This window comes from Sphingomonas qomolangmaensis (assembly GCF_024496245.1).
GTDB classification, from domain to species: Bacteria; Pseudomonadota; Alphaproteobacteria; order Sphingomonadales; family Sphingomonadaceae; genus Sphingomonas; species Sphingomonas qomolangmaensis.
Genome location: NZ_CP101740.1, coordinates 1,177,501 through 1,233,591, shown reverse-complemented (window position 1 = coordinate 1,233,591; position 56,091 = coordinate 1,177,501). Strand labels below are relative to the sequence as shown.

The window sequence follows — 56,091 nt, the reverse complement described above, 5'->3', positions numbered from 1 at the left end:
CGAGCATCGCCTTCACCTCGACGGGGATCTGGTCGCCGGGCGCTTTGAGCACCGGATCGTCGGGGCTGACGAGCAATGCGATCGCGATGAGGGGAAGGCCTTGGGACACGCTGCTGGCTTTGTCAGACGAATGCGGCGGCGAAAAGACCGTACGGCATGGCCGGCCCCTCAGTTCGCCGGTTCGTCGCGCAAGCCGAGCGGTTCGGCGAACATTTCGAGGATATGGCCGTACAGCTCGCGCTTGAAGGGCACGATCAGCGCGGGAAGCTCGGCGGGCTCGACCCAGCGCCAGGTGCGGAATTCGGGCTCGTGCGTGCGGATGTCGATGTCGTGATCCTCGCCCAGGAAGCGGAACAGGAACCAATGCTGGCGCTGGCCGCGCCATTTGCCCTTCCACAATTTGCCGATGAGGTCGTCGGGCAGGTCGTAGCGCAGCTCCTCGCCGCCGCGCGCGATCAGTTCGACGAGATCGGGCACCACCCCGGTTTCCTCGCCGAGCTCGCGGATCGCGGCGTCGAGCGCGTCCTCGCCGGGGTCGATCCCGCCCTGCGGCATCTGCCAAGCCTCGGCGGTGGAATCGAGCCTTTGGCCGACGAACACCAGCCCGTGGCGGTTGAGCAGCATCACCCCGGCGCAGGGGCGATAGGGCAGGTCGGCATGCTGGGTCATTCGATGTCCGTTCGTTCGGGGGCGTATCGCGCGGCGGCGGGTGCGGCACCCGGGCGGTATTGGGCGCAGCGCTGCCGCGCCCTACCTACCGAGGTGTGATCGCGATTGTCCACCACCCCGACTATGTCGCGCCGGCGCCCACGCGCAGCGCCTATCAATGGAACAAGAACGGGCTGGTGCGCGACCTGCTGGCCCGAAGCGGCGCGGCGATCGATTGGCATCTGCCCGAGCCGATGCCGCGCGCCTGGCTCGATGCGATGCACGACCCCGATTATGTCGCCGAAGTGCTTGGCGCGAGGGTACCCGCGGCCAAGGAACGGCGGATCGGCTTTGCGGTGACCCCGGTGGTGGCGACGCGTGCGCAGGCGGTGCCGGGGGGCACCTATCTGGCGGCACGGCTGGCGATCGAGCGCGGGTTCGCCGCCAACACCGCGGGTGGCAGCCATCACGCGCTGAGCGAGACCGGGGCGGGGTTCTGCGTGTTCAACGATCTGGCGGTGGCGGCGAACCGGCTGATCGAGGAGGGCCGCGTGCACCGCGTGCTGATCGTCGATTGCGACGTCCACCAGGGCGACGGCACCGCCGCGCTCACCGCAGGGCGCACCGACATCGCGACCTATTCGATCCATGCCGAAAAGAACTTCCCGGTGCGCAAGGCGCGTTCGACGCTCGACGTGCCGCTGGCCGATGGCGTGGGCGATGACGCGTATCTCGAGACGCTCGCGGTGACGTTGGTCCCGCTGCTCGACTGGTTCGCGCCCGATCTGATCCTGTACCAGGCGGGGGTCGACCCCTTCGAGGGCGACCGGCTGGGGCGGCTAGCGCTGACGCATGAGGGACTGGGGCGGCGCGAGGCGTGGATCGCCGGGCTGGCAGCGTCGCGCGGGCTGCCGCTGGCGAGCGCGCTGGGGGGCGGATACGGGCATGACGCGATGGAAGTGGCGGCACGGCACGTGGCCTCGATCCTGGCGCTGGGCAGGGGGTACGTCGCCAATTCCCCCTCCCGCTTGCGGGAGGGGTTAGGGGAGGGCATGGCACGCTGATGCTACAATCAATAATACAAGCCCACCCCCAGCCCCTCCCGCAAGCGGGAGGGGAGCGGAAGTGACTAACCTTCTCTGGCTCCGCCAGGACCTTCGCCTCCACGACCAGCCCGCCCTCGTCGCCGCGGCGCACGAAGGCGCGGTCATCCCCGTCTACATCCTCGACGACGACGCGCCGGGCCAATGGCGGATGGGCGGGGCGCAGCGTTGGTGGTTGCACCACGCGCTCGATACGTTCGGCAAGGCGCTCGCCGACAAGGGATCGCGGCTGATCCTGCGGCGCGGCGACGCGGTGGCCGAACTCGGCAAGTTGCTCGACGAAACCGGCGCCGAGCGCATCCACGCGATCCATCATTACGAAGCCTGGTGGGTCAAGGCCGAGCAGCAGCTGGGCGACCGGCTATGCCTGTACGACGGCAACCATCTCGCGCGGATCGAGGACGTGACCACCGGATCGGGTGGGTTGTTCAAAATCTATTCGTCGTTCTGGAAGGCGCTGTCGCAGCGACTGCCCCCCTCCGAGGCACTGGCGATGCCGCGCAAGATCGCGGCGCCCGATGCCTGGCCGAAGAGCGAGAAGCTCGCCGACTGGAAGCTGCTGCCGACCGATCCCGACTGGTCGACGGGCTTCGCCGACTGGATCCCGGGCGAGGATGCCGCACGCGCGGCGGTCAAGCGCTTCGCCGCGCATGTCGAAGCCTATGACGAGGCGCGCAACCTGCCGTCGGTCGAGGGCAGCTCGCGCTTGTCACCGCATCTCCACTTCGGCGAGATCTCGCCGCGCGACGCCTGGCACCTGGCGGGCGGCGGGGCCGAGGCCATCACCTTTCGCAAGGAACTGGCGTGGCGCGACTTCACCAGCGGGGTAATCCTGGAGCGGCCCGATTACGGCAGGGCGAACGGCCGCCCCAAGTTCGACGACATGCCCTGGCGTAGCTCGCCCGCGGACCTGCGCGCATGGCAGCGCGGGCGGACGGGCTATCCGATCGTCGATGCCGGGATGCGCCAGCTCTGGGCGACCGGCTGGATGCACAATCGCGTCCGGATGATCACCGCCAGCTTCCTGATCAAGCATCTGCTGATCGACTGGCGCGAGGGCGAGCGCTGGTTCTGGGATACGCTGGTCGATGCCGATTACGGCAACAACGCGGTCAACTGGCAGTGGGTGGCGGGCACCGGGATCGATTCGAACATGTTCGGGCGGATCATGGCGCCGCTCGTCCAGTCGGAGAAGTTCGATGCCGGCGACTATATCCGGCAATGGGTGCCCGAACTGGCGCAGATCCGCGGCCCCGCGATCCACGACCCCGACGAATATGGCTGCCGCCCAAAGGACTATCCGGCCAAGATTATCGGCCACCGCGAGGCACGCGAACGCGCGCTATCGGCGGTCAAGCAGGTCCAATAAAGCACGATCTGGCGGTCGCGGGGCCGATTGGGTGCGGCCCCGCCCGTCGAGCGTCGGCGCTAGCCGACCCGCTCGGCATGGTTGGTCTCGAACCCGTCGATCGCCAGCTGCAGGATCCGTGCCGCTACCGTTTCGGGGGGCTTCACGCTCCCAGGGTCCTCACCCGGATAGGCGCGTTCGCGCATCTTGGTGCGGGTCGCGCCGGGATCGAGGATCGCGGTGCGGATTTGGGTGATGTTGCGCACTTCCTCGCCATAGCTCCCCAGCAGCGTCTCGAACGCCGCCTTCGACGCGCCATAGGCGCCCCAATAGGCACGCGGCGTCCGGCCGACGCTCGAAGTCATCCCGATCACCCGTGCGCCGTCCGATGCACGCAGCAAGCCGTCGAACGAGGCGAGCAGGGCTGCCTGCGCGGTGACGTTGAGGGTGAAGACCTTCGACCATTCCTTCATGTCGATCGCCGGGACCGCGCTGAGCGAGCCGAGCATCGCGGCGTTGAGCACCAGGATGTCGAGCTTCTGCCAGCGTTCGTGGATCGCGCCTGCCAGCCGAACGACGCTGTCGGTCTGGGTGAGGTCCATCGGCGCGATCGTCGCTCTGCCACCCGCGGCGTAGATCTTGTCCTCGATCTCCTCGAGCCCGCCGGTGGTGCGGGCGGTCAGCACGACGTGCGCGCCGGCATCGGCGAGCGCGAGCGCGGTGGCGGCACCGATGCCGCGGCTGGCACCGGTGACGAGCGCCAGCCGGCCGGAAAGGGGCTTGTCGGTCATGCAGTCCTCATGTGGGGGGTTAGCCGACGCGCTCTTCGAGCATCGAGAATTGCTCGACGGGCGAGCTTTCGTCCTGGTCGGTCAGCGTCGTGGGGTAATCGCCGGTGAAGCAGGCGTCGCAATATTTGGGGCGGATCTCGGCGCGGCGGGCTTCGCCGAGCGCCTTGTAGAGCCCGTCGATCGAGACGAAGGCGAGGCTGTCGGCGTGGATGAAATCGGTCATCCCGCTGACGTCGAACTTGGCCGCAAGCAGCTTGGCGCGCTCGGGGGTGTCGACGCCGTAGAAGCAGCTATGCCGAGTGGGGGGTGAGGCGATCCGCATGTGGATCTCGGCGGCGCCCGCCTCGCGCATCATCTCGACAATCTTCAGGCTGGTGGTGCCGCGGACGATCGAATCGTCGATCAGCACCACGCGCTTGCCCTTGATCAGCGCGCGGTTGGCGTTGTGCTTCAGCTTGACGCCGAGATGCCGGACCTTGTCGCCCGGCTGGATGAAGGTGCGCCCGACATAATGCGAGCGGATGATGCCGAGCTCGAACGGAATCCCCGATTGCTGGGCATAGCCGATCGCCGCGGGGGTGCCCGAATCGGGAACGGGGATGATCAGGTCGGCCTCGACCGGATTCTCGATCGCCAGCTGCGCGCCGATTGCCTTGCGCACCGAATAGATCGAGCGATCCTCGGCGATCGAATCGGGGCGCGAGAAATAGACATATTCGAAGATGCACGGGCGCGGCGCGACCGGCGCGAAGGGCCGAATCGAGCGGATGTCGTCGCCCTGGACGATCACCAACTCACCCGGATCGACCGCACGAACGAATTCAGCGCCAACCACGTCGAGCGCGACCGTCTCCGACGCGAAGATGACGCTGTCGCCGAGCCGGCCCATCACCAGCGGGCGGATGCCGAGCGGATCGCGGCAGGCGATCATCCCCTCGGGGGTCATGCAGATCAACGAATAGGCGCCCTCGACCTGGCGCAGCGCATCGATGAACTTGTCGAGCAGCGAACGGTAGCTCGACGTGGCAACGAGGTGGATGATGACCTCGGTATCGCTGGTCGATTGGAAGATCGAACCGCGGCGCACCAGGTCGCGCTTGAGCCGCATCGCGTTGGAGATGTTGCCGTTGTGGGCGATCGCGAACCCGCCGCTGGCCAGGTCGGCATAGAGCGGCTGGACGTTGCGCAGCGCGGTCTCGCCGGTGGTCGAATAGCGGACATGGCCGGCGGCGACGGTGCCGGGGAGCTGGCGGATGATGTCGTCGCGGTCGAAATTGCCAGCGACGTGCCCCATCGCGCGATGGGTGTGGAACTGGACGCCGTCATAGCTCGAGATGCCGGCAGCTTCCTGCCCGCGATGCTGCAGCGCGTGGAGCCCGAGCGCGACCAGCGCCGCGGCGCTGTCGGTTCCCGAAACGCCGAACACACCGCATTCCTCGCGCAGCTTGTCGTCATCGAACGGATTGGTGGTTCGCATACGGCCAGTGCTTTGTTGGTGGGGTAGCCGGGCATATAGGGGGTCGATCGGACTTTGTCGCCTGTTTGTAACACGCGCGTTGAAGTCGGGGGCGCGGAAGCCCGGGTGGCAGGTTGGAGGCGGCGTTGCGGTTCATGGATTTCAGTTCGTGGCAGGGGATCTTGACCACGATTGGCGGGCTCGCGCTGGTGACGCTGATCGGCGTCGGCATTCGGCTGGTAGTGATGACGACGATCCAGCAGCGGCGCGAACGGATGAACCGCCAGATCAACGAGCGGCTGCGCACGCTGATCGCCGCCTACAAGGTGCTCGGCGGGTCGTTCACCGGCAACCTCGCCGTCGATCCGGCGCATCTGCGCGACCTGCGCCGCGCGGGGGCGGCGGCGCCCGATGCCGAGGGGGTCGCGCCGGTCGACCTGTCGGCCGAGGCGCTGGGCTCGGACCGGTCGCGCCGGATCCGCGATTCGGTCGAGGCGGCGCTGGCCGATATCCTGTTGCTCGGCACCGACGAGCATGTCCGGCTGGCCGAACGTGCGGCGCGCGACCTGGTCGCGGGGCGCAGCGTGCATGTCCACGAACTGGTGGTGTCGCTGCGCGACTATGTCCGCCACGCGCTGCAGCTGGGGCCGATCCCCGCCGATGTCGCGGCGTCGATCCCGGTGCAGGGGCCGACGAGACCGGCGGGATCGGGCGGCGGCAAGGGCAGGGGCGGCGGCGATGGCGAGCGCGGCGGTGGCGGTGGCGGCAGGGGCGGCGGCGGCGGCGGCGGCGGCGGTGCGGCGATGGGCGGGGGCATGGCGGTAGGCGGCATGGGGATCGGCGCCGGCGTCAGTGCTCCCGATGCTGCCAGCGAGAGTCCACCGCGCTGAACCGTTGAAGGGCGCCCGATCGCTGACTACACCCGACGGATGGACGATCGCGAAACCGGGCTGACGCTGGCCCCCCGATATGATGCTGCGGGACTCATCACCGCCGTCGCCACCGATGCCGCCACTGGCGAGGTGCTGATGCTCGCGCATATGAATGCCGAGGCGCTGGCGGCGACCGTCGCCAGCCGCGAGGCGACCTTCTGGTCGCGCAGCCGCGGGCGGCTCTGGAAGAAGGGCGAGAGCTCGGGGCATGTGCTGCGGGTGTGCGACATTCGGATCGACTGCGACCAGGACGCGGTGTGGTTGATCGTCGAGCCTGCGGGGCCGGCATGCCACACCGGCGCGCGCAGCTGCTTCTATCGGCGGGTGACCGCCGAGGGGCTCGAGGCGGTGGGCGATGAGGTGCCGGGGGCGGCGTGAGGCTTTCGATGCCTAACCGCCGCGTCACCCCGGACTTGGTCCGGGGTCCACCGCCCCCCGGCCACCGCCTCCGCGAGCGGCAACGTGGACCCCGGACCAAGTCCGGGGTGACGGCTTCGTTGGGGTTCGCGCTTTACCTCATCCTCGCTGCCTGCTCCGGCGAGTCGCCCCGCAATCCCACCGAACCGCTCGACCTCGAAACCGCCGCGATCGAGCGCGGGCTGGTGCGCGATCCCGACGATGTCAGCCTCGCGGGACTCTACGCGCGCGATACCGATCGACTGTGCCTGATCGGCGACGGCGGCGCGTACCGGATCGGCGCGACGGTCGATTACGGCCAGGGCGTCGATTGCTCGGCGCGCGGCACCGCGACTCGCGCGGGTTCGACCTTGCGGGTCGAGCTCGGCGAGGGCTGCGCGTTCGACGCGACGATCGCGGGCGAGCGGATCGTGTTTCCGCCGCGCGTACCCGTGGCCTGTGCGCGCCGGTGCCGCTCGCGCGCCTCGCTCGGTGCGCTGACCGCCGATCGGCTGTCGGGGGTCGAGGCCGAGGCCCGCGCGCTGCGCGATCCGCGCGGGAGACCCTTGTGCGACAGCGACCCGGCTAGTTGACGTTTACGTAAAGGTCGGGTATTTCCCGACCATGCCCAATGCGCTTTCCATCATGACCGCGCTCGCGCCGATCGCGCCGCGCCAGGACCTCGAATGCTTCACGATCTCGGACCTGTGCGCCGAGTTCGGGGTCACCGCGCGCGCGCTGCGCTTCTACGAGGACGAAGGCCTGATCGCCCCCGAGCGGCGCGGCATGTCGCGCATCTATTCGCATCGCGATCGCGCGCGGCTGGCGTGGATCCTGCGCGGCAAGCGCGTCGGGTTCAGCCTGGGCGAGATCCGCGAGATGATCGACCTGTACGATGTCGGCGATGGCCGCCAGGTCCAGCGCCAGGTGACGATCGAGCGCTGCCGCGCGCGCGTCGCGACGCTGGAAGCGCAGAAGCACGACATCGACGAAGCGATCGCCGAACTCAACGCCTTCCTGTCCGTCGTCGACGGCCAGAGCGCGCCGAAGAACTGACCAGAACCAAAGACTGACCGGAGAGCCCTATGCCGCAATATACGCCGCCCGTGCGCGATACGCGCTTCATCCTCGATCACGTCGTCCAGCTCGACAAGCACGCGAACTTGCCGGGCTTCGCCAACGCGACCCCCGATGTGGTGAACGCCGTGCTCGAGGAAGGCGGCAAGTTCGTCGCCGAGGTGCTGTTCCCCGTGAACCTGTCGGGCGACCAGCAGGGCTGCACCCGCCACGCCGATGGCAGCGTGACCACCCCCGACGGCTTCAAGGAAGCGTATAAGCAGTTCGTCGAAAGCGGCTGGGCGACGCTGGCGGCGCCCGAGGAATTCGGCGGCCAGGCGATGCCGCACGTCGTGTCGACCGCGTTCGAGGAATATATGATCTCGGCCAACATGGCCTTCGCGATGTATCCGGGGCTGACCCACGGCGCGATCGCCGCTTTGCTCGCCAAGGGGTCGCAGGCGCAGAAGGAATTGTACGTCCCCAAGATGGTGTCGGGCGAATGGGGCGGCACGATGAACCTGACCGAGCCGCAATGCGGCACCGATCTGGGACTGATCAAGACCAAGGCCGAGCCGCAGGCCGACGGATCGTACAGCATCACCGGCACCAAGATCTTCATTTCGTCGGGCGAGCACGACCTGACCTCGAACATCATCCACCTGGTGCTCGCCAAGACGCCCGGCGCGCCCGACAGCTCGAAGGGGATCAGCCTGTTCGTGGTGCCCAAGGTCCTGGTCAAGGAAGACGGGTCGCTCGGCGCGCGCAACGCGGTCACCTGCGGATCGATCGAGCACAAGATGGGGATCCACGCCAATTCGACCTGCGTGATGAACTATGACGGCGCGACCGGCTGGCTGGTGGGCGACGAGATGAAGGGACTGGCGGCGATGTTCATCATGATGAACGCCGCGCGGCTGGGCGTCGGGCTGCAGGGGCTTGGCGTCGCCGAGACTGCGTACCAGAACGCGGTGGCCTATGCCGGCGACCGGCGGCAGGGACGCGCGCTCACCGGCGCCGCCGAGCCAGCCGAAAAGGCCGACACGTTGTTCGTCCATCCCGATGTCCGCCGGATGCTGATGGAAGCAAAGGCGCTGACCGAGGGTTTGCGCGCCTTGTGCCTGTGGGGCGCGCTCCAGGTCGACCTGGCGCACAAGGCCGCGACCGAGGAAGAGCGCGAGACGGCCGACGACCTGATCGGGCTGCTGACCCCGGTGATCAAGGGATATGGCACCGACAAGGGCTATGACATCGCGACCACCGCGCAGCAGGTCTATGGCGGCCATGGCTACATCGCCGAATGGGGGATGGAGCAATATGTCCGCGATGCGCGGATCGCGATGATCTACGAAGGCACCAACGGGGTGCAGGCGATGGACCTGGTCGGGCGCAAGCTGGCGCAAAAGGGCGGCCGCGCGGTGCAGGCGTTCTTCAAGCTGGTGGCGGGCGAGATCGCCGACGCCAAGGCGCAGGACGAAGCGACCGCGCAGTTCGCGGGGCGGCTCGAAAAGGCGCTGGGCGACCTGCAGGCATCGACGATGTGGTTCATGGCCAACGGCATGCAGAACCCCAACCATGTCGGCGCGGGTGCGCATTCGTACATGCATATCATGGGCATCGTCGCGACCGGCTTGATGTGGCTGCGGATGGTGCGCGCCGCCAACGCGCTGCTGGCGGTGGGCGAGGGCGATGCCAAGTTCCTGGGCGCCAAGCTGGTGACCGCGCGTTTCTATGCCGAGCGGATCATGCCCGACACCGGCGCGCTCCGCCGCAAGATCGAGGGCGGCAGCGATTCGATCATGGCGCTCGACCCGGAGATGTTCCTGGCGGCGTGAGCAGACCACGGTTCCAGCTTAATCCGTTCGTGCTGAGCTTGTCGAAGCACCGTCCTTCTTATGCCGGCCGCGCGCGAAGAAAGGGCAGTGCTTCGACAAGCTCAGCACGAACGGTAGGGGGTGGGAAACCCGAACGTGTCTCGCGTCCAGGTCAGCGCTTGGCCGGCGCTTCCGTCGGGGTCGTGGACGGACCCGGCACCGGCACGAGCGTGCCGCTGCGCCGGCGGACGCCGCTAAGGTCGGGCACCGGCGGCGCAGGCGTGGCCGCTGCCGCCGCCGGTGTTGCGTCGCGCTTGGGCGCCTGCAGCACCTGGCGTTTCATGCAGTCGCGGCGATCGGGGCGGGCGAAGCGGTCGCAGTTCCAAAGCGTCCGTTCATAGCCGCGTGCCGAATCGCGCAAATAGCTGAACGCCATTCGCGCCAGGATCGCGGGTTCGGCGGGCAGCATCGCGGGGGTGTCGGCACGCTCGGTCCAGCCGAGCAGCTTGCAATAGCCGCGGTCGCCGCACAGCCGCTTGGCATAGACGGCGTATTGGTCCGCCGCGACGCGCGGATCGAGAGTGATGGCGAAGCTGTTGGGGTCGGTCGGTAGCGGCGCTGGCATGTCGGCGAGCGCGATCGTCGTCGCCGCGACGGTTGCGTCCTCGACGCCGGCGGGAACTTCGCCGGTCCCGTGCGACGCCGCGATGCCCGCGAGTTCGGGCACCACCGGCTCGGTCCCCGCATAGCGCCCGCGAAACGCCGGCGGGGTGCCCCACCAGCCGGTCCAGCGGAAGAACAAATGGGTGTTCACTTCGCTGATCTTGTCGAGGCTGCTGCTCCAATAGGGCACCACCCAGTCGGTGTGGTAGTGCGTGGCGGTGCCGACCCGCTTGTCGACGCGCCCCTGCAGCGCCGCGGTCGCGACCGCGCGCGCGCGGCCCCAGGCGGCGTCCGAATAGCGCCGCGCCAGGGCGCCGTCGCAGGTGAAGGTGAACTGGCAGCCGGTCGATCGCTCGCTGCCCTGGAAGACGACGCCGCAAACCGATTTGGGGAAGGCGGGGTGGCGGACGCGGTTGAGGATCACCTGCGCCACCGCGCGCTGCCCGACCGAATCGTCGCCCGATTCGTAGAGCATGCCCGCGGTCAGGCAGTCGGTCCCGCGCGCGATGCTGTCGGGTGTCCCAATGATCCGAAAGGCGCGCGCTGGGAGGTTGGGGGCGCTCGAAAAGGGCACCGCGGCGTTGAAGCTGCGCGCATCGGCGGGATCGACCGCGACGAACGCGGTGGGCTCGACCGGGGGGAGTTCGGCGGGTGGGATCACGCGGACCGACGGGCGCGCGAGCGTGCGTTCCACCGGAGCGATGCGCGGTGCGGTGGCGACGATGATCGCGGGCAGCAGCACCGCCAGCAACGCCAGCACGGCCAGGATCGCACGGATGACGGGCGTCGTCGGGGGAGGGGTTGGCGTCATGCGGGCCTTGTCGCGGGGGTCGGCGGGCGCCGCGTCTTAGCGGGTTTGGAGCGAATGGGGGAGGGGGCCGCTACCCTCGGCCCCCCCGTCACCCCGGACTTGGTCCGGGGTCCACCGAGCGACAATCGGGGACGTCGCTTGCCGAGCGGTGGACCCCGGAACAAGTCCGGGGTGACGGTAATGGTGGGCGGTCGGCAGTCGCTAAACCGTCCCCGCCCTCACTCGGGCAGGAAGTCGGGCACCGAAAGATACCGCTCGCCGGTGTCGTAGTTGAACCCCAACACCCGGCTGCCCGAGGGCAGTTCGCCCAGCTTCTGCGCGATTGCCGCTAGCGTGCCGCCCGACGAGATGCCGACCAAGATGCCTTCCTCGCGCGCCGAACGCCGCGCCATTTCCTTGGCGGCATCAGCGGCGACCTTGATGACGCCGTCGATCGCCTGGGTGTGGAGGTTGCGCGGCACGAAGCCAGCGCCGATCCCCTGGATCGGGTGCGGGCCGGGGTGGCCGCCCGAGATCACCGGCGAGGCTTCGGGCTCGACCGCATAGACCTTGAGCTCGGGCCAATGCTGCTTGAGCACCTCGGACACCGCTGTGATGTGGCCGCCGGTGCCCACCCCGGTGATGATCACGTCGATCGGCGTGTCGGCGAAATCGGCGAGGATTTCCAGCGCGGTGGTGCGGACATGGACGTCGATGTTCGCAGGATTTTCGAACTGCTGCGGCATCCACGCACCCGGCGTCTGCTCGACCAGTTCGATCGCGCGCTCGATCGCGCCCTTCATCCCCTTCTCGCGCGGGGTGAGGTCGAAGGTCGCGCCATAGGCCAGCATCAGCCGGCGGCGCTCGATCGACATGCTCTCGGGCATGACGAGGACCAGCTTGTAGCCCTTCACCGCCGCGACCATCGCCAGCCCGACGCCGGTGTTGCCGCTGGTGGGTTCGACGATCGTGCCGCCGGGCTTGAGGTCGCCCGATGCTTCGGCGGCTTCGACCATCGCGACCGCGATCCGATCCTTGATCGACCCGCCGGGGTTCGACCGCTCGGACTTGATCCACACTTCGGCATCGGGGAACAGCCGCGCGACGCGGATGTGCGGGGTGTTGCCGATCGTGTCGAGGATCGTGTTCGCCTTCATATCGTCGTCTCCTTGATCGAGGTGAATTCGAGCGTTTCGGGCGGCGCGAAGGTGCGCGCCCGGCCCAGTTCGGGGAACAGCCGCGCCCACCATGCGGTCACCAATATGGCGGCGATCCCGCCGCCTACAACCGCCACGACGGGGCCGACCGCGGCGGCGAGGAAGCCCGAGCGTGCCTCGCCGAGCTCGTTCGAGCCCGACACGAACAGCGTCGAGACGGCACCGACGCGGCCGCGCATGTCGTCGGGGGTATGCAGCTGGATCAGCGACTGGCGGACATAGACCGACACCATGTCGGTCGCCCCGACCACGAACAGCGAGACGAGCGCCACCAGCACAGCAGGGGCGAAATCGCTGCCGATCGCTGCGGTGCCGAGATAGGGCAGCAGCAGCGGCGCCGACAGCCCGAACATCGCGGTTGCCGCGCCGAACGCCGCGACCGACCACAGCATCTTGACCCCGACATCGTTGGTGAGCGGCTTCCAGGCGAACCAGATCGCGACCAGCACCGCGCCTGCGGCGGGCGCGGCGCGCAGATGGCCAAGCCCGTCGGCGCCGATCTGCAGGATGTCGCGCGCATAGATTGGCAGCATGGCGGTCGCGCCGCCGAGCAACACCGCGAACAGGTCGAGGCTGATCGCGCCGAGCACCAGCCGGTTGCGGCGGACATAGGCAAGGCCGTCGACCATCTGCGCCCACGGGTTGCGCGTGCCGGTCATTTGCTTGCGCTCGACCGGCTTGATGAGCGTCAGCATGACGAAGCCGAGGCCGAACAGCCCTGCCGACACCGCATAGGGTAACCACTGGTTGGCGGCATACAGATAGCCGCCCATCGCCGGGCCGAGCACCGACCCCGCCTGCCACGCGATCGAGCTCATCGCGATCGCCGCGGGCAGCACCGCGATCGGCACGAGGTTGGGCGCGAGCGCCTGCAGCGCGGGTCCGGCAAAGGCGCGCGCGACGCCGAGCAATGCCGCGACGAAGAACAGCCAGGGCAGGGTGATCGCGCCGTGATAGGTCAGCCACGCCAGCAGCAGCGCGCAGGCGGCCTCGAGCGCGACCGCGCCGCGCGCGATCCAGCGGCGGTCGACCCGGTCGGCGACCAAGCCCGCGACCAGCGAGAGCAGCAGCAGTGGCACGAACTGCGCGACGCCGATCCAGCCGAGCTGGAACGCGGCATCGCGGATCGACATCGTCTGGCGCGCGATGTCGTACACCTGCCAGCCGATGACGATCACCATCGCCATCTGCGCGAGCGTATTCGACAGCCGCGCCAGCCAATAGGCGCGGAAATTATGGATCGTGAAGGGATGCGGAGCGCTCATGCGCGCGGGCTTAGGCCGCACGGCGCGCGATGCGCAACGAGGGTTTGTGGGGCGGGGTAAAGGCTGGCTTGGCAAACCGCCTTTCCCCGCCGCCACTTAAGGCGAGCCGTCAGCCGCCGAGGAAGGTCAGCAGATCCTTGGTGAGGCGGTTGCCATGCGTCGCGAACAGCCCGTGCGGGGCGCCCGCATATTCGACCAGCTGCGCGCTCGGGACATGCTCCTTCACCCGGTGCGCGGTCGCGCCGATCGGCACCGTCGCGTCGGCGGTGCCGTGCACCACCAGCGTGGGCACGGTGAAGGCGGCAAGGTCGGGGACGAAATCAGTGGTGCCGAACGACTTCGCGCATTCGAGCGTCGCCTTCAGGCTGGCCTGCATCGCGACGTTCCACGACGCGTTCACCGTTTCCTCGCTCACCGGGTGCGACATCAGCCCGACGCCATAGAAATCGCGCAGGAACGAGCCGAAGAACTTGGCGCGGTCGGTCGCGATCTGCGCGCCGATCTTGTCGAGTTCCTCAGGCGGAACGCCGTGCGGGTTCGCCTCGGTCCTGAGCATGCCAGGAACCACCGATCCGATCAGCCCGGTCATCGCGACTCCCTTGCCGCCATGCCGCGACATATAGCGCGCGACTTCGCCGCCGCCCATCGAGAAGCCGATGATCGCCGCGCCATCGGTGACGCCCGCCGCCGCCATCACATCGGCAAGATCGTCCGAGAGCGTGTCGTAATCATAGCTGCTCCACGGCTGGCTCGACCGGCCGAAGCCGCGGCGATCATAGGCGATCACGCGGTGCCCCGCCTCGGCGAGCGCCATCGCCTGCGGGTCCCAGCTGTCCGCCGACAGCGGCCAGCCATGGATCAGCACGACGGGCCGGCCGCTGCCCCAATCCTTGACGTACAGATCGGTGCCGTCGCGGGTTTTGACATAGGGCATGGTCATTCTCCTGATGTTCGAACCCGGCAAACGGGCTGCGGCGCCGGGCGTTCCGCGACGGTCCGCAATGGTCCGCCAGCGCACCCGGCATCGCGCGATCGTCAGTTGCCGCCGTAGTCGGGCTGTCCCTCGGTATCGCCGCCCGGCGGTTCGTCACGGTGGGTGCCGGGGGCGGGCACCTGACTGTCGGGCTCGCCGATCGGCGCCGGCTTGTTGTCGTTCGCTTCGCCGTCGGGCGTTTCGTGCGGTTGGTCGCTCATGATCATCTCCTGTGCAAAAGCTGCCGCCGATCAACGCGCGATTATGCTATGCGGAACCACGCCTGCCCTTTTTGGTTCTTGCTGCGATGCAACATGAAGGTATAGCATGGATGTCATGAAGCTTCCCGCAGACGACGAAGTCGCAGCACCTGCCGGCCCCGCGCCCACGATCTTCGAAGCGATCGTGCGCAAGACCTGCGTGTCGGCGACCTACAACCGCACCGAGATCATCCTGGCGCCGCACGCGATGTGGACCCGCCATGGCGACATGTTCGTCGATGCGGTGACGCTGCGGCTGAACGATGCACCCCCGCGCGAGGTGAAGCTCGGAACGTTCAAGCTGATCGGCCTGGGCAATCTGCAGCGCACCGACGAGAAATTCTTCGTCAGCGAGATGTTCCAGCCGGGCGATGCCAAATATGGCGGCGAGATATTGCTCGCAGTCGAGCCCGACTGACCCGATCGTCAGCCGCCCGCCAGCGCTGCCGATTTAAATCCTTCTGACTGTGCCGCTTTTGCTGATTCGTGCGTTTAACGCACGAATCAGGAAAGCGAATATATGAGTGATACGAAGATCGTCCACGGCAACGGCGGCGAAACCCACCAGCAGGCGGCAGGCGATACGCCGGTGCTGACCACCAATCACGGCGTGCCGATCAGCGACAACCAGAACAGCCTGAAATCGGGCAAGCGCGGCCCCACGCTGCTCGAAGACTTCGTGCTGCGCGAAAAGATCTTCCACTTCGATCACGAGCGGATCCCCGAGCGGATCGTCCACGCCCGCGGGTCGGGCGCACACGGCGTGTTCGAAGCCACCGCCGACATTTCCGACCTGTCGCGCGCTGCGGTCTTCGCCAAGGGCGAGCAGACCGAGGTGTTCGTTCGCTTCTCGACCGTCGCGGGTGGTGCCGGATCGGTAGACACCCCGCGCGACGTGCGCGGCTTCGCGGTGAAATTCTACACCAAGGAAGGCAATTGGGATCTGGTTGGCAACAACATCCCGGTGTTCTTCATTCAGGACGCGATCAAATTCCCCGACCTGGTCCACGCGGTGAAGATGGAGGCCGATCGCGCCTATCCGCAGGCGGGCAGCGCGCACGATACCTTCTGGGATTGGGCGAGCCTGATGCCCGAATCGACGCACATGCTGATGTGGGCGATGTCCGACCGGACGCTGCCGCGCAGCTTCCGCACGATGGAAGGCTTCGGCGTCCACACCTTCCAGCTGGTCAATGCCGAGGGCAAGTCGAGCTTCGTGAAGTTCCACTGGAAGCCGGTGCTCGGCCTGCAATCGACGATCTGGGACGAAGCGCTCAAGCTCCAGGCCGCCGACAACGACTATCAGCGCCGTGACCTATGGGAAGCGATCGACACCGGCAGCTTCCCCGAATGGGAATTGGGCATCCAGGTGTTCGACGAAGCCTTCGCGCGCGCGCAGCCCTATGACGTGCTCGACGCGACCAAGCTGATCCCCGAGGAAGACGTCCCCGTCCGGATCATCGGCAAGCTCACGCTCAACCGCAACGTCGACAATTTCTTCGCCGAGACCGAGCAGGTCGCGTTTTTGCCGACCAACATCGTGCCGGGTATCGATTTCTCGAACGATCCGCTGCTCCAGGGGCGGCTGTTCAGCTATCTCGACACGCAGAATTCGCGGCTGGGCACCACCAACTTCCACCAGATTCCGATCAATGCCCCCCGCTGCCCGTTCGGCAACTTCCAGCGCGACGGCAAGATGCAGACCCACGTCCCCAAGGGCCGCGCCAATTACGAGCCCAACAGCCTGGCCGAGTTCGGCGAGGATGGCGGCCCGCGCGAAAGCCCGACGCGCGGCTTCGCGACCACCAACGCGATCACCGGCGACGACGAGCAGGGCGAGAAGCTGCGCATCCGCGCCGAGCTGTTCGCCGATCATTACAGCCAGGCACGGCTGTTCTGGAAATCGCAGGACGCGCACGAGCAGGCGCATATCGCCTCGTCCTTCGTGTTCGAGCTCTCGAAGGTCGGGTTGGAGGCGATCCGCCCGCGGATGGTCGCAAACTTGCGCAACGTCGATGAGGAACTGGCACAGCGCGTTGCCGATGGCCTTGGCATCGACTTGCCCGCAAAGGCACAGGCTGCGCGCGAGCCGGTCGACATGAAGCCGTCGGACGCCTTGTCGATCCACAAGAACATGAAGCCGATGCTCAAGGGTCGCGCAGTCGGCATCCTGATCGCCGATGGCAGCGACGGGTCGGAGATCGACGCGCTGGTCGCCGCGATCGAGGCCGAAGGTGCCAAGGCGGTGCTGGTCGCGCCCAAGGTCGGCGGCGCGACGCTCGCCGATGGATCGAAGCGCAAGGCGGACGGTCAGCTTGCGGGCATGCCCTCGCAGCTGTTCGATGCGGTGGCGCTGGTGCTGTCGGCGCAGGGCACCGCGATGCTGCTCAAGGAAGCCGCGGCGGTGCAATTCGCGATGGATGCGTTCGGGCATCTCAAGGCGATCGGCGCGAGCGATGCGGCCAAGCCGTTGCTCGACAAGGCGGGGGTCGAGGCCGATGCCGGGGTCACCGGGCTGGGCGGCGATTTCGTAAAGGCGGCGGCGCGTCGGTTCTATGATCGCGAGCCCAAGGTGCGCATGCTGGCGTGAGTTTGGCGGCGGTCGTGTCGCGGGAAGGTGGCTCAAACGGGCCGGTCCTTCGATACGCCGGTTCGACGGGCTCAGCGGCTACTCAGGACGAACGGTTGGGATTTGGGGCATGGGTGCCGTCCCGTCTTCCCCCCCGTTCGTCCTGAGTAGGGATTGAGCTAAGGCGAAGGCCCGTATCGAAGGACTTTGCCCCAAGCGGGCGGGTCCTTCGATACGCCGCTTCGACGGGCTCAGCGGCTACTCAGGACGAACGGTTGGGGGTTGGGGCATGGGTGCCGCTCCGTCTTCTCCCCCCCGTTCGTCCTGAGTAGGGACTGAGCGGAGGCGAAGGCCCGTATCGAAGGACTTAACCTCAAGCGCACCGGTCCTTCGATACGCCATTTCGACAAGCTCAATGGCTACTCAGGACGAACGGTTGCAGCAGGACCGCCTCACCCCACCGTCACAAAGCTGTCCATCACCCGCTTGCGCCCCGCGGTCTCGAAATCGATCTCGAGCTTGTTGCCCTCGATCTCGGCGATGCTGCCATAGCCGAATTTCTGGTGGAACACGCGCAACCCCACCGAGACGTCGCTGCGCCCCTTGTTGCCAAGGCTTACCGCAGACGCTCGCGCCTCGATGATCCGCGTCGGCTCGCGAACGAATGTCCCCGTCGACGCCGCGCGCTGCCAGCCGGGCCCGCGCCCCGATCCGCGCGCAACGTCCGAAAACGGATCGGCATTCTCGCTCCAATTGGCGCGCCACAGGCTTTCGCCCCCCGACATCGTCGTTTCGGCCTCGATATGCTCGGGCGGCAGCTCCTCGACGAAGCGCGAGGGCAGGCTGGACGTCCATTGGCCATAGATACGGCGGTTGGCGGCGTGGAGGATCGTCGCCTTTCGCCGCGCGCGGGTGATCGCGACATAGGCGAGGCGGCGTTCCTCCTCGAGGCTCGCCAGCCCGCCTTCGTCGAGCGCGCGCTGCGAGGGGAAGATGCCTTCCTCCCACCCGACCAGGAACACCGTGTCGTATTCGAGGCCCTTGGCGGCGTGGATCGTCATGATCGTCACCTGCGCGTCCTGCTGGCGATTCTCATTGTCCATCACCAGGCTGACATGCTCGAGGAACGCGCCGAGGCTTTCATATTCCTCCATCGCGCGCACCAATTCGGTCAGGTTCTCGAGCCGACCCGCCGCCTCGACCGACTTTTCGGCCTGTAGCATCGCGGTATAGCCGCTCTCGTCGAGCAACTGCCGCGCCAGCTCGGCATGCGGCAATTCGCCCGCCATCGCGCGCCAGCGTGCCATGTCGCCCACGAGATTGCCGAGCGATCGCCGCGCCTGCGGGGTAAGTTCGTCGGTGTCGAGGATTCGCGCGGCGGCGGTGGTGAGCGGAATACCCTCCGCCCGCGCGAGCTGGTGGACCTTCTGCACCGCCTTGTCGCCCAGGCCGCGCTTGGGGACGTTGACGATCCGTTCGAACGCCAGATCGTCGCCGGGCTGCGAGACGACGCGCAGATATGCCAGCGCATCGCGGATTTCGGCGCGTTCATAGAAGCGGAAGCCGCCGACGATTCGATACGGCATGCCGATCGCGATGAAGCGATCCTCGAACTCGCGGGTCTGGTGCTGCGCGCGAACCAGGATCGCGACGTCGTTGAGGCTGAGCCCGCCCTCTCCGTTTCTTGGGCGCATCTCGCCCTCGATCTGCTCGCCGACACGCCGCGCTTCCTCGGGGCCGTCCCAGACGCCGACGACGCGGACCTTTTCGCCCTCGTTCGCCTCGGTCCACAGCGTCTTGCCCAGCCGCCCGCCATTATGCGCGATCACCCCCGATGCCGCGGCCAGGATATGCCCGGTCGAACGGTAATTCTGCTCGAGCTTGATCACAGCCGCGCCGGGAAAGTCGCGCTCGAACTTCAGGATGTTCTCGACCTGCGCACCGCGCCAAGAATAGATCGACTGGTCGTCGTCGCCGACGCAGCACAGGTTCTTGCGCGCCTGCGCCAGCAGCCGCAGCCACAGATATTGGACGCTGTTGGTGTCCTGATATTCGTCCACCAGCATGTAGCGGAAGCGTTGCTGATATTGTTCGAGCACTTCGCGATGCGTCCTGAGCAGCACCAGCGCGTGGAGCAGCAGATCGCCGAAATCGCAGGCGTTGAGTGCGAGCAGCCGTGCCTGATAGGCGGCGTACAGCTCCTGGCCGCGCCCGTTGGCGAATAATTCGGCCTCGCCCGCGTCGAGGTCCTTGGGGGTCATCCCCTTGTTCTTCCACCCGTCGATCAGCCCGCCCAATTGGCGCGCGGGCCAGCGTTTCTCGTCGAGATCGGCGGCGGCGATCAGCTGCTTCATCAGCCGCAACTGGTCGTCGGTATCGAGGATGGTGAAGTTGCTCTGCAGCCCGATCAGCTCGGCATGGCGGCGCACCATCTTGGCACCGATCGAATGGAAGGTGCCGAGCCACGGCATCCCCTCGACCGCGTCGCCGACCAGCCGCCCGACGCGCTCGCGCATCTCGCGCGCGGCCTTGTTGGTGAAGGTGACCGCCAGGATCTCCGACGGCCATGCCTTGCGGGTGTAGAGCAGGTGCGCCAGCCGCGCGGTGAGCGCCGCGGTCTTGCCGGTGCCCGCGCCCGCGAGCACCAGTACTGGGCCGTCGGTGGTGAGCACCGCCTGGCGCTGCGGCGTGTTCAGGCCGCGCAGATAGGGCGGATCGTCGGGGCTTGGTTGGGGGAGCGACATCGGTGAACAGGTAGGGAACGGCGCATCGCGGGGCAAGCGTTTCGGGATTGGCGCGGGGGCAGGGCGATGATACGCCCGCCGCACAGCGTTGTTGGGAGAGGGTGATGCTGACCGGAAGATGCCATTGCGGCGCGATTTCCTATGCGATGCCGGCTGAGGTGCTGCACCACGCGCTTTGCCATTGCGCCGATTGCCGGCGATCGGCTGGCGCGCCGATGGTGGGGTGGGCGATGCTGCCAGCCGACCAGCTACAAATAAGCGGCGAGCCCAGGACCTATGCCTCCTCTGCCGATGGTCGCCGCGAATTTTGCGGCACCTGTGGCACCGGGCTGTTCTATCGCAACGAAGCGATGCTGCCCGGGCTGGTCGACGTACAGACCGGCACGCTCGACGATCCCGACGCGATCCCCGCGCAGTCGCACATCCAGGTCGCCGAACGGATCGGCTGGATGCAGGGCGTCGAGGCCTTGCCTGCGTTCGAGCGCTTTCCGCCCTTCGAATGAAGCCAAGCCTGCTGCAACCCCAAGCTCACCCCGGGAATGAAGGAATATCCTCTATGACATTGTACCGGCTGGTGCTGTTGTTCCTGTCGATCGTGCTGCTGCCGACCGACGCTTTCGCCGCGCCCGCGCGTGTGCTCGTGTTTTCGCATACCACGGGATACCGCCACGCCTCGATCGAGGCGGGGGTCGCGGCGCTGAAGCGGATGGGGACGCAGCGCGACTTCACCGTCATCGCGAGCGAAGACCCGGCGATCTTCAGCCCGCAAAAGCTGAAGGACATCGACGCGATCGTCTTCCTCAGCAGCACCACCAACCCCGCCGATCCCGCGTCCGAATGGCTGGTGGGTGACCGTCGCGCCGCGCTGCAGGCGTTCGTGCGCGGCGGTGGGGGGATCGTCGCGGTACATGGTGCCGCCGATTCGCATCTTGCCTGGCCCTGGTACGGGCAGATGATCGGCGGCTGGTTCGAAAGCCATCCGCGGGGAACGCCGACCGGCGACGTGACGATCGTCGATTCGAAGCACCCCGCCGCCGGGGGCATGACCGGTAAGCAGCGCCGCGCCGACGAATGGTATTACTTCAAGGATTTCGATCCCACGGTCGATCTGCTGGCGACCTTCGATCCGGTTTCGATCGGCGAGAAGGACGCGAACCCCAATCCCGCGGCATGGGCGCATGAATTCGAAGGGGGCCGGGTGTTCTACACCGCGATGGGCCACGCCGACGCAAGCTATAGCGAGCCCTGGTATCTCCAGCATCTGGGAGCAGGGCTCGATTGGGCGCTGCGCCGGCGATAGCCGCGGGGGGCGGGGCGCACGCCCCGCTCGCGTCGCTGTCATCAACCCGTCACATTGCCTACCCAAAGGCGCGCAATGGCTACCATCGCGCTAGATCCCCATGAGTCCCTCGATCGCGCGCCCGCGGGGCCGTCGCTCGATGCCAAGCCGCATCCCTTTGCGCGGCTGATCTTCTTCGGGCTGCTGCTGGGCGGCTTCGTCTATGCCTGCGCCAGCGTGCTGATCGACACGCAAGGGGTGGGCGAGGAACTGGCGATCGGCGCGTTCGCGTTCCTCGCGCTCGCGCTGGTGATCGCGCTCGGGTTCGAATTCGTGAACGGCTTCCACGACACCGCCAACGCGGTGGCGACGGTCATCTACACCAATGCGATGCCCGCCAGTCTGGCGGTGATCTGGTCGGGCTTCTTCAACTTCCTCGGCGTGATGTTGTCGTCGGGCGCGGTCGCCTATGCGATCATCACGCTGTTGCCGGTCGATCTGCTGCTCAATGTCGGGTCGAGCGCTGGGTTCGCAATGATCTTCGCGCTACTGCTCGCCGCGGTGCTGTGGAACCTCGCCACCTGGTATGTCGGGCTGCCCAATTCGTCGAGCCACACGCTGATCGGATCGGTGCTGGGGGTAGGCTTCGCCAACCAGCTGATGACCGCGGGGTCGACCGGCGGCACCTCGGGGGTCGACTGGAGCCAGGCGCAGAAGGTGCTGACCGGCTTGGCGATCGCGCCGCTGATCGGCTTCTTCGCCGCGCTGCTGCTGCTGCTGGTGATGCGCGCGGTGCTCAAGAACCCCAAGCTCTACAGCGCTCCCGAGCGCGACGCGCCGCCGCCACGCGGTATCCGCGCGCTGCTGATCTTCACTTGCACCGCGGTGTCGTTCAGCCATGGCAGCAACGACGGGCAGAAGGGCATGGGGCTGATCATGCTGATCCTGATCGGATGTGCCCCCACCGCCTATGCGCTCAACCGCACGATGCCCGAAAGCGCGACGCCGGCGTTCGTCGCCACCGCCGATCGCGCCGCTGCGGTGTTCGAAAGCAAGGGCGGGCTCGCCACCCCGCTGCCGATCGCCAACGCCCGCGCGATCCTGACCCGAGCGTTGCAGACGCGCGATGTCGAGCGGCCCGAAACCTATGCCGCGCTCGGGGTGATCTCGCGCGACGTCAGCGAGCAGGTCGCGGGCTATGGCGCCCTCGCGCGAGTGCCGGCGCAGGCGACCCCCAATCTGCGCGGCGACATGTATCTCGCGCTCGACACCTCGAAGCTCGCGCTCAAGGCCGATTCGGCGCCGCGCCGCTTTTCGGTACCCGAGATCGCCGCGATCGACGCCTATCAGGACCAGCTCGAAGCCGGCACGCGCTTCATTCCCTTGTGGGTGAAGATCACCGTCGCGCTGGCGCTCGGGCTTGGAACGATGGTCGGGTGGAAGCGGATCGTCATCACCGTCGGTGAGAAGATCGGCAAGGCGCATCTGACCTATGGGATGGGCGCGTCGGCCGAGCTGGTCGCGGCGTGCACGATCCTCGCCGCCGATCGCTTCGGGCTGCCGGTATCGACGACGCACATCCTGTCTTCCGGGGTCGCGGGCGCGGCGGTCGCCAACGGGCAGGGGCTGCAGGCGCGCACGATCCGCAACATGGCGCTGGCGTGGGTGCTGACCCTGCCGGTGGCGATGCTGCTGTCGGGCGGGCTGTATTGGCTGTTGCTCACGCTGGTGCGCGCGACCGGCAACGGCTGAGCCGGACTAGACCGGCTGGCGGAGATATTCGCCGGCGCTGCGGGTGATCGCGTCCCAGCGCTCACCGATCGTCCTGCCGGGTGCGCCGCTCGGCTGGATGAAGGCGAGCAGCACGCCCGCCCCCGCCACCATCAGCAGCGCGCTGCCGATCCGATATTTGCGATGCCTGACCATCGTCGATCCCCGTCACGCGTTACACCGCGGCCAGCGATACGCTTCAATGGGTTAGCGCGCGATGAACGACGCGGCTGGCGTCAGGCTACAGGGCGAAGCAGCGTCAGCTTAGCCTTGCCGTGCTTGCGGTCGGCATCGATCTCGAAGCCGGCGACCTCGACCTTTTCGGTATGCCCGGTTTCGATGCTGATCCAGGTCGCGGGGCCGGTCCAGCCGAGCCGCTGCAGCCGGTCGAGCGCGACCACGCCCGCGCCGGTGCCGTAGGGCGGGTCCATCAGGATCACGTCGAGCGGCTTCACCGCCGGCCCGAGCGTCAACACCGATTGCGCGCGAATGTCGGGCTTTACCCCCAATTTGGTCGCGTTGGCGCGTAATGCGTCGAGCGCCGCCTTGTCCTGCTCGACGAACAGGCACGATGCCGCGCCGCGCGACAGCGCCTCGAACCCCAGCGCGCCCGATCCCGCGAACAGGTCGGCGACCGCGAGCTCGTCGAAGCTGCCGAGGCGGCTGGCGAGCATCGAGAACAACGCCTCGCGCACGCGATCGGCGGTGGGGCGGGTGTCGTCGCCCTTGGGCGCGACGAGCGGACGGCCGCGATACAGCCCTGAGATGATACGCATAGTGTTCAGCCCTTACGCGAACGATTGCCGCCACCGGGGCGCTTGGGTGCCGGACCACGCGGGCCGGTCGGCGTCCGCGGCCCTTCCGAGCTTCGCGGACCGGCAGCGCGTGGGCCAGCCGGGGTGCGCGGACCAGCTGCGGCGCGCGGCGCGGGCGGAGGGCGCGACGGGCGCGCGGTGCCGGTATTCCGCTTCGGCTTGGGGGCGAGCATGCGGCGGTCGGTTTCCATTTGTTCGGTACGCTCGGCCTTGGCGCGCGCACGGGCGTTGCGCGCGCGATCGGCGGGGGTGAGCGGGGCGTTGGTGCGCTCGATCCGCTCGTCGCGGCGATCGCTCGCACCCGGGCGCTCGGGCCGCGAGGGGCGGGGGGCCTCGACCGCATAGGTCGGCGTCCGTGCCGGGCGCGGCGTGGCGGGCGCGGCGACCTTGCGGCGACCTTCGGGTTCGCGGCGCGCAGGGGCCGGCGCGAGTTCGATCGGCCGCGCCTTTTGCGCGCGCGGCTTGATGTCGAGCGGCTGATCGCTGCGCGCTGCCGCAGGCAGCTTCAGCTCACGGCGGAACGCGACCAGATCGTGCTGGCGGATCTCGTCGACCATTCCCGCTGGCATGTTGGCGAGCGGGATCGGGCCATAGCTGGTGCGGATCAGCCGCGAGACCTGCAGCCCCAGATATTCGAGCACGCGCCGGACTTCGCGGTTCTTGCCTTCGGTCAGCGTCATCTCGATCCAGGTATTCGCCCCGGTGCGCCGCTCGAGATTGGCGTCGATCGAGCCATAGCGCACGCCCTCGATCTCGACGCCTTCGATCAGATCCTCGAGCTGCGCCTGGCTGACGCTGCCATAGGCGCGCGCACGATAGGTGCGCTTCACCCCGGTCGCGGGCAATTCGAGCTGGCGCTTGAGCTCGCCATCGGTGGTTAGCAGCAACAGCCCTTCGGTATTCAGGTCGAGCCGGCCGACCGGAATGACCCGTGGCAGATCGCGCGGCAATTTGTCGTAGATCGTCGGGCGGCCCTTGGGATCGCGTTCGGCGGTGAGCAGCCCCGGCGGCTTGTGATAGCGGAACAGCCGCGCGGGCTCGGCTGCGGCGACGGGATTGCCGTCGACCGTCACGCCGCGCAGCGAGGCGATGATCGTCGCCGCGGTTTCGAGCGGCACGCCGTCGATCGCGATCCGCCGCTCCTCGATCATGCGCTCGATTTCGCGGCGCGACGCGATTCCTGCACGCGCCAGCAGCTTGGCGATACGTTGTCCCTCTTTGGGGCCGTCTTTGGGATTGGATTGTGACACGCAGGCGCTGATAGTCCAACGATGCCCGCGCGGCAAAAAGATTGCGACGTCGTTCATTGGGCGGATCGTAAGCGCGGTGTAAGTGTTGTGCGATCGACTGGCGGGTGTTTGCCTGAGTCGCGTGGGGAAACGAGACAAATCATGTTGTTCGGGAGGAAGAAGCGGCGGATCATCCGCATCCTGATCGTCGAGGACGAGCCGCTGGTTGCGTTCGACACCGAACATTTCCTCACCGCCGAGGGCTTCGAGATCGTCGGCACGCTCGATAGCGTCGCCGACGCGACCGCGATGCTCGCCGCCGATTCCGATGTGCATCTGGTGCTGGTCGACCTCAACCTTGCCGATGGCAGCGGGATCGACGTCGCCCGCGCGGCGCAGGCGGGCGGGGTGCAGGTGTTGTTCGTCACCGGCAGCTGCCCCGGCGAGGCGCAGACGCTGGCGGCGGGATGCCTCGCCAAGCCCTATCCTCAGCGCGACCTGTTGCTGGCGATCAACGCGATCGAGGCGGTGCTCGACGGCGACGCCCCCAAGCGCTTGCCCGCCGGCTTCAACCTGTTCGCGCGCGCCGCCTGAGCACGCGCTTACCGGCGGCTCCGCGCCGCGAACGGTTCGGCGCGTGACGGCTATCCTTCTTCGCAGGTTCGGCTAGATTCGCCCGATCATAGCGGGGACGGGTGTTGGACGAGAAGTTGAAGGGGTTTGCGCTGGTGCGCGCGGCGGTGCGCAACCGCAAGACGACGGCGATGCTGGTGCTGGGGTTCGGGTCGGGGCTGCCGTTCGTGCTGCTGATCGGCACGCTCAACGCATGGCTCGGCGAATTGAAGGTGAGCCTGGCGACGATCGGCGTGCTGTCATGGATCGGGCTCGCCTATGCCTTCAAATTCCTTTGGTCGCCGCTGGTCGACCGCGCGCAATTGCCGTTGCTCTCGCGGCTCGGGCGCAGGCGCTCCTGGCTGGTGCTGTGCCAGGGCGCACTGGCGGTCCTGCTGTGGATGCTCGCCGCCACCGATCCGCTGACCGCGATGGGGACGTTCGCGGCGATCGCGGTGGTCGCCGCCTTCCTGTCGGCGACGCAGGACGTGGTGATGGACGCCTGGCGGATCGAGATCGCCGACGAGGCCGCGACGGTCGAATTGCTCTCGGCGGTGTACCAGCTCGGCAACCGGCTCGCGGCGCTGTCGGGCGGCGCGCTCGCGTTGGTGCTGGCCGCGCGGCTGAGCTGGCCGACGGTGTATTTCGGCATGGGCTTCGCGATGCTCGGCGTGCTGGCGATGACGTTGTTCACCCCCGAGATCAAACGCGACCTCGAGGACGAACGCTCGCCGCTCGCGGGCCATGCGGTACCACGCCCGCGCGAACGGGCGATCGCGCTCGGCATCGTCGCGGTCTGCTGGGGCTGGGCGATCGTCACGCTCGGCAGCTTCATGGTCGCGGCGCTGCGCCCGCTCGCGCCGGGCGACACCGCGGTGTCGGCGGGGGTCTTCACCCAGACGATGGGGCCGTGGATCATCATCGCCACGGTGATCCTGCCCGCCTTGATCGCCGGCTGGACCAACCGCCTGCCGCACATCGACGGCGGCGACCAGCAGCGCCAGGGTGCGCTCCAGACCACCGCCAACCATTGCTATCGCGCGCTTATCCTGCCGCTGGCCGAGATCGTCCAGCGGCTGCGCTGGGGGGCGTTCCTTGTCCTCGCGCTTATCCTGCTCTACCGGATCAGCGATTCGATCTGGGCGCCGTTCGCCTTCCCCTTCTATCTCGAATATCTGCAGTACACGAACGACGAAGTCGCGTTCGCCTCGAAGCTGTTCGGGGTGATCATGACGATCGTCGGGGTCGGGATCGGCGGGCTGATGCTCGCGACGCTGGGGCGGATGCCGACCTTGCTGGCGGGTGGAATCGTCGCTGCGGCATCGAACCTGCTCTATGCCGATCTGGCGATGGGCGGCATGTGGATCGATGGCTTCGCGCGCGCGCTGATGCTCGACCAGACTGGGGTCCACCTGCGGATGCTGCGGCTGATGCTCGCGATTTCGGGCGAGAATATCGCCGGCGGTTTGGCGGGCACCGCCTTCGTCGCGTATATCTCGTCGATCACCTCGCGCGAATATAGCGCGGTGCAATATGCGCTGCTGTCGTCGATGACCTTCCTGGTCGGCGCGCTGGGGCGGGCGGCGATCGGCGAAGCGCTCGACCGTGTCGGCTATGCGCAGATTTTCCTGTTTACCACCGTATTGGGCGGCGTTGCGGTCGTGCTGGTGCTGATCGAATGGTGGCGGGGGGCGCCCAAGGCACCGGCGATCGTGCTAGGCCCGGAAGAGCCCGCCGCGCGCCTTACCTGAGCGGCAGGCCTGAGTCGGCGAACGCCTGCGCCACCAGATGCGCGGTGGCCGCGACGCTCGATGCGTCGCGGAGGCCGAGCAGGTCGGCGAGCAACATGCGCGCGGTTTCGGGGCTGGCGTCGATCCGGCGTAGCACGGTGAGCAGGCTCGCTTCGCCACCGGTCATGCGGTGGCAGCACCAGGGCGCGATCTGGATCGGCCGCGCCGCGACCTGCGACATTTCATGCATCATCGTGCGCAGCAGGATCAGCGGACGGCGGAAATCGACTCCGAAGGCGGTGAGGAACGCCTGGGCGCACGCCGCATCGTTGAGCCCGTGCGCGCCCATCTGGCGGATGCCGAACAGCAACAGCCGCGCGCCCGGATCGTCGGGCTGGCGATGGGGCAGGGTGCTGGCGAGGCTGTGGGTGGTGGGGGTCAAGGCGAGTCTCCGCTGGCGATAGCGGCAATGTCGGCGCTTGGTTATTGCAAGTCAATATCAATAAGGCGTCAGATCGGCAGCTCGTCGTTGGCGGCGAGCACTTCGCCCGCGAGATAAAGCGATCCGAGGATGACGACGCGGCGGCGGCGATCGCCGAGGCTGTCGATCGCCGCTGGCACATCGGCTGTGGCCGTCGCGTCGATGCCAAGCGCGCTCGCGCGCCCGGCAAGGTCGGCGGGTGCAAAATGCGCGTGGCCGGGCACCGGAACGGTCCACACCGACGCCAACTGCGGCGCCAGCGCCTCCAGGATGCCGGCGGCGTCCTTGTTGGCGAGCACCCCCAGGATCGCATCGACCGGTTCGCCCTCGGCGACGATCGCCAGCGTCTGCGCGAGCGACTGCGCCGCCGACCGGTTGTGCGCGCCATCGACCCAGATCGCGCTGCCGGCGGGCAGCCGCGCGAGCAATGGCCCCGCCGCGAGCCGTTGCATCCGCGCGGGCCAGCGCGTGTCGCGTGCAGCGGCGGTCAGCGCGGCGATCGGCACGGCTAGCGCCGATTGCCGGCGCAGCATCGCGATGGCGAGCCCCAGATTGCGCGCTTGGTGCGGTCCCGGCAGCGTGGGTGCGGGCAACACCATGCGTATGGCTTCGTCGCGATACAGCAGGTTGGCGGAACGGGTGCCGACCCGCAGCCGCCAGTCGCGGTTGCAGCGAAATTGCGGTGCCCCTGCCGCCTCGGCGATCGCGGCGATGCGCTCGGTGATCGCTGCGCCATGCCGCTGCGTCACCAGCGGCACCCCGGCCTTGGCGATGCCTGCCTTCTCGCCCGCGATGTCGAGCAGCGTATTGCCCAGGAACGCCTGGTGATCGATCCCCAGCCCGGCAATCCCGGTCACCAGCGGTCGCACCACATTGGTCGCGTCGAGCCGGCCGCCGAGCCCCACCTCGATCACGCAGGCATCGGCTGGGTTACGCGCAAAGGCGAGGAACGCCGCCGCGGTGGTGACCTCGAAGAAGCTCGCGCCGATGTCGCCGCCCTTGTCGAGCACTTCGGCGAGCAACGGCCCCAGCACCGCATCGTCGATCAGCGTCCCCGCGACACGGATCCGCTCGTTGAAGCGCACCAGATGCGGGCTGGTATAAACATGGACGCGGTAGCCCGATGCCTCGAGCGCGGTGCGCAGGAAGGCGCAGGTAGATCCCTTGCCGTTGGTGCCCGCGACATGGAAGACCGGCGGCAACGCCAGCTGCGGATCGCCGAGCCGTGCCAGCAACCGGGTGATCCGGTCGAGCCCGAGCACGTCGGCACCGGGGCCGAGCGCGGTCAGCCGGTCGAGCTGCGCCTGGACCAGCGGATCGGAAGAACGCGCGTGATCCACGTCAGTCCCCCTCCCACTTGTGAGCGCCGGGTCGGTCATGCCCCCGGCATGACCTGAACAGCGCGGGGCGCTGTTCACCCGGCACTGGGCTAGGGAAGGGCGTGTTCAGCCGCCAATGCGTGTGTTCGGACAGGCCCTCCCCCGACCCCTCCCGCAAGCGGGAGGGGGGAAGAAAGGCTACGCCGCCGCGCGTCCGCCGCACAGATAATCGGCCAGGTTCGCCAGCGTCGCGCGCAGGTCCTTGCGCTCGACCACCATGTCGATCAGTCCGTGGTCGCGATAATATTCGCTCGTCTGGAAATTCTCAGGCAGCTTCTCGCGGATCGTCTGCTCGATCACCCGGCGCCCGGTGAAGGCGAGCGTCGCCTTGGGCTCGGCGATCTGGATGTCGCCCAGCATTGCATAGGCGGCCATCACCCCGCCCGAGGTCGGGTCGGTCAGCACGACGACATAGGGCAGCCCGGCATCGTGCAGCATCTCGATCGCCACCGTGGTGCGCGGCATCTGCATCAGGCTGAGGATACCCTCCTGCATCCGCGCGCCGCCGCTCGCGGTGAACACCACGAAGGGCGCACGCGCAGCGATCGCAGCCTCGACCCCGGCGATGAAGCCTTCGCCCACCGCCTGGCCCATCGATCCGCCCATGAACGCGAAGTTCTGGACGCCGATCACCATCCGCTTGCCAAGCACTGTGCCGCGCGCGTTGACGAACGCGTCCTGGTCGCCGGTCTCGGTCCGCGCCGCCTTCAGCCGCCCGGCATAGGGCTTGGTGTCGCGGAACTTCAGCGGATCCTCGGGCACGCGCGGCATCGGCAGCCGCTTGCAGGTGCCTTCGTCGAACAATTGCGCGAAGCGCTCGTTGGGACCGATCCGCGCATGATGCTCGCACAGCGGGCAGACGTGCAGATTCTCCTCGAACTCCTTGACGAACACCAGCTGGCCGCAGCCCTTGCACTTGTGCCACAGATTGTCGGGCGTCTCCTTCTTCGAAACGAAGGCGAGCGCGTTGCGGACGTTGTTCAGCCAGCTCATGCAAAGGTCCTTGCGGTCGCCAGCGCCTCGGCCAGCGATCGGATATAGGGAATGACCGCCGCCGGCGCAGCGGCGCCATGCTGCCCCACCAATTCGACGATCGCCGATCCTACGACGACGCCATCGGCGACGCGGCCGATCTGCGCCGCCTGATCGGGGGTGCGAACGCCGAAGCCGACCGCGATCGGCAGGTCGGTCGACGCCTTGAGCCGCGCGACGGCGTCGTCGATCGAGCCCTGCGCCGCCTGCTGCGATCCGGTGATCCCCGCGACCGAGACATAATAGATGAAGCCCGACGCGCCATCGAGCACCGCGGGCAACCGCGCGACGTCGGTGGTCGGGGTGGCAAGCCGGATCAGGTCGAGCCCGGCCTCGCGCAGCGCCGGCCCCAGCGCATCGTCTTCCTCGGGTGGCACGTCGACGCAGATCACCCCGTCGACGCCCGCCGCGGCGGCCTGGCCTGCGAACCAGCCGGGCCCGCGCCGCAGCATCGGGTTGGCATAGCCCATCAGGATCAGCGGCACCGCCGGGTGGCGGGCGCGGAATTCCTTGGCGATCGCAAGAATGTCGGCGGTGGTGGTCCGCGCCGCGAGGCTGCGCAGGTTCGCCGCCTGGATCGCGGGGCCGTCGGCCATCGGATCGGTGAAGGGCATGCCGAGCTCGATCACGTCGGCCCCGCCCGCGACCAGCGCGTCGAGGATCGCCGGAGTGGCGGCGGGCGTGGGATCGCCAGCGGTGACGAACGCGACGAGCGCGGCGCGGCCAGCGGCGTTGGCGCTAGCGAACGCGGTGGACAGCCGCGTCATAAAGCCCTCTCCCCTTCAGGGGAGAGGGTTGGGAGAGGGGCAGTCGCAACGACCCCCGCCAGATGAGTTAGCACGCCTTCCAAGTTCGTCATGACCTCATGATTGGTATAACGGATCACCCGATACCCCTGTTGTTCGAGAAAGCGAGAGCGATCATCATCTTCGATCGTCCGCTCGGCATGGGTGTCGCCGTCGATTTCCACCACCAGCATGGGCACCCGGCTCGCAAAATCGACGATGAAGGGCCCTATGACCTTTTGTCGCCGGAACTTCACCCCCGCAAACCGTGCGGCGCGAAGCGCCAGCCACATCCGCTGCTCGGGCTCGCTGGGGGCGGTACGCATCGATTTGGCGCGAGCAATCAAAACGGCGTTGCGCACTGCCCCTCTCCCAACCCTCTCCCCTGAAGGGGAGAGGGCTATCTAGATCTCCACCCCCAGCGCCTGCGCGACGGTGAAGATGTCCTTGTCGCCGCGCCCGCACAGATTCGCCAGGATCACCCCGTCGCGCGGCATCTGGCGCGCGCGTTTGGCGACGGCGGCGATCGCGTGCGCCGGTTCGAGCGCGGGGATGATCCCCTCGACCCGGCACAGCAGCTGGAACGCATCGAGCGCCTCGGTATCGGTGATCGAAGTATATTCGACGCGGCCAATGTCCTTGAGCCAGGCATGTTCGGGGCCGATGCCCGGATAATCGAGCCCCGCCGAGATCGAATGCGCCTCGGCGATCTGGCCGTCCTCGTCCTGCAGCAGATAGGTCTTGTTGCCGTGGAGCACCCCCGGCGACCCGCCCGCGAGGCTGGCGGCGTGGAGATTGTCGAGCCCATGCCCCGCCGCCTCGACGCCGAGCATCTTGACGTCGGCATCGTCGAGGAACGGGTGGAACAGCCCGATCGCGTTCGATCCGCCGCCGATCGCCGCGACCAGCAGGTCGGGCAGGCGGCCGGTGCGCGACAGCATCTGCGCGCGCGCTTCCTTGCCGATCACGCTCTGAAAATCGCGCACCAGCTCAGGGTAAGGGTGCGGGCCGGCGGCGGTGCCGATGATGTAGAAGGTGTCGTGGACGTTGGCGACCCAGTCGCGCAGCCCCTCGTTCATCGCGTCCTTCAGCGTCGCCGCGCCCGAGGTGACGGGGCGGACTTCGGCGCCGAGCAGCTTCATCCGGAAGACGTTGGGCTGCTGCCGCTCGATATCGCGCGCGCCCATGTAGATGACGCACGGCAGCCCGAAGCGCGCGCACACCGTCGCGGTGGCGACGCCGTGCTGGCCCGCGCCGGTCTCGGCGATGATCCGCGTCTTGCCCATGCGGATCGCCAGCAGGATCTGGCCGATGCAATTGTTGATCTTGTGCGCGCCGGTATGATTCAGCTCGTCGCGCTTGAACCAGACCTCGGCGCCCATGCCCTCATCCGCGCTTTCGCGCAGCGTGTCGGTGAGCCGTTCGGCATAATAAAGCGGGCTCGGGCGACCGACATAATGTTCGAGCAGGTCGTCGAACTGCGCGGCGAAGGCGGGGTCCTGCTTGGCGGCGCGATATTCGCGGTCGAGCTCGAGGACCAGCGGCATCAGCGTCTCGGCGACATAGCGGCCGCCATATTGGCCGAAATGGCCGCGTTCGTCGGGCTGCTGGCGCAGACTATTGGGTGCGTTCATGCGCTGCGCTTTAAGCATAGCCGGGTTGCGTGTCGAGCAGGGCGAAGGGCGGGGAGGGCAGCGCCGTTGGTTTGGAGCGAAGTCGAGAAACAATGACCGGGGGAGCTTACGCCTTGGCCACCGCCGCCAGGAACGCAGCGATCCGCGACACGTCCTTCACCCCCGGCGCGCTTTCGACGCCCGAGGACACGTCGACGATCGGCGCGCGCGTCTGGCGAATCGCGTCGTGCACATTGCCCGCGTCGAGCCCGCCCGACAGCGCCCAGGGCAGCGGGTGGCGATAGCCGTCGAGCAAGGTCCAGTCGAAACGAACCCCCATGCCGCCGGGCAACGTAGCGCCCTCGGGGGTCTTGGCGTCGTAGAGGATTCGGTCGGCAAGCTCGCGATGGCGTGCGGCGACGTCGAGATCGGCGCGCGTCCGCACCGCGATCGCCGCCCAGATGTCGAGGCCATGCCGCGCGCGGATCGCGGCGATGCGTTCGGGCGGGGTCTTGTGGAGCTGCAGCACGTCGAGCCGCCCGGCACCGATCGCCTCGGCGAGCAACGAATCATCGGGGTCGACGAACACCCCGACCTTGCCGACATGCTCCGGCACCGGCTCGGCGAGCGTCCGTGCGCGGTCGAACGACAAATGGCGCGGCGAGGGGGGGAAGAACACGAACCCGACATGGCTCGCGCCGCCGGTGAGCGCGGCGGCGACGGTTTCGGGCGTCGATAGCCCGCAGATCTTGGCGGTCGTCATGAATTGGCTTTCGGCGGACGTGGTGGCCCGGTCAGAGAGTCGCTTCGATCGCGCGCGCGGCGGCGTCGGGGTCTTCGGCCTTGGTGATCGGGCGCCCCACCACCAGGATCGACGCGCCGGCATCCAGCGCGGCGCGCGGGGTCACGACGCGCTTCTGGTCGCTCGCGCTGCCGCCCGCGGGGCGGACGCCGGGAACGACGAAGAAACCCTGCGGCCACACGTTCTTCGCTGCCGCCACTTCGAACCCCGAGCACACCACCCCGTCGATCCCCGCCTCGCGCGCGAGTTCGGTCAGGCGAACCACCTGCTCGTGCGGGTCGCGTTGCAGCCCGATCGAGTGCAGGTCTTCGCCGTCGAGGCTGGTGAGCATCGTCACCGCGACCACCTTGGTGCCGAGCGGCGCGGCGGCCTTGGCATCCTCCATCATCGATCGCCCGCCCGAGGCATGGACCGTCAGGATCGCGGGCTCGAGTGGCCCCAGCGCCTGGATCGCCTTGGCGACGGTGTTGGGAATGTCGTGGAATTTCAGGTCGAGGAAGATCGGCAGGCCGATATCGGCCATTTCGCGCACCCCCGAGCGGCCATTGGCCATGAAGAATTCGAGGCCCAGCTTGATGCCGCCGACATGGTGCCGCACCGCCTGTGCGATCGCGCGCGCGCGATCAATGTCCGGGGTGTCGAGCGCGACATATAGCGGCGAACTCATTTTCTATCGGCCTCGAATGGTAGCGGCGGCGACACGAGGGTCATCGGCGCGGCGGTGGGGGCGGTCGCTTCGACCACCGGGTCGGGCGGGGATACGTGCGACGCTGCATGCGGGTCGGCCATATCGGCCGCGGTCACCACCGGCGGAGCGGTCGGCGCCACGGCGCGAAGGTCGGCAAGCGACCGTTCGGCATTCGCCAGCCGCGACTTCAAGCGCCACTGACCGGCGGCATGCACCAGATAAAGCGGCACGAAGCCGATCGCGAAGGCGACGAGCAGCAGCAGCGGCAAATTGATGTCGGCGATCAGCCCGGCCCAGAGCCGCACCGGCACCGTCACCCAGTTGTTGATCGAAAAGGCGACGACGATGCCCGCCAGCAATACCCAGATCAGCGTTCGCAGAAACTGCATCGGCCCCAGCCTTCCTTGCCCCGTACAGCCCTCCGCTTAACCCCTCGCTCGGCGCATGGCCACCCTCAGCCGATTTCGGCGCGGAGCGAGTCGATGAGCCCGGGCATCGCGGTGAGCCGCGGCTCCTCCTCGTCTAGGATCGCCAGGAACAACGATCGCTTGATCGCGCTGGTTCGTCCGGCCTTCAGGCGAACGGTGGCGGGCAGCGTCGACAACACGATATCGACCAGCCGATCGGCGCCGTGCAGCCGCCCCCATAGATAGTCGTTCTCGCGATAGGCGCGGCTGAAGAATGCGCCGAAATTGTTGAACTGGATGCCTTTCAGCGTCGCCGCCGCACCCCCGCTGCGAATTGCCACCGCGTCGTCGGGCGCGATACGATCGACCCGCACCGGATCGAACTCATCGAGCCCTTCGCCCTGCAGCAACGGCAGCGTCGCGATGTCGAAAAAGGGAAAGCCGAGATAGGCGAGCAGCAACGGCCGCCGGGCGTCGCGCGGCAAGCGGCTGAGCGCGCCCGCCAGCGCTTCGTCGGTCGCGGTATCGAGCCCTTGCAGGTCCATCGTCGCCTCGAGCGAATCGAGCACCGCCTCGGCGCCGGCAGGGAGTTGTCGAACCTGTTCCTGCAACATCGCCATCGGCTGCGCGCGGTGGCGTTCGAGATAGGCCGCCAGCGCGGCGTATACCGCTTCGCGCACTTCGCGCAGTTCGGCGCGGTCATGGTCGCCATCGAGCTCGGCGATGCGGCGGACCAGCAGGCGCAGCCGGCGGATACGGTAACCGATGTCGAAGCCGCGCAGGAATGCCACCGCGCGCGGGCTGGCGCCGGTGGGATGTTCGGTCCCCACCTTGTTGCCGCCGCGCAGCCGCACCGCTTCGGCCACCGCGCCCCGGATCGCCCGGCGGCGTTCCTGGCCCGATTGGTCGCCGATGTGATGGAGGATGCCGGCAACGCGATCGATCACGCCTTCGACCTTCAACAGCGAGTAGCCGGCATGACCATAGCCTGCCTTGCCCGATGCCGCTGCCTGCGCGCGACGGCGCCAGGACGTGAGCCGCTTCGGGTTGGGGTAATCGAGGAACAAGGTGTAGCCGAACACCGATTCGACCTGGCGTTCGACCTCGCCGCGCAGCTGGTCGAGGATCGCCAGCTTGCGTTCGATCTGATCCGACCGGTCCATCAGCATGTCGAGATTGTCGCGGATCGGCTGTTGCCGCGGAATTTCGGACAGCGCGCCGATCATGGTCTGGAAGAAGCTCGGCTGGCCGTCGCGCCCCGCCCCCAGCCCGAACCGAAACCCCGGTATCGGATCGATGAACACGAAGCGACGATCGACCTGCCGCCGCGCCGGGCGTTCGCGCAGCGCATCGATCGCCGGGCGGAAGGGCGCGTTGGCCAGCACCGATCCGTCGATCAACGCCGCGCTCTCCACCGCGTTCGCCGCGACCTGGCGCGGTAGCGCGCGGGTCAGGAACGCGAGCCGCCCCGGCCATGTCGCGCCGCGATCGGCCAGCACCTCGTCGAGTTCGCCGACCATGAAGGGCGGAAAGGCACCGGGAAAGCTCGACGTTGATCGCGCCGCGAACGCCAGCTCAGCATGATCCGCCAGCGTATCGACGGGCTTGCCGCCGTCGCTGAACGACAAGACCAGCCGATGTTCGGTCTCGAGCACTTCGGGGGGCGAATTGAGCCGCAGCCGTTCGGGGTGACCGCCGAAATCGGTGACGGTCACAAACAGGTCGAGCGGCTGGCCCGGCGGCAGCAGGCGCGGGCCCGTAGGTGCCTTCTCCATCGCCGCGAAAGCATCGAGCAGCATCGTGACCATTCGCTTGCCGCCGAACGGCGGCTCGAACCAGCGCGCGCGGACCAGCGTGTTGAGCTTGTTGCGGACTTCACCCCGCGCCGCGTGTTCGACGGTTTCCTCGATCGCGTCGGCCCCCATCGCCATCCAGGCGAGCGGGCGCGCCCAGAATTTGGTCATGCCCGACGAGGGTGCCTGATCGGGGTCGATCAGCGAATCGATATCGGCCTGTTCGAGCCACATTGCGGTCAGCGGTTCCAGGCTTTGGCCGGTGCTGATCGCCTGCGCCAGGAACACGCTGTTGATTCCCCCCGCGCTCGCGCCGGCGAGGATGTCGACCAGCACGCGAACGCGCAGCCCCGAAACCTCGGCGATTTCCCCCAGCAACTCGCGATAGACGTCCTCCTCACCGCTGCCAGGCGCGGGGAGGGGGTCGCAAAATGCCTGGCTCGCACGCGCGAGTCGCCAGACTTCCTTGGTGATGCCGTGCATATACACCGCCAGGCTGATGCCACCGTAGCAAACCAGCGCGAGCCGCAGTTCCTTGTCACGCATGACGGGTAGCGACCATTGCCCAGATCGGGAGGTGATCGGAGGCGGTGCGCGCGACCATGCTGCGGTGGACGCCGCACTCGGCGATCTCCAAATCGCGGCTGACCATGATCCGGTCGAGCCGCGCGATCGGGCGCTTCGCGTGGAAGCTCGCACCGGTGTCGGCCTGGGTGAAGCTGCGGCTGAAGTCCTGGACGCACCCCGCGGTCGGCCGCCATTCGTTGAGATCGCCCATCAGGATCGTCGGCAAGGGCGTGCAGCCGTCGAGATGCGACAGGATCGCATGCGCCTGCCGCCGCCGCCACAGCCCCGACAGGTCGAGATGCATGCCGACGACGCGCACGGTGATCCCGCGGAGCCGGACATCGACCGACACCGCGCCGCGCGGCTCGAGCGCGGGCAGGTGGATCGGGGTGCAATCGACGATCTCGGCCTCGCGCCGCACCAGCAAGACGTTGCCGTGCCAGCCCATGCTGAGCGCGCGGACCGCGACCGGCACCGCCTTATAGTCGCTGTGCTCGGCCAGCAGATGCGGGGTGAAGATCGCCTCGCGCGTGCCGAAGCGGCGATCGGCCTCCTGCAGCGCGACGATATCGGCGTCGATCTCGCGCAGCACTTCGAGCGTGCGCTCGGGCCGCCTGCGGCGATCGGTGCCGACGGCCTTGTGCATGTTGTAGCTGGCGAGTGTGAGCATGGGGTTCCGGGTGAATGCGGGAGGGGGGGGGAAGTTCCTGGGGCCGACGGTTCAGGTGCGCGGCAGTTCGATTCGTGCGACCAGGCCGCCGCCCGCGCGGTTCGCCAGCGACACCCGCCCGCCGGCATCGCGAACGATCGCGCGGGTGAGCGCGAGGCCGAGCCCGATGCCGCCGGTCTCGCGATTGCGCGAGGTTTCGATCCGCGTGAACGGATCGAACACCGCGTCGAGCTTGTCGATCGGGATGCCGGGGCCGCGATCGCAGACCTCGATCGCCACGCGGCTCGGCTCGATCACCACCCGCACTTCGCAGGCTCCTGCATATTTCACCGCATTCTCGATCAGGTTGCGCACCGCGCGCCGCATCAGCGAGGGGCGAAGGTGCATCCGGGTGCGCGGGGCTTCCTCGAACGCGACTTCGTGGCCAAGGTCGCGAAAATCGTCGACCACCGCATCGACCAAGGCGGCGAGGTCGACATTGGTCGGCGGTTCGCTCGGGCGCCCCAGCCGCGCGAGCGACAATATGTCTTCGAGCATCCCGGTCATCTCGTCGATCGTGTCGGCCATGCGCTGGCGGTCATTGTCGTCCTCGACCGATTCGATCCGCACGCGCAGCGCTGCCAGCGGGGTGCGCAGGTCGTGGCCGATCGCGCCGAGCATCCGGTCCTTTTCGTCGAGCATCGCGCTCACGCGTTCGGACAGGCCGTTATAGGCGGCGATCACCGCACGGACATCGCCGGGGCCGCGCTCCTCGACCGGGGCGGGCGGGCCGCCCGGGGTGAAGGCATGCGCCGCGGTCGCCAGCGTCCGGAGCGGCTGGGCGACCCTGCGGCCGATCCACAGCACGGGCAGCAGCACGAAGGCATAGAGGATCAGCGTCTGCGCGATCAGCTGCCACACCAGGGTACGCTCGGTGCGCGGCCATGGCGCGTTGAGCACCAGCCAGCCGCGCCCGGGCACCTCGACCGCGACGACCAGCTCGCCGCCCAGGCTGGTGATTCGCGCGGCACGGCGCGGGCTCATCTTGCGGAGCCTGGGATCGAGCGGATCGGTGTCGCGGATACCGGTGGCGATCCGCCCCAGCTGCAACCCCGAATCGAGCGCCGCCCGGCGAATGCCCTCCTCGACCTCGGCAGCGCGCGCCCATTCGGGATTGATCGGATTGGTCGGTTCGAGCCGGATTCGCGAGCGCGGCCGCTCGGACGGCGTGGCGCGGCCGCTTTGCAATCGTTCGGCGGCGTCGACGATCCGGGTGATCGCGGGCGCGGTGATCTGGCTGAAGCGAAGCGCCTGGCGCTCGCGATACAGCAGCCCGAAATTGATCGCCTGCGCCACGAACAGCGCGACCGCGACCAGCATCGCGATCTGGCCGCCCAGGCTCGACGGCCAAAGCCGCAGCCGCTTCACAGCCGGGTGACTTCGCTCGCCAGCGTATAGCCGCCGCCCCAGACGGTCTTGATGAGCGAGGGGTTCCTGGCATCGGGTTCGATCTTCTTGCGCAGCCGGCTCACCTGGTTGTCGATCGCGCGGTCGAAGGCGGCGGCTTCGCGCCCCTGGGTGAGGTCGAGCAGCTGGTCGCGCGTCAGCACCTGGCGCGGCCGGGTAACCAGTGCGAGCAGCAGATTATATTCGCCGGTCGACAGCGGCACCGAGAGTCCCTCGCGATCGACGAGCGTTCGCTCGCCGGTCTTGAGCACCCAGCCCGAGAAGGAATAGGCGCCGGCCTCGGGCGCGTGCTGGCGGGTGCCGCCGGTCTGGACGCGGCGAAGGATCACCTTGATCCGCGCGAGCAGCTCGCGCGGCGAAAACGGCTTCACGACATAATCGTCGGCCCCCATTTCGAGCCCGACGATCCGGTCGGTCTCCTCGCTGCGTGCGGTGAGCAGGATGACGGGGATCTCGCCGGTCTCGCGAATGTGGCGCGTGAGGCTCAGGCCGTCTTCGCCGGGCATCATGATGTCGAGGATCGCGAGGTCGATCGCATAGGCCGACATCCGGGCGCGCGCACCCTCGGCATCGCCCGCCTGGGTGACGCGAAACCCCTGTTTGGTGAGATATTGCGCAAGCGGTTCGCGGATCGAGCGCTCGTCATCGACGAGCAGCAAATGGGGAAGGTCGGCCATGTCGGCCATACAAGCATCCTTTGGCCGGGTTCCCAAGGGGGGAGGGGGCCGGGCGGGCATTCTTGGTGCCCGCCCGGTTCGGTTGGTCAGTTGGAGGGAGCGACCGGCGCTGCCTGCCCCGCTCGTGCGGCACGGCGTTCGGCCATCTTGGCGCGGCGCTCGCCGCGCTTGGCCTTGACCGCCGCCTGCTCGGTCGCATCGACGCGGCCGTCGGCATTGGTGTCGAGCTTGGCGAAGCGCTGCGACGCCTGCGCGCGGAACTCCTCGCGGCTGATATTGCCGTCCTTGTTGGCGTCGACGCGCGCGAGCATCCGTTCGCCACCGCGACCGCCCTTCTTCATCGCCCAGCGCTTGGCCCTGGCCTCGCGGCGCTCGGCCACCGCTTCGCGCATCGCGGTGCGCTCGGCCTGGGTGACCTGGCCGTCATTGTTCGCGTCCATCCGCGCGAACATCCGATCGGCGCGCTCGATCATCTCGGCGCTGGTGGCAGGCGGTGCCATACGCTGCATCTTCTGCGCCGAAGGGGGAGGCGCGGTGGGCGCGACCTGCGTGGCGATGGCGGTACCGGCGAGCGCGGTGACGCTGAGCAACGATGCGAGAACGAACTTCTTCATCTGCGGGTTTCCTTGATCGGAGCCAGGACCATCCCGGCGATGAACAGGGTTATGCCGGCTGGCTGTCGCGCAGGTTTGTCGCGAGGAGGGAGATTTGTCGCAACTTGTCGCAGGTGCGTCGCTGAGCTGGCCGCCAGCCGATGCATGACGGGTTTGGGCAGAAGAGGTGAATGGCTGAGTATGGTGGTTAGCTGCCATTAGGATCAGTTACAGGCCGGGTTATCTTTCGCGCCGACGGCGGGGGTGCTTACATTAGAAACAGCAGCAAGGAGGGCTTTGGCTAAATGTTCCTGTTCAAGGGTAATCGGCTCACTCTTCAAGGCGGCATTATAATACAGCACGCCCTCTCGAAATGGGTCACTGACAAACCATAAATCGAGATTGTCGCCAAAAAAGTAGCTGTAATCTTGTGCTAGTGCAGCATTGAACTCAAGTTTGCTATCCAGCCCTTTTTCGATGCCGCCAATCAATTTCAGTTGATGCTTCTGACCGAATTGCTGCATTCGGTTGAGAAAGAGCGGCCACTGATCCAATTTTACGCATAGCACGGCGATCTGAGGCCCTGAAGCCTCTGCGGGTTTGTCATTGCCCGCCGCGTCCTTTTCAACTTTCAGACCGCAAGCGGCGAGTGCGCACGCGAGCAACACAAGAACGATAGGGCGCATCTCTCTCATTCAGCGAGAATGCACCGCTGACCCAACGTCCGCAACTGGGCGTGAGGGGACTTAGATGCAGTCGCCCGTGGAGCAAACCGCTAGAAGGGCAGCAAAGGGCAGAACGAAGATCGCTGCGATTGTGTAGGCCACCGCTAGGCTGATCATAACCCGACGCGACCATCTTCCCGACCAGACCGCAACTACTCCTGTCGCCCATGCCACGATAAGCACAGAGTAGGCTACCACGGCTCCTCTGGAGAAAAACCCCGTGTAAGTGGCAGCTAACACTAGCAGAACCGGGACGGTGAGCATCAAGGCTATGGAGATGATAGAGCGAACCATCGGTTGACGGTGCCGCCGATCGTCAGTGTCCGCAAGTGGGCGTTTCTTGCCGGTCCGCTTTAGCGACAGGAAAGGTCTACGTCCGGTGTTGAGCCCCTTTTCCCAGACTGTCACCCCGGACTTGGTCCGGGTCCACCGAGCCGCCGCGTGCCCATATCGGTGGACGTTAGAACCGGGCGGATCATTTCACGCCGGGTTCTGCTTCTCGATCATCGGCGACATTATTTGTGGCACGGCGGACCCCGTAGATAGTACGGGGTGACGCCCCCTCCGGCAACTGGGCGCTTTCCGACTGGCCGGCCTATGCTTCCATAGCCTAGAACGGAATTTCTTCGCCGTCCCAAGCAAAGATCTTGCCGCTGTCGACGGGCTTCAACCCCTCGATCACGTCGAGCAATTGCAGCGCCGCGCGTTCGGCGTCGAACAGCTTGCCCGGCGCGACATTGGCCTGGAACGGCTTCGACAGCCCGGTATCGACGGTGCCGGGGTGCAGCCCGACGATGATCGCGCGCTCGCTCTTGCGCTTGGCCTCGATCGCGAAGTTGCGCAGCAGCATGTTGAGCGCCGCCTTCGACGCGCGATAGCCGTGCCAGCCGCCCATCTTGTTGTCGGCGATGCTGCCTACCCGCGCCGAGAGCGCGGCGAACACCGGTTCGCCGGTGCGCGGCAGCAGCGGCAGGAAATGCTTCGCCACCAGCGCGGGGCCGATCGTGTTAACCGCATAGACGCGCGCGAGCCATTCGGGATCGAGGTCGCGCATCGCCTTTTCGGGGCCGCGCTCGCCCTGATGCAACAACCCGGTGGCGACGAACACCAACGTCGGCGCAGGCCCGGTCGCGACCAGCGCGGCGGCGGCGGCGATGCTCGCCTCGTCGGTCAGGTCAAGGTGGTGCTCGCCGGTAAAGCTGCGCGCGAAGCGCCACACCCGGTCGTGGCCGCCCTCCTCCTCGATCGCATCCGCCATTGCCTGGCCGATTCCGCCCGACGCCCCGATGATCACTGCCGCTTTTGCCATAGGCCTGCGCTAGCTGCGACGCGGCGTTGCGTCAAAGCGCGACGAAACCCCGGCGTTCAAAGAGCGTTCAGACCGGGTAGGCGATCTGCGGGTACACCAGCATAGCTTGAACCCGCGCGCCGGGACTTATAGTGGACGGGCCAGTCCCCAGAGGAGAATAACCATATGTCGATCGTTTCCAAGGCAGCCATGGCCGCCATGTTGGCGCTGGGAACCGTAGCCGCAGTCGTGGCGACCCCCGCCGATGCACAGCGCAAGAAGAAGGGCCAGGAAGAAGCCGGTCCTCCCGCGCTGAAGGTAAGCGAGCCGTTCCGCGTCGCCGCGACCGCTGCGCAGACCGCGCTGCAGGCAAAGGATCTGGCGACCGCCGAGACCCAGCTCGCCGCAGCCGAAGCCTTGGTCACCAACGACGACGAGCGCTATTTCGCCGCGCAGCTCCGCCTGCCGCTCGAGGCGCAGAAGAACAACAATCCCGGGATCAAGAAGGCGCTCGACGTGCTGATCCCCAGTCCGCGTACCGCCGCGACCGATCTGCCCCGGCTCAACTTCGTTCGCGGCACGATCGCGCGCAACGAGAAGGATAATGCAGGCGCGCTGCAGTATCTGACGCGTGCGCGCGAGCTTGGCTACGACAATGCCGATCTTCCGCTGCTGATCGCGCAGACGCAGATCGATACCGGCAACGTGACCGGCGGCGTCGCTGAAATCCAGCGCGAGATCGATCGGCGCAAGGCGGCGGGGCAGAAGGCGCCCAACGAATGGTACGCCTTTGCGATTTCGAAGCTGTACCAGGCCAAGCAGCCTGCCGAGACCGCCAAGTGGTTGCGGATGCAGCTGACCGAATATCCGACCGCGAAGAACTGGCGCACGTCGTTGATCGTGTTCCGCGACGGCGCGACGCTCGACAACCAGGCCAAGCTCGACCTGTTCCGCCTGATGCGCAGCACCAAGGCGCTCGCCGACCAGAACGACTATCTCGAATATGCCGACATGGCGTATCGCGCGGGTCTGCCGTTCGAGACCAAGGCGGTGATCGACGAGGGCCGCGCATCGGGCAAGATGCCCGCCAGCGCCGGCGCGCGCCTCTACACCGACGCGCAGACCGCGATCAAGAACGAGGGTTCGCTCGCCGCGCTCGAAAAGGGCGCGCGCTCGGCGGGCAATGGTACCGCGGCGGCGCAGCTGGGTGACGCGTATCTGGGCAGCGGCAACAACGCCAAGGCAATCGAATTCTATCGCCTCGGCCTCGAAAAGGGCGGGGTGAAGGCCGAGGAGGTCAACACCCGGCTGGGCAACGCGCTCGCCAATGCGGGTCAGCGGCCCGAGGCGAAGACGGCGTTCGATCTGGTGAAAACCCAGCCGCGCGCCGAAATGGCGACCTTCTGGAAGCTGTGGATCGACCAGGGCATGACCGCACCCGCGGCCTGATCCTTTCCGACCGACATGCAAAGGGCCGGCGTAGCGATACGCCGGCCCTTCGTGTTCCTGCCCCTGCGTCGCCCGTCAGGCTTCGGGGACGGGGATGCCCGGCAACAGCTTGGTCGTGCGGATTGTCAGCGAGGTCTTGACGCTCGCGACGTTCGACGCCGTCGTCAGCCGCGTCGTAAGAATTTCCTGGAAGCTCTTCAGGTCGGGCGCGACGATCTTGAGGATGAAGTCGATCTCGCCGTTGAGCATGTGGCATTCGCGCACTTCGGGGATGTCGGCGACATGCGCCTCGAACGCCGCGAGGTCGCTTTCGGCCTGGCTGCGCAGGCTGACCAAGGCGAACACCGTGATGCCATAGCCCAGCGTCACCGGGTCGAGCGTCGCGTGATAGCCCTTGATCGCGCCCGCCTCTTCGAGCGCGCGAACCCGCCGCAGGCAAGGCGGCGCGGTCAGCCCCACCCGCTCGGCCAATTCGACGTTTGTCATCCGGCCATCTTCCTGTAGCAAAGCCAGGATTTGGCGGTCGATACGGTCGAAACTCATGTGTGCTCCCGGTTGGGGTATTTTCGAATGGGACGGCGCCCTAGCAGCATAAGATAATTGCTTCAAAGCGCAATTGTCCCATAACGCTACGGGCGGAAAACACAGGTTCCGGCCAAGCGGCTGAAGCGTTAAGAAATAGTTACGACGCGCCCTTCGGCGGTCGGGGGAACTCAACAATTGCGCTTCGACGATACCCTCGACACCGTATTGGCGGCCGATCTCTCCTCGGCATTCGAGCAGCAATCGGTCTATCGCCAGCTGGTCGACCTGATCGGTCGGGGACGCGTGCCTGCCGAAGACCGCGCGATCGAAACCTTGGCCGCACTGATCCCGCAGGTGCCGCTTGCCGTACGTTCGGCGAGCGCGCGCGGCTTGGCGTTCGCCCGGCCGCCGGCGGCGCTGGTAGCGCTGATGGCGCGCGACGAATTGTCGGTCGCCGCACCGGTGCTTCGTACTGCGATGCTCGACGACGGCGAGTGGACCGCGCTGCTGCCAGCGCTCGCGCCGTCGGGCCGCGCGATCCTGCGCCACCGGCGGGACCTGTCGTCGAGCGTGTTGCGCGCGCTCGAAAGCTTCGGGCCGAGCGATTATGTGCTCGAGGACGGGCGCGAGGTCGCAGCGGTTCCCGCCGTCGCCGACCAACCGCTTGCGCCCGTTGCCGATGCGATCGCGCCCGAGCCTGATCCTGTATCGCAAGACCAGGTTACGCCGCGGTCCGACCCGGTCGTTGCAGGGCCGTTCAGCAGCTTCGGTGCGGTCGCGCTGACGATCCCGATCGTCGCCGACGCGGTACGCGACGCCGAAACCCGCGGCGACACCCCGATTGAGTCGACCGCGGCGCCCGAGGGACCTTTCGAGATCGCCGACGTCGTCGCGCGGATCGATGCCTTTCGCGAGCGGCGCGAACGCAGCGCGCCGGCGGCGTCGCCGCGGCTGCCCGACGCCGCGGCGGTCGATCGCTTCCGCTTCGAAACCGATGCGAAGGGCGTGATCGGCTGGGCCGACGGTATCGGCCGCGCGCCCTTGCTCGGGCGCTCGCTGATGCTCGCGGGGCAGGTGGGTGCCGCGAGCATCGACGCCTCGGCGGCAGGCGCATTCCGCCAGCGCGCGCGCTTTCGCGATGCGCGGCTGACGATCGACGGCGAGGGGCTGGCGGCGGGCGGCTGGCTGATCTCGGGCGTGCCGGTGTTCGATCCGGCGAGCGGCCGCTTCACCGGCTATCGCGGCACCGCGCGCCGCCCGCGCGCCGGCGAGACCGCCGCGCCGCCCAAGCACGAGCGCAACGCGCGCCCCGACGCCTTCCGCCAGCTGGTGCACGAACTGCGTACCCCCACCAATGCGATCGTCGGCTTTTCCGAGATGATCGAGATGCAGATATTGGGCCCGGTCGCCGATCCCTATCGCGATCGCGCGCAGGCGATCCGCCGCCATGCACGCGACCTGCTCGGCGCGATCGATGATCTCGACCTCGCCGCGCGGATCGAAACCGACGCGCTGACCCTGCGCCCCGAGCCGGTGTCGCTGCGCGCGGTGATCGGTTCGGTCGTCGACGATCTGCTGCCGCTGTGCGAGCTGCGCGGCGCGACGATCGCCATCCCGTCGCGCGACGCCGCGGTGCAAGGCGATCGCCATGCGATCGAGCGGCTGCTCGGGCGGCTCGTCGCCACCTTGCTGTCGGCGACGCGCGCGGGCGAGGTCGTCGCGATGGAGCTGACCGCGGGCGACGATGGCGAGATCGAGCTCGCGGTCGCGCGGCCATTGGCGCTGGCGATCGATCCGGTGATGGCGGTCGACGAGATCGAGGATGATTCGACGCTCGATGCCGCTCCCCTCGGCACCGGCTTCGCGATCCGCCTGGTCGGCAATCTCGCGCGCGAACTCGGCGGATCGCTGGCGATCGACGAGCAGCAGCTGTTGCTCAAGCTCCCCGCCGCCACCCCGGTATCGGCGCAACGCGCTAGCAAGCTTTAGGCGCTACAGCGGTCGGGATGTTCGAGACCGCTACCCAGACTGCGTTCCGTCAGGCCGCACCCGACCCCGCCGCGCTGTTCGGCTGGCCGGCGGGCTTTGGTACGCGCTTTGCGGTGTGCATCGATACCGAGGAGGAGTTCGACTGGAACGCGCCACTGTCGCGCGATTCGCGTAGCGTCACCGCAATCGATTCGTTGCCCGCGATGCACGCCTGGTTCGCGCGGCGCGGGGTGCCGCTGACGTACCTTGTCGATCATCCGGTCGCGACAACCTCATCGTCGATCGCGGTGCTGCGCGGCCTGATGGACGACGGCGTTACCACGATCGGCACCCACCTCCACCCCTGGGTGACCCCGCCGTTCGACGAGATCGTCAGCCCGCAAACCAGCTTCGCGGGCAATTTGGCGCCCGCGCTCGAGGCAGCGAAGCTCGATGCGATCGGCGAGGCGATCATCGCCGCCTTCGGTGTCGCTCCGCAAATCTACCGTGCGGGGCGCTACGGGCTGGGCCCGCACTCGCTCGCGCTGCTGGCCGAGCGCGGTTATCGGATCGATACCTCGATGCGGTCGGGCTATTGCTACACCGGCGAAGGCGGCCCCGACTTCCGCGCGATCGGCAACCAGGCGTTTCGGTGCGGTCCCCGAGATGCGCTGCTCGAGCTGCCGCTGACGACGATCTATACCGGCGCACTCGCGCGCGGCGGGGCGGGGCTGCACGATGCGCTGGGGCGCGTACCCAGGGGCAGGGGGCTGGCGGCGCGGCTGCGCCTGATGGCACGCGTCGCGCTTACCCCCGAGAAGATGCCGCTCGGCGCCGCACTGGGCGCCATCGAGGCCGCGCTCGACCAAAAGGTGTCATTGCTCAACTTTTCCTTCCATTCGCCGACGGTCGTCCCCGGGCACACCCCCTATGTCCGCGACACCCGTGACCTGGCGGCATTCTACGCCTGGTGGGAGGCGGTACTCGCGCTGCTCGGTTCGCGCGGCGTCCGGCCCGTCAGCGGGCACGACCTGCTCGCGGCAACGCACGCGCCGGCCCTTGCGTCGCCCGCCCGCCCTCCGCTAGGCGGAGCCGTGGTTGGGGCCTGTAGCTCAACTGGTTAGAGCTGGCCGCTCATAACGGCTAGGTTGCGGGTTCAAGTCCTGCCGGGCCCACCACGCTAAACGCACCCAAGTTTTGCGCCGCAGCCGGTCGGTGCAGTATTTCGGTTGCCAGCCCCGCCGCTATCCGGCTAGGGGCTGGCGCGTCGGGGAGTGGCGCAGCCTGGTAGCGCATCTGGTTTGGGACCAGAGGGTCGCAGGTTCGAATCCTGTCTCCCCGACCATCTTTTCAATGACTTGGCTACCAAAGTCGTTGAGACCTTTACACGCGGTTTACGCTGTATGGCGCTCTAGCCCGTTCTCAAGCGCGATCTCGACATGGCGGACGCGGATTCGGTGACTTCTGCCGCGGACCAGCCGACGTCGGTCCCGCGCGAGCGGCAGGCGTCTGCGGCAGGTTAGCGCCCAGCGCCGCGTGTTGACGGGAAAATCCTCAATACAGCCCGTATCGGTATACCAGCAGTCCCGACAGCGTGACGATCATGATCGCCACCAAGGGCAGGCCGGTCTTGGTATAATCCCCGAACTTATAGTCGCCGGCGGACATGATCAGCATGTTGGTCTGGTACGCCACCGGCGTGGCGTAGCAAAGATTGCAGCCGAACAGCACGGCGAGCACCAGCGGCTCGACCGGGATGCCGAGCTTTTGGCCCAGGCTGAACGCGATCGGCGTGCCCACCGCCGCCGCGGTGGTGTTCGATGCGAAATTGGTGAGGATGGTGACGAACAGCATGACTGCGCCGAGCACGGCGGCGGCGGGAAGATATTGCAAGCCGATCGCCATCAGGCTGCTGAGCCATTCGGCGGCGCCGCTGTCGAGAATGATTCGGCCGATCGCGATGCTCGCGGCGACCAGCACGATCACCTTGGCCGACAGGGCGCGGCCGATCCGGTCGAAGCGGACGCAGCCGGTGACGAACATCACGATCGCCCCCGCCAGCGCCGAAATCGCGATCGGCACCACGCCGATGCTCGCGGGGATGACCGCGCCGGCCATGATCGCCAGCGCAAGCGGTGCCTTGGCGGTGCGCGGCAGTTCCTTGGCACCTTCGAGGACGAGCAGGCTTTCGGCGCGCGCGAACGCCTGCAGATCGGGCATCGCGCCGGTCGCCAGCAGGATATCGCCCTCGCCGAAGACAGGCTCGGCGCCGGGATGCGGCAACGGCCCCCAGGTGTCGTACCGGATTCGCTTGGCGTCGTGGACGCCGAGCAACGCGACATTATAGCGCTCGGCGACGTTGGCGGTCGCCATGCCGCGGCCGATCAACCCCGAATCCTTGGCGATGGACAGCTCGACCACGGTCAGATCCTCGCCGGTCCGGCCATAGCCGTCGTGCAGCCGATCCATCAGCCAGGCCGGCGCTGCCGTCGCGCCCAGCACGCGCATCGCTTCCTCGAGCGCGGCATGGGTGCCGCTGACCGGCAGTCGGCCCTGCGATTGCGGCGCGCGAATGTCGATCTCGGGCGGGAGGAGCTTCTGCAGCCCGTCTATGTCGAGATCGCGCGCCACCGACGTGCCCCCCAGGCGCAGGGTGGCGTTGAAGCGCCTGGGCTCGTTGCCCGCCGCCACCGAATTGTCGGGCAGCAACCGCGGCATCACCAACCAGATGAAGGGCAGCGCCACCGCGGCGGCCATCAGTACGATCGGGGTGAAGTGGAACACGCTCATCGGCGGCAGCCCGAGATCGGTCGCGATCGAGACCACCAACAGGTTGGTTGAGGTCCCGATCGTCGTCGCCATCCCGCCGATCAGCACCGCGCTGTTGATCGGGATCAGTGTCTTGGACGCCGCCATCCCGCCATTGGCGGCGATCGCGGCCATGATCGGCAACAGCAGCACCAGCACCGGGGTATCGTTGACCAGCATGCTCATCGCCATCGCCAGCAACAGCGTCACGAGCAGGCCGACCTGCCGGTTGAATCGCCATACGCGCGTCAGCAGCCGCGACGCTGGTTCGAGCGCGCCGGTGGTGACGAGCCCGCGCCCCAGGATCATCAGCGCGCAGATCGTGATGAGCGCATAGTGGCCGAACCCCTCGAAGGCGAGGCGAAGCCCGTCGGTTGGCGCCTGGCCTGGCAGCGGAAACGAATAGAGCCCGAGCGCGATCGCACTGATCGTCAGCAGCGAGATGATCTCGACCCGCGCCCGGCCTGAAACGAAGCCATAGAACATCGCGATCGTCAGCAGGATCGCGCCGATCGCATGGGGGGAGGGGGCTGTCACGACGGCTCCGCTTCGATGTCGTGTCGGGTCTGATCGACGGCATGGCGATCGGTATCGATGTAGCGGCGGCTCAGCATCGCGTCTGATTGGACGGCGGCGGCGCGAGATGCAATGCCGCTGCGGGGCGTATACCCCTGTTGCGAAGTGCGGGTCAGCCGACGCCATCCAGGTTTTTACGGCGCGTTTCGTTCGCTCGGATTCGTGACGAACGCCCCCGGACGCTCGCCGCCTTCGCTCCGTTGCCGCGCGGCCGCGGTCGACCACCAGCATAGCTGGTCGAGGGTGCGGTCGAGATAGCCGTCCCATCGCGCCGCCTCGACGCCGGCGGGGTATTCGCCACCTTCTTCGAATACGTCCTGTGCGTGTGGCACGTGGATCATCGCCGAAACGGGGAGACACCCCAGCTCGGACAGGAAGGTCCGCATGCTCACCGCCGCGCGCGTGCCGCCCCATTGCCCCGCCGAATAGGTTACGATCGCACTCGGCTTGTAGGAGAATAGCGAGCTGCCGAAGTGGTTGAGCAGGTCGCTGAGCACCGGGCTCATCAGGTGGTTATATTCGGGGCTGACCATGACATAGCCGTCGGCAGTCGCGATCTGGTCTGCTAGCCGTTCGAGCGCATCGGGACGATCGCGCGGGGCATAGGCGAAGTGCGGCTTGAACGGGTGCGGCAGATCGATCTCGAGCGGATCGATCAGCGCCGCTTCGATATCCTTGTCGCGCAGGCGCCGCATGCAGGCAGCCGCGACCCGCGCACCCAAACGCGGCGGGTGGGGCGGCCCAGAGGTCCGCTCCGATCCGAGGATTACCAAAATGTCGTTCGCCATGTTGTCGCTTGCTCCGCTCGGATCAGCCTGCATTCGATCCGACCCATGCCTATCATAACCATCGGCAAATAACGATGGTTGCGCTGGCCGCATCCATCGCATAATGCCGATGCATGAACGATGAAGACGCCCTGGTCTGTCTTGCCGCGCTGTCGCATCCGACGCGGCTCGCCGCGTTCCGCTTGCTGGTGCGCGCCGAGCCCGACGGGCTCTCGACCGGCGACCTCGTTGCCGCGACGCAGCTTGGCCAGAGCACCTTTTCGACGCATCTCGCGGTGCTCGTCGCCGCCGAACTCGTGAAGCCCGAGAAGCGCGGGCGCCAGATGATCCAGCGCGCCGACATCGCACGGCTGCGCGCGATGATGCTGTTCCTCGCCAAGGATTGTTGCGGCGGGAGCCCGGCGCTTTGCGATGGCCTGATCGCCGAACTTGCCTGCTGCTGATGCCTCCATTGCCGAAGGATGCCGACGTGACCGATCCCATCACCGTGCTGTTTCTATGCACGGGCAATTCCGCGCGCTCGATCCTTGCCGAGGCGCTGCTGGCGCATAAGGGCGGCGGTCGGTTCCGGTCGCTCAGCGCGGGAAGCTTTCCCAAGGGCTACGTCCACCCCCAGGCGCTCGAAACCTTGCGGCGGGCCGGGCTGCCGATCGATGGCTATCGGTCGAAAAGCTGGGACGCGTTCGCCGGCCCCGACGCGCCGACGATCGATATCGTCGTGACGGTGTGCGACAATGCCGCGGGCGAAGTCTGCCCGGTCTGGCCCGGCACCCCGCTCAAGGCGCATTGGGGGATCGACGACCCCGCCGCCGCGCCGCCCGAGCAGCAGGAAGCCGCCTTCCTAGAGGCCTATCGCCAGATGGAAGCGCGGATCGACCGGCTGGTCGCGCTGCCGATCGCCGGGCTCGATCGCGAGCAGGCGCAACATGCGCTTCGCCGGATCGGCGGCGAGATCGGCTCGACCGACGAGGCCCGCCGCCAGGCCGAAGGCGCGCAGGGGGTGACCATCTACCACAACCCCGCCTGCGGCACGTCGCGCAACACGCTGGCGATGATCCGCAACGCCGGGATCGAGCCCGAGGTGATCGAGTATCTGAAGACCCCGCCGTCGCGCGCAATGCTGGTCGATCTGATCGCGCGCGCCGGGCTTAGCCCTCGCGCGCTGCTGCGCGAAAAGGGCACCCCCTTTGCCGAACTCGGGCTGGGGGACGATAGCCTGGACGACGAAGCGCTGATCGACGCGATGATCGCGCATCCGATCCTCATCAACCGACCGTTGGTGGTGACGCCGCTCGGCGTTCGCCTGTGCCGCCCATCGGAAGTGGTGCTCGACATCCTGCCCGTGGCGCAACGCGGTGCCTTCACCAAGGAAGATGGCGAACGCGTTACCGACGACAGCGGGGCGAAGGTGCGATGACCGAGCAGCTCTCCAAGCCCGAGCGGCTGGGCTTTCTCGATCGCTGGCTGACGCTGTGGATCTTCGCGGCGATGGCGCTGGGGGTGCTGCTCGGCACGATCTTCACCGGCCTGCCCACGGCGCTCAATAGCCTGTCGGTCGGCACCACCAACGTGCCGATCGCGATCGGGCTGATCCTGATGATGTACCCGCCGCTGGCGCGCGTGCGCTATGAAGACCTGCCCAAGGTCTTTGCCGACAAGCGGGTGCTGATGCTGTCGCTGGTGCAGAACTGGCTGATCGGGCCGACCTTAATGTTCGCGCTCGCGGTCATCTTCCTGCGCGATTATCCCGAATATATGACCGGGGTGATCTTGATCGGCCTGGCGCGCTGCATCGCGATGGTGCTGGTGTGGAACCAGCTGGCGAAGGGCGACAATCAATATGTCGCGGGGCTGGTCGCCTTCAATTCGATCTTCCAGATCGCGTTCTTCAGCGTCTATGCCTGGCTGTTCCTCACCGTCCTTCCGCCGCTGTTCGGGCTCGAGGGCAGCGTGATCGATGTCAGCTTCTGGACGATCGCCGAGGCGGTGCTGATCTATCTGGGGCTGCCGTTCCTGGCGGGGTTCGTCACGCGCAAGTGGCTGGTCGCGAAGCGCGGGAACGACTGGTACGAGACCAGCTTCCTGCCGCGGATCGGGCCGATCACGCTGGCGGCGTTGTTGTTCACCATCACCGCGATGTTCACGCTCAAGGGCGGCGACGTCGTCCGGTTGCCGTTCGACGCGATCCGGATCGCGATCCCGCTGACGATCTATTTCGTTGTCCAGTTCCTGATCAGCTTCTTCATGGGCAAGCTGATCCAGGCCGATTATCCGCGCACCACCGCGATCGCCTTCACCGCGTCGGGCAATAATTTCGAGCTGGCGATCGCGGTCGCCATCGCCGCGTTCGGGCTAGCCTCGCCGGTGGCCTTCGCCGCGGTGATCGGGCCGCTGGTCGAGGTGCCGGTGCTGATCCTGCTGGTGCACGTCGCGCTGCGGCTGGGCCGGCGCTGGTTTTCCGCCACCGCCCCCGCCTGACGGAGACGATATCTTGCCGCTACGCACGCTCGCCGACCCCGATCACCTCCCAGCGCTCGATCGCCTTTATGTGTTCGACCGGCCCGGCGCCGGCCTCGGCCCCGCCGACCCGCCGCCGCGCATCCTGCTGCTCTATGGCAGCCTGCGCGAACGCTCCTACTCGCGGCTTTGCGTCGAGGAGGCGGCGCGGTTGCTCCAATTCTTCGGCTGCGAGACGCGGATCTTCGACCCCTCGACGCTGCCGCTGCCCGATCAGGTGGCGGGCGACGACCATCCCGCGGTCCACGAACTGCGCCAATTGTCTTTGTGGTCCGAGGGGCAAGTCTGGTGCAGCCCCGAGCGGCACGGTCAGATCACCGGGGTGATGAAGGCGCAGATCGATCATCTGCCGCTGGCGATGGGCGGAATGCGGCCGACGCAGGGGCGGACGCTCGCGGTGATGCAGGTGTCGGCGGGGTCGCAATCGTTCAACAGCGTCAACACGCTGCGCGTGCTCGGCCGCTGGATGCGGATGTTCACCATCCCCAACCAATCCTCGGTCGCCAAGGCGTTCGACGAGTTCGACGATGCCGGGCGGATGAAGCCATCGAGCTATTATGACCGGATCGTCGACGTGATGGAGGAGCTGGTGCGCTTCACCGTGCTGATGCGACCGCATGCGACAGCGCTGGTCGATCGCTATTCGGAGCGCAAGCAGGCCGGCGTGCCGATCGACGCGGCCACCGACCTTTCGAGCATCGCGATCGGCGCGCAGGGCAGCCGACCGGCGTGACCGGGCGGTTCAGTTGGTTATCGCGCGGCCTTGCCGGGCGATGGCGCGACCGCGGTGACGGTTGTCGCCGCGTTCGGCCGCACCGGCAGCTCGAGCCAGTCGGTCGGCGGCAGGCGATAGAGCATGTCGAAGAATTCGAGCTGCAGCCGCGCAGGCTTCGACGTGTTGCTGTTCCACAGCATCACGATCCCGCTTTTCTCGGCAGGATCAAACAGCACCAGCGAACCATAGCCGTCGACCGATCCGCGATGCCCGACCAGCGCATGACCGGCATAAGTGTAGCTGCGCCAGCCAAGCCCATAGGCGGCATTGGTCAGCGCGCGATCCATCGCGCCGCGGCGACCCCTGGGCGGGGTCGATACGCGCGGGCGATGCATCGCCTCGAGCGCGGCGGGCGACAGGATCGCGGGCGCGTCGCCGATTTGCGCCTGCATCCAGCGGGTAAGGTCGAGGATCGACGAATTGACCCCGCCCGCCGCGGGCACGCGGTAATAATTGTCGTTCACCGTCGTCGGCGTCCGGTTCCAGCGATGCGGCTGCGCCCAGCTCTTGGCGCCTTGCAGTCCGGCGCGGCCGACGCTGGCGGTCGTCATCCCCAGCGGGGCGAACAGCCGCTCCTGCGCGACGCTGGCATAGGCTTGGCCGGTGGCTTGTTCGACCAGCTCGCTGGCAGCGTCGAAGGCGATGTTCTGATAGCCATAGCAGGTCGCCGGCGGGCAATATTGCGCCAAGGTTCCGAGCGATGCGCGCAGCAGCTTGGGATCCTGCCCCGCCTCGAGCCGGTCGTCCCAGGCGTTGCGCACCAGCCCCAGGCGATGCGAGAGCAGGTCGGCAACGGTCACGCTACGCGCGTCGCCGGGCAGGGTGAGCGTGGTCCGCATCGAGGCAAGCGGCGCATCGAGCGACAATTTGCCGTCCTCGGCCAGCCCGACCACCAGCGCCGATGCGACGCCCTTCGACACCGACGCCCAGCGAAAGACCGTGTCGGGGGTCACCGCCGCGCCCGAACTGGCGAGCGTTTCGCCATAGCCCTTGATGAAGCGAACCCGGCCCTGCTCGACCGTGCCGATCGCGAGCCCCACCATGTCGCGTTCGCGCATCAGCTCGGCGATCCGCGATTCGAGCCGGCCGTAATCGACGATCGACGGCTGTGCATCGGCGAGCGGGATCATCATCCGCTCGACCGCGCGCGGCGCGGTGGGATTGGCCGGCGCGTCGGTCGGTGCGGCATGCCCGGTCAGCAGCACCGCCACGCCCCCCACAAGCGCCAGCGCGCCCCCCGCCGCCAGCATCGCCTTCGTCGCTATCGTCGCCAAACCGCAATCCGTTCTTCACCAGTCGTATCCTGGCTAATAGCCGATGACCGCGATCGCGCTACCGCGATCTGGCCCGGCTCGGCAGCGCGCTGCCGCCGCCGACCGCATTTTTCGATCGTGGCGGGGGTGGCGAAGCGTAGCGGTCTGGTCCACGCTGGCGCGAACATTCGGTACCGAACATCCGACGAAGGAAGCAAATGAAGCGCACGACATTGAGCCGGTTCCTGATCGAGCAGCAGCGCACCGCCGGCGTGCTGCCGGGCGAGCTCCGCCTGCTGGTCGAGATCGTCGCCCGCGCGTGCAAGGCGATTAGCCACTCGGTCGGCCGCGGGGCATTGGGCGGTGTGCTCGGCAGCCTCGACAGCGAGAATGTTCAGGGGGAGGTGCAGAAGCGGCTCGACGTGATCGCCAACGAAATGCTGCTCGACGCCAATGAATGGGGCGGCCACCTCGCGGCGATGGCGTCGGAAGAGATGGAGACGATCCACCTGATTCCGAACCGCTTCCCCAAGGGCGAATATCTGCTGCTGTTCGATCCGATCGACGGGTCGAGCAACATCGATGTCGGGCTGTCGGTGGGGACGATCTTCTCGGTGCTCCACGCCCCGACCGAATCGGCGACGCGCGAAGTCGTCGAGGCCGATTTCCTCCAGCATGGCCACACCCAGGTCGCCGCGGGCTATGCGATCTATGGGCCGCAGACGCTGTTGGTGCTGACGGTGGGCACCGGGGTGTTCGAATTCACGCTCGATCGCGAGGTCGGGTCGTGGGTGATGAGCGATGCGAACATCACGATGCCCGCGGGCAAGCGCGAATTCGCGATCAACATGTCGAACCAGCGTCACTGGTCGCCGTCGATGGCCGCCTATGTCGAGGCGTGCATCGCCGGCGCGAGCGGGCCGGCGGGGCATGACTATAACATGCGATGGACTGGATCGATGGTCGCCGATGTGCACCGCATCCTCAAGCGCGGTGGCGTGTTCCTCTACCCCGCCGACAGCCGGA

Annotated in this window: 55 protein-coding genes, 2 tRNA genes and 1 pseudogene (2 of these 58 cut by a window edge); 25 read left to right on the top strand and 33 right to left on the bottom strand. The window is 67.5% G+C overall.

Features of this window, described 5'->3' with window-relative positions:
• Positions 1-109: the 5' portion of a DUF481 domain-containing protein gene (locus NMP03_RS05885; protein ID WP_256507566.1), read on the bottom strand. It extends 803 nt beyond the left edge of the window; 109 of the gene's 912 nt are visible here — the first part of the coding sequence; it begins with the start codon at positions 107-109; its stop codon lies off the left edge, out of view.
• A 59-nt stretch (positions 110-168) separates the two neighbouring features.
• Complete coding sequence (locus NMP03_RS05880; RefSeq protein ID WP_256507565.1) at positions 169-669, bottom strand: RNA pyrophosphohydrolase; 501 nt, start codon at positions 667-669, stop codon at positions 169-171.
• Between the two features lie 95 nt (positions 670-764).
• Here NMP03_RS05880 and NMP03_RS05875 point away from each other — a divergent pair, with 95 nt between their 5' ends.
• Complete coding sequence (locus NMP03_RS05875) at positions 765-1,712, top strand: histone deacetylase family protein (RefSeq protein WP_256507564.1); 948 nt, start codon at positions 765-767, stop codon at positions 1,710-1,712.
• A 61-nt stretch (positions 1,713-1,773) separates the two neighbouring features.
• Positions 1,774-3,120, top strand: a complete 1,347-nt coding sequence (locus NMP03_RS05870; protein ID WP_256507563.1) for a cryptochrome/photolyase family protein — start codon at positions 1,774-1,776, stop codon at positions 3,118-3,120.
• Positions 3,121-3,179: 59 nt separating this feature from the next.
• Here the strand turns inward: NMP03_RS05870 and NMP03_RS05865 are convergent, their stop codons facing one another.
• Together NMP03_RS05865 and purF are read right to left on the bottom strand one after the other, a co-directional pair.
• Positions 3,180-3,890: an SDR family NAD(P)-dependent oxidoreductase gene (locus NMP03_RS05865; protein ID WP_256507562.1), complete on the bottom strand. Its 711-nt coding sequence runs from the start codon at positions 3,888-3,890 to the stop codon at positions 3,180-3,182.
• A gap of 19 nt (positions 3,891-3,909) precedes the next feature.
• The gene (gene purF, locus NMP03_RS05860) at positions 3,910-5,367 is read right to left on the bottom strand and encodes an amidophosphoribosyltransferase (RefSeq protein WP_256507561.1); all 1,458 of its coding nucleotides are present in this window, start codon (positions 5,365-5,367) and stop codon (positions 3,910-3,912) included.
• A gap of 161 nt (positions 5,368-5,528) precedes the next feature.
• Here purF and NMP03_RS05855 point away from each other — a divergent pair, with 161 nt between their 5' ends.
• From NMP03_RS05855 to NMP03_RS05835, 5 genes are all read left to right on the top strand, one after another.
• Positions 5,529-6,236 (top strand): hypothetical protein, encoded by a 708-nt coding sequence (locus tag NMP03_RS05855; RefSeq protein ID WP_256507560.1) that lies wholly within the window; start codon positions 5,529-5,531, stop codon positions 6,234-6,236.
• A gap of 39 nt (positions 6,237-6,275) precedes the next feature.
• Complete coding sequence (gene hisI / locus NMP03_RS05850; RefSeq protein ID WP_256507559.1) at positions 6,276-6,656, top strand: phosphoribosyl-AMP cyclohydrolase; 381 nt, start codon at positions 6,276-6,278, stop codon at positions 6,654-6,656.
• 107 nt (positions 6,657-6,763) lie between these two features.
• Complete coding sequence (locus NMP03_RS05845; protein WP_256507558.1) at positions 6,764-7,267, top strand: hypothetical protein; 504 nt, start codon at positions 6,764-6,766, stop codon at positions 7,265-7,267.
• Positions 7,268-7,319: 52 nt separating this feature from the next.
• A complete protein-coding gene (locus tag NMP03_RS05840) occupies positions 7,320-7,730 on the top strand; it encodes a MerR family transcriptional regulator (RefSeq protein ID WP_256508031.1) in 411 nt (136 codons plus the stop codon).
• Positions 7,731-7,759: 29 nt separating this feature from the next.
• Entirely contained in the window at positions 7,760-9,565 is a 1,806-nt protein-coding gene (locus NMP03_RS05835; protein WP_256507557.1) for an acyl-CoA dehydrogenase C-terminal domain-containing protein, read from the top strand.
• A 151-nt stretch (positions 9,566-9,716) separates the two neighbouring features.
• Here NMP03_RS05835 and NMP03_RS05830 read toward each other — a convergent pair whose 3' ends face one another.
• From NMP03_RS05830 to NMP03_RS05810, 5 genes are all read right to left on the bottom strand, one after another.
• On the bottom strand, positions 9,717-11,018 hold the full coding sequence (locus NMP03_RS05830; protein WP_256507556.1) for a cell wall hydrolase: 1,302 nt from the start codon (positions 11,016-11,018) through the stop codon (positions 9,717-9,719).
• A 218-nt stretch (positions 11,019-11,236) separates the two neighbouring features.
• Entirely contained in the window at positions 11,237-12,154 is a 918-nt protein-coding gene (gene cysK / locus NMP03_RS05825; protein ID WP_256507555.1) for a cysteine synthase A, read from the bottom strand.
• A complete protein-coding gene (locus NMP03_RS05820) occupies positions 12,151-13,479 on the bottom strand; it encodes an MFS transporter (protein ID WP_256507554.1) in 1,329 nt (442 codons plus the stop codon). The genes cysK and NMP03_RS05820 overlap by 4 nt, the downstream gene beginning before the upstream one ends.
• Positions 13,480-13,588: 109 nt before the next feature.
• The gene (locus NMP03_RS05815; protein WP_256507553.1) at positions 13,589-14,413 is read right to left on the bottom strand and encodes an alpha/beta fold hydrolase; all 825 of its coding nucleotides are present in this window, start codon (positions 14,411-14,413) and stop codon (positions 13,589-13,591) included.
• 101 nt (positions 14,414-14,514) lie between these two features.
• On the bottom strand, positions 14,515-14,673 hold the full coding sequence (locus NMP03_RS05810; RefSeq protein WP_256507552.1) for a hypothetical protein: 159 nt from the start codon (positions 14,671-14,673) through the stop codon (positions 14,515-14,517).
• Between the two features lie 115 nt (positions 14,674-14,788).
• On the opposite strand from NMP03_RS05810, the gene NMP03_RS05805 reads away from it, so the two are divergent.
• Entirely contained in the window at positions 14,789-15,130 is a 342-nt protein-coding gene (locus NMP03_RS05805) for a hypothetical protein (RefSeq protein ID WP_256507551.1), read from the top strand.
• 102 nt (positions 15,131-15,232) lie between these two features.
• Positions 15,233-17,302, top strand: coding sequence for a catalase (locus tag NMP03_RS05800; protein ID WP_256507550.1), 2,070 nt, complete (start codon positions 15,233-15,235; stop codon positions 17,300-17,302).
• A gap of 431 nt (positions 17,303-17,733) precedes the next feature.
• Here the strand turns inward: NMP03_RS05800 and NMP03_RS05795 are convergent, their stop codons facing one another.
• Positions 17,734-20,025, bottom strand: coding sequence for an ATP-dependent helicase (locus tag NMP03_RS05795; RefSeq protein ID WP_256507549.1), 2,292 nt, complete (start codon positions 20,023-20,025; stop codon positions 17,734-17,736).
• Positions 20,026-20,129: 104 nt separating this feature from the next.
• On the opposite strand from NMP03_RS05795, the gene NMP03_RS05790 reads away from it, so the two are divergent.
• From NMP03_RS05790 to NMP03_RS05780, 3 genes are all read left to right on the top strand, one after another.
• Positions 20,130-20,528, top strand: coding sequence for a GFA family protein (locus NMP03_RS05790; protein ID WP_256507548.1), 399 nt, complete (start codon positions 20,130-20,132; stop codon positions 20,526-20,528).
• A gap of 53 nt (positions 20,529-20,581) precedes the next feature.
• Positions 20,582-21,325, top strand: coding sequence for a ThuA domain-containing protein (locus tag NMP03_RS05785; protein ID WP_256507547.1), 744 nt, complete (start codon positions 20,582-20,584; stop codon positions 21,323-21,325).
• A gap of 75 nt (positions 21,326-21,400) precedes the next feature.
• Positions 21,401-23,056: an inorganic phosphate transporter gene (locus tag NMP03_RS05780; RefSeq protein WP_256507546.1), complete on the top strand. Its 1,656-nt coding sequence runs from the start codon at positions 21,401-21,403 to the stop codon at positions 23,054-23,056.
• Between the two features lie 6 nt (positions 23,057-23,062).
• Here the strand turns inward: NMP03_RS05780 and NMP03_RS05775 are convergent, their stop codons facing one another.
• The 3 genes from NMP03_RS05775 to NMP03_RS05765 all read right to left on the bottom strand — a co-directional run bounded on the left by NMP03_RS05775 (position 23,063) and on the right by NMP03_RS05765 (position 25,139).
• A complete protein-coding gene (locus NMP03_RS05775) occupies positions 23,063-23,230 on the bottom strand; it encodes a hypothetical protein (protein WP_256507545.1) in 168 nt (55 codons plus the stop codon).
• A gap of 80 nt (positions 23,231-23,310) precedes the next feature.
• Entirely contained in the window at positions 23,311-23,850 is a 540-nt protein-coding gene (gene rsmD, locus NMP03_RS05770) for a 16S rRNA (guanine(966)-N(2))-methyltransferase RsmD (protein ID WP_256507544.1), read from the bottom strand.
• A gap of 5 nt (positions 23,851-23,855) precedes the next feature.
• Positions 23,856-25,139 (bottom strand): pseudouridine synthase, encoded by a 1,284-nt coding sequence (locus tag NMP03_RS05765; RefSeq protein WP_256507543.1) that lies wholly within the window; start codon positions 25,137-25,139, stop codon positions 23,856-23,858.
• A gap of 141 nt (positions 25,140-25,280) precedes the next feature.
• Between NMP03_RS05765 and NMP03_RS05760 the strand changes: the two genes are divergently transcribed.
• Positions 25,281-25,712, top strand: coding sequence for a response regulator (locus NMP03_RS05760; RefSeq protein ID WP_256507542.1), 432 nt, complete (start codon positions 25,281-25,283; stop codon positions 25,710-25,712).
• Positions 25,713-25,816: 104 nt separating this feature from the next.
• Positions 25,817-27,481, top strand: coding sequence for an AmpG family muropeptide MFS transporter (locus NMP03_RS05755; RefSeq protein WP_319937626.1), 1,665 nt, complete (start codon positions 25,817-25,819; stop codon positions 27,479-27,481).
• Here the strand turns inward: NMP03_RS05755 and NMP03_RS05750 are convergent.
• From NMP03_RS05750 to NMP03_RS05675, 16 genes are all read right to left on the bottom strand, one after another.
• Complete coding sequence (locus NMP03_RS05750) at positions 27,474-27,902, bottom strand: DUF6628 family protein (protein WP_256507541.1); 429 nt, start codon at positions 27,900-27,902, stop codon at positions 27,474-27,476. The genes NMP03_RS05755 and NMP03_RS05750 overlap by 8 nt on opposite strands.
• Before the next feature lie 68 nt (positions 27,903-27,970).
• On the bottom strand, positions 27,971-29,281 hold the full coding sequence (locus NMP03_RS05745; RefSeq protein ID WP_256507540.1) for a bifunctional folylpolyglutamate synthase/dihydrofolate synthase: 1,311 nt from the start codon (positions 29,279-29,281) through the stop codon (positions 27,971-27,973).
• A 177-nt stretch (positions 29,282-29,458) separates the two neighbouring features.
• Positions 29,459-30,313: an acetyl-CoA carboxylase, carboxyltransferase subunit beta gene (gene accD, locus NMP03_RS05740; RefSeq protein WP_256507539.1), complete on the bottom strand. Its 855-nt coding sequence runs from the start codon at positions 30,311-30,313 to the stop codon at positions 29,459-29,461.
• Positions 30,310-31,119: a tryptophan synthase subunit alpha gene (gene trpA, locus NMP03_RS05735; protein ID WP_256507538.1), complete on the bottom strand. Its 810-nt coding sequence runs from the start codon at positions 31,117-31,119 to the stop codon at positions 30,310-30,312. Before trpA ends, accD begins: the two co-directional genes overlap by 4 nt.
• Positions 31,116-31,499, bottom strand: coding sequence for an endonuclease domain-containing protein (locus NMP03_RS05730; RefSeq protein WP_256507537.1), 384 nt, complete (start codon positions 31,497-31,499; stop codon positions 31,116-31,118). The genes trpA and NMP03_RS05730 overlap by 4 nt, the downstream gene beginning before the upstream one ends.
• A 42-nt stretch (positions 31,500-31,541) precedes the next feature.
• Positions 31,542-32,771 carry a tryptophan synthase subunit beta gene (trpB, locus tag NMP03_RS05725; protein ID WP_256507536.1) on the bottom strand — a complete coding sequence of 410 codons (1,230 nt, stop codon included), beginning with the start codon at positions 32,769-32,771 and terminating at the stop codon, positions 31,542-31,544.
• A gap of 106 nt (positions 32,772-32,877) precedes the next feature.
• Positions 32,878-33,513, bottom strand: a complete 636-nt coding sequence (locus NMP03_RS05720; RefSeq protein ID WP_256507535.1) for a phosphoribosylanthranilate isomerase — start codon at positions 33,511-33,513, stop codon at positions 32,878-32,880.
• Between the two features lie 31 nt (positions 33,514-33,544).
• Positions 33,545-34,219 carry an orotidine-5'-phosphate decarboxylase gene (pyrF, locus tag NMP03_RS05715; RefSeq protein ID WP_256507534.1) on the bottom strand — a complete coding sequence of 225 codons (675 nt, stop codon included), beginning with the start codon at positions 34,217-34,219 and terminating at the stop codon, positions 33,545-33,547.
• A complete protein-coding gene (locus NMP03_RS05710; RefSeq protein WP_256507533.1) occupies positions 34,216-34,629 on the bottom strand; it encodes a LapA family protein in 414 nt (137 codons plus the stop codon). The genes pyrF and NMP03_RS05710 overlap by 4 nt, the downstream gene beginning before the upstream one ends.
• A gap of 65 nt (positions 34,630-34,694) precedes the next feature.
• Positions 34,695-36,986: a patatin-like protein gene (locus NMP03_RS05705; protein ID WP_256507532.1), complete on the bottom strand. Its 2,292-nt coding sequence runs from the start codon at positions 36,984-36,986 to the stop codon at positions 34,695-34,697.
• Positions 36,979-37,677 (bottom strand): endonuclease/exonuclease/phosphatase family protein, encoded by a 699-nt coding sequence (locus tag NMP03_RS05700; protein WP_256507531.1) that lies wholly within the window; start codon positions 37,675-37,677, stop codon positions 36,979-36,981. Before NMP03_RS05700 ends, NMP03_RS05705 begins: the two co-directional genes overlap by 8 nt.
• A gap of 51 nt (positions 37,678-37,728) precedes the next feature.
• Positions 37,729-39,036, bottom strand: coding sequence for a sensor histidine kinase (locus NMP03_RS05695; protein ID WP_256508029.1), 1,308 nt, complete (start codon positions 39,034-39,036; stop codon positions 37,729-37,731).
• A 44-nt stretch (positions 39,037-39,080) separates the two neighbouring features.
• Positions 39,081-39,800, bottom strand: coding sequence for a response regulator (locus NMP03_RS05690; RefSeq protein WP_256508028.1), 720 nt, complete (start codon positions 39,798-39,800; stop codon positions 39,081-39,083).
• An 86-nt stretch (positions 39,801-39,886) separates the two neighbouring features.
• Positions 39,887-40,414, bottom strand: a complete 528-nt coding sequence (locus NMP03_RS05685) for an EF-hand domain-containing protein (RefSeq protein WP_256507530.1) — start codon at positions 40,412-40,414, stop codon at positions 39,887-39,889.
• A gap of 203 nt (positions 40,415-40,617) precedes the next feature.
• A complete protein-coding gene (locus tag NMP03_RS05680; protein WP_256507529.1) occupies positions 40,618-41,088 on the bottom strand; it encodes a hypothetical protein in 471 nt (156 codons plus the stop codon).
• A 640-nt stretch (positions 41,089-41,728) separates the two neighbouring features.
• Positions 41,729-42,427, bottom strand: a complete 699-nt coding sequence (locus NMP03_RS05675) for an SDR family NAD(P)-dependent oxidoreductase (protein WP_256507528.1) — start codon at positions 42,425-42,427, stop codon at positions 41,729-41,731.
• A gap of 165 nt (positions 42,428-42,592) precedes the next feature.
• Between NMP03_RS05675 and NMP03_RS05670 the strand changes: the two genes are divergently transcribed.
• Positions 42,593-43,855, top strand: coding sequence for a tetratricopeptide repeat protein (locus NMP03_RS05670; RefSeq protein ID WP_256507527.1), 1,263 nt, complete (start codon positions 42,593-42,595; stop codon positions 43,853-43,855).
• Positions 43,856-43,930: 75 nt separating this feature from the next.
• Here NMP03_RS05670 and NMP03_RS05665 read toward each other — a convergent pair whose 3' ends face one another.
• The gene (locus tag NMP03_RS05665; protein WP_256507526.1) at positions 43,931-44,398 is read right to left on the bottom strand and encodes an Lrp/AsnC family transcriptional regulator; all 468 of its coding nucleotides are present in this window, start codon (positions 44,396-44,398) and stop codon (positions 43,931-43,933) included.
• 177 nt (positions 44,399-44,575) lie between these two features.
• Here NMP03_RS05665 and NMP03_RS05660 point away from each other — a divergent pair, with 177 nt between their 5' ends.
• The 4 genes from NMP03_RS05660 to NMP03_RS05645 all read left to right on the top strand — a co-directional run bounded on the left by NMP03_RS05660 (position 44,576) and on the right by NMP03_RS05645 (position 47,693).
• A complete protein-coding gene (locus NMP03_RS05660) occupies positions 44,576-46,369 on the top strand; it encodes a histidine kinase dimerization/phospho-acceptor domain-containing protein (protein WP_256507525.1) in 1,794 nt (597 codons plus the stop codon).
• A gap of 17 nt (positions 46,370-46,386) precedes the next feature.
• Positions 46,387-47,472: a polysaccharide deacetylase family protein gene (locus NMP03_RS05655; protein ID WP_256507524.1), complete on the top strand. Its 1,086-nt coding sequence runs from the start codon at positions 46,387-46,389 to the stop codon at positions 47,470-47,472.
• Positions 47,450-47,526 (top strand) — tRNA-Ile (locus NMP03_RS05650). Before NMP03_RS05655 ends, NMP03_RS05650 begins: the two co-directional genes overlap by 23 nt.
• 90 nt (positions 47,527-47,616) lie before the next feature.
• Positions 47,617-47,693: transfer RNA gene (locus NMP03_RS05645), tRNA-Pro, on the top strand.
• A 209-nt stretch (positions 47,694-47,902) separates the two neighbouring features.
• Here the strand turns inward: NMP03_RS05645 and NMP03_RS05640 are convergent.
• Both NMP03_RS05640 and NMP03_RS05635 read right to left on the bottom strand, forming a co-directional pair.
• The gene (locus NMP03_RS05640; protein ID WP_319937625.1) at positions 47,903-49,693 is read right to left on the bottom strand and encodes an SLC13 family permease; all 1,791 of its coding nucleotides are present in this window, start codon (positions 49,691-49,693) and stop codon (positions 47,903-47,905) included.
• A gap of 173 nt (positions 49,694-49,866) precedes the next feature.
• Entirely contained in the window at positions 49,867-50,520 is a 654-nt protein-coding gene (locus tag NMP03_RS05635) for an NADPH-dependent FMN reductase (RefSeq protein ID WP_256507523.1), read from the bottom strand.
• A 113-nt stretch (positions 50,521-50,633) separates the two neighbouring features.
• Here NMP03_RS05635 and NMP03_RS05630 point away from each other — a divergent pair, with 113 nt between their 5' ends.
• The 5 genes and pseudogenes from NMP03_RS05630 to arsH all read left to right on the top strand — a co-directional run bounded on the left by NMP03_RS05630 (position 50,634) and on the right by arsH (position 53,770).
• Positions 50,634-50,963, top strand: coding sequence for an ArsR/SmtB family transcription factor (locus tag NMP03_RS05630; protein ID WP_256507522.1), 330 nt, complete (start codon positions 50,634-50,636; stop codon positions 50,961-50,963).
• A pseudogene (locus tag NMP03_RS05625) lies at positions 50,963-51,343 on the top strand (arsenate reductase ArsC); the annotation flags it as partial. The gene NMP03_RS05630 and the pseudogene NMP03_RS05625, both read left to right, overlap by 1 nt.
• Before the next feature lie 228 nt (positions 51,344-51,571).
• Positions 51,572-51,937, top strand: a complete 366-nt coding sequence (locus tag NMP03_RS05620; protein ID WP_256508026.1) for an ArsC/Spx/MgsR family protein — start codon at positions 51,572-51,574, stop codon at positions 51,935-51,937.
• On the top strand, positions 51,934-52,998 hold the full coding sequence (arsB, locus tag NMP03_RS05615; RefSeq protein WP_256507521.1) for an ACR3 family arsenite efflux transporter: 1,065 nt from the start codon (positions 51,934-51,936) through the stop codon (positions 52,996-52,998). The genes NMP03_RS05620 and arsB overlap by 4 nt, the downstream gene beginning before the upstream one ends.
• A 13-nt stretch (positions 52,999-53,011) precedes the next feature.
• Positions 53,012-53,770, top strand: coding sequence for an arsenical resistance protein ArsH (gene arsH / locus NMP03_RS05610; protein ID WP_319937624.1), 759 nt, complete (start codon positions 53,012-53,014; stop codon positions 53,768-53,770).
• 17 nt (positions 53,771-53,787) lie between these two features.
• Here the strand turns inward: arsH and NMP03_RS05605 are convergent, their stop codons facing one another.
• Positions 53,788-55,086, bottom strand: a complete 1,299-nt coding sequence (locus NMP03_RS05605) for a serine hydrolase domain-containing protein (RefSeq protein WP_256507520.1) — start codon at positions 55,084-55,086, stop codon at positions 53,788-53,790.
• Positions 55,087-55,283: 197 nt separating this feature from the next.
• Between NMP03_RS05605 and NMP03_RS05600 the strand changes: the two genes are divergently transcribed.
• On the top strand, positions 55,284-56,091 hold the 5' portion of the coding sequence (locus NMP03_RS05600; protein ID WP_256507519.1) for a class 1 fructose-bisphosphatase. It continues 212 nt past the right edge of the window; the window shows 808 of its 1,020 coding nt (coding positions 1-808); its start codon is at positions 55,284-55,286; its stop codon lies off the right edge, out of view.

What these genes read in the sequence shown, in the direction of transcription:
- NMP03_RS05700 (WP_256507531.1), bottom strand. Translation starts at nt 37,677, where the DNA reads ATGCTCACACTCGCCAGCTACAACATGCACAAGGCCGTCGGCACCGAT.
- NMP03_RS05780 (WP_256507546.1), top strand. Translation starts at nt 21,401, where the DNA reads ATGGCTACCATCGCGCTAGATCCCCATGAGTCCCTCGATCGCGCGCCC.
- NMP03_RS05705 (WP_256507532.1), bottom strand. Translation starts at nt 36,986, where the DNA reads ATGCGTGACAAGGAACTGCGGCTCGCGCTGGTTTGCTACGGTGGCATC.
- NMP03_RS05820 (WP_256507554.1), bottom strand. Translation starts at nt 13,479, where the DNA reads ATGAGCGCTCCGCATCCCTTCACGATCCATAATTTCCGCGCCTATTGG.
- NMP03_RS05665 (WP_256507526.1), bottom strand. Translation starts at nt 44,398, where the DNA reads ATGAGTTTCGACCGTATCGACCGCCAAATCCTGGCTTTGCTACAGGAA.
- NMP03_RS05775 (WP_256507545.1), bottom strand. Translation starts at nt 23,230, where the DNA reads ATGGTCAGGCATCGCAAATATCGGATCGGCAGCGCGCTGCTGATGGTG.
- accD (WP_256507539.1), bottom strand. Translation starts at nt 30,313, where the DNA reads ATGAGCTGGCTGAACAACGTCCGCAACGCGCTCGCCTTCGTTTCGAAG.
- NMP03_RS05685 (WP_256507530.1), bottom strand. Translation starts at nt 40,414, where the DNA reads ATGAAGAAGTTCGTTCTCGCATCGTTGCTCAGCGTCACCGCGCTCGCC.
- purF (WP_256507561.1), bottom strand. Translation starts at nt 5,367, where the DNA reads ATGCGAACCACCAATCCGTTCGATGACGACAAGCTGCGCGAGGAATGC.
- NMP03_RS05810 (WP_256507552.1), bottom strand. Translation starts at nt 14,673, where the DNA reads ATGAGCGACCAACCGCACGAAACGCCCGACGGCGAAGCGAACGACAAC.
- NMP03_RS05865 (WP_256507562.1), bottom strand. Translation starts at nt 3,890, where the DNA reads ATGACCGACAAGCCCCTTTCCGGCCGGCTGGCGCTCGTCACCGGTGCC.
- NMP03_RS05680 (WP_256507529.1), bottom strand. Translation starts at nt 41,088, where the DNA reads ATGAGAGAGATGCGCCCTATCGTTCTTGTGTTGCTCGCGTGCGCACTC.
- NMP03_RS05785 (WP_256507547.1), top strand. Translation starts at nt 20,582, where the DNA reads ATGACATTGTACCGGCTGGTGCTGTTGTTCCTGTCGATCGTGCTGCTG.
- arsB (WP_256507521.1), top strand. Translation starts at nt 51,934, where the DNA reads ATGACCGAGCAGCTCTCCAAGCCCGAGCGGCTGGGCTTTCTCGATCGC.
- NMP03_RS05655 (WP_256507524.1), top strand. Translation starts at nt 46,387, where the DNA reads ATGTTCGAGACCGCTACCCAGACTGCGTTCCGTCAGGCCGCACCCGAC.
- NMP03_RS05815 (WP_256507553.1), bottom strand. Translation starts at nt 14,413, where the DNA reads ATGCCCTATGTCAAAACCCGCGACGGCACCGATCTGTACGTCAAGGAT.
- NMP03_RS05690 (WP_256508028.1), bottom strand. Translation starts at nt 39,800, where the DNA reads ATGGCCGACCTTCCCCATTTGCTGCTCGTCGATGACGAGCGCTCGATC.
- NMP03_RS05675 (WP_256507528.1), bottom strand. Translation starts at nt 42,427, where the DNA reads ATGGCAAAAGCGGCAGTGATCATCGGGGCGTCGGGCGGAATCGGCCAG.
- NMP03_RS05760 (WP_256507542.1), top strand. Translation starts at nt 25,281, where the DNA reads ATGTTGTTCGGGAGGAAGAAGCGGCGGATCATCCGCATCCTGATCGTC.
- NMP03_RS05620 (WP_256508026.1), top strand. Translation starts at nt 51,572, where the DNA reads ATGATCCGCAACGCCGGGATCGAGCCCGAGGTGATCGAGTATCTGAAG.
- trpA (WP_256507538.1), bottom strand. Translation starts at nt 31,119, where the DNA reads ATGACGCGGCTGTCCACCGCGTTCGCTAGCGCCAACGCCGCTGGCCGC.
- NMP03_RS05835 (WP_256507557.1), top strand. Translation starts at nt 7,760, where the DNA reads ATGCCGCAATATACGCCGCCCGTGCGCGATACGCGCTTCATCCTCGAT.
- NMP03_RS05670 (WP_256507527.1), top strand. Translation starts at nt 42,593, where the DNA reads ATGTCGATCGTTTCCAAGGCAGCCATGGCCGCCATGTTGGCGCTGGGA.
- NMP03_RS05830 (WP_256507556.1), bottom strand. Translation starts at nt 11,018, where the DNA reads ATGACGCCAACCCCTCCCCCGACGACGCCCGTCATCCGTGCGATCCTG.
- rsmD (WP_256507544.1), bottom strand. Translation starts at nt 23,850, where the DNA reads ATGCGTATCATCTCAGGGCTGTATCGCGGCCGTCCGCTCGTCGCGCCC.
- NMP03_RS05720 (WP_256507535.1), bottom strand. Translation starts at nt 33,513, where the DNA reads ATGACGACCGCCAAGATCTGCGGGCTATCGACGCCCGAAACCGTCGCC.
- NMP03_RS05695 (WP_256508029.1), bottom strand. Translation starts at nt 39,036, where the DNA reads ATGCTGGTCGCGGTCGCGCTGTTCGTGGCGCAGGCGATCAATTTCGGG.
- NMP03_RS05710 (WP_256507533.1), bottom strand. Translation starts at nt 34,629, where the DNA reads ATGCAGTTTCTGCGAACGCTGATCTGGGTATTGCTGGCGGGCATCGTC.
- NMP03_RS05635 (WP_256507523.1), bottom strand. Translation starts at nt 50,520, where the DNA reads ATGGCGAACGACATTTTGGTAATCCTCGGATCGGAGCGGACCTCTGGG.
- NMP03_RS05630 (WP_256507522.1), top strand. Translation starts at nt 50,634, where the DNA reads ATGAACGATGAAGACGCCCTGGTCTGTCTTGCCGCGCTGTCGCATCCG.
- cysK (WP_256507555.1), bottom strand. Translation starts at nt 12,154, where the DNA reads ATGAAGGCGAACACGATCCTCGACACGATCGGCAACACCCCGCACATC.
- NMP03_RS05840 (WP_256508031.1), top strand. Translation starts at nt 7,320, where the DNA reads ATGACCGCGCTCGCGCCGATCGCGCCGCGCCAGGACCTCGAATGCTTC.
- NMP03_RS05800 (WP_256507550.1), top strand. Translation starts at nt 15,233, where the DNA reads ATGAGTGATACGAAGATCGTCCACGGCAACGGCGGCGAAACCCACCAG.
- NMP03_RS05790 (WP_256507548.1), top strand. Translation starts at nt 20,130, where the DNA reads ATGCTGACCGGAAGATGCCATTGCGGCGCGATTTCCTATGCGATGCCG.
- NMP03_RS05880 (WP_256507565.1), bottom strand. Translation starts at nt 669, where the DNA reads ATGACCCAGCATGCCGACCTGCCCTATCGCCCCTGCGCCGGGGTGATG.
- NMP03_RS05795 (WP_256507549.1), bottom strand. Translation starts at nt 20,025, where the DNA reads ATGTCGCTCCCCCAACCAAGCCCCGACGATCCGCCCTATCTGCGCGGC.
- pyrF (WP_256507534.1), bottom strand. Translation starts at nt 34,219, where the DNA reads ATGAGTTCGCCGCTATATGTCGCGCTCGACACCCCGGACATTGATCGC.
- trpB (WP_256507536.1), bottom strand. Translation starts at nt 32,771, where the DNA reads ATGAACGCACCCAATAGTCTGCGCCAGCAGCCCGACGAACGCGGCCAT.
- NMP03_RS05805 (WP_256507551.1), top strand. Translation starts at nt 14,789, where the DNA reads ATGAAGCTTCCCGCAGACGACGAAGTCGCAGCACCTGCCGGCCCCGCG.
- hisI (WP_256507559.1), top strand. Translation starts at nt 6,276, where the DNA reads ATGGACGATCGCGAAACCGGGCTGACGCTGGCCCCCCGATATGATGCT.